This is a genomic window from Maribacter corallii, assembly GCF_047345415.1.
Lineage (GTDB): Bacteria > Bacteroidota > Bacteroidia > Flavobacteriales > Flavobacteriaceae > Maribacter_C.
This window is the reverse complement of the sequence record NZ_JBLFEP010000006.1, coordinates 1-57,671: the sequence shown is the minus strand read 5'-3', so window position 1 is coordinate 57,671 and position 57,671 is coordinate 1. Positions and strand designations below refer to the sequence as shown.

34 protein-coding genes, 1 tRNA gene and 1 rRNA gene (1 of these 36 running past the window's edge) are annotated in these 57,671 nt (G+C 39.7%); 21 read left to right on the top strand and 15 right to left on the bottom strand.

All coding sequences use genetic code 11. The annotated features are described in order from the left end of the window. Positions 1-111: the 3' end of a TetR/AcrR family transcriptional regulator gene (locus ACKWCA_RS20095; protein WP_413980033.1), read on the top strand. It extends 468 nt beyond the left edge of the window; only the last 111 of its 579 coding nucleotides appear in the window; its start codon lies beyond the left edge, outside the window; the stop codon is at positions 109-111. A gap of 751 nt (positions 112-862) precedes the next feature. Here ACKWCA_RS20095 and ACKWCA_RS20090 read toward each other — a convergent pair. Beyond that, positions 863-1,264 carry a response regulator gene (locus ACKWCA_RS20090; protein WP_413980032.1) on the bottom strand — a complete coding sequence of 134 codons (402 nt, stop codon included), beginning with the start codon at positions 1,262-1,264 and terminating at the stop codon, positions 863-865. 878 nt (positions 1,265-2,142) lie between these two features. Here ACKWCA_RS20090 and ACKWCA_RS20085 point away from each other — a divergent pair. Further along, entirely contained in the window at positions 2,143-3,147 is a 1,005-nt protein-coding gene (locus ACKWCA_RS20085; protein ID WP_413980031.1) for an SDR family oxidoreductase, read from the top strand. 1,163 nt (positions 3,148-4,310) lie between these two features. Here the strand turns inward: ACKWCA_RS20085 and ACKWCA_RS20080 are convergent. Genes ACKWCA_RS20080 through ACKWCA_RS20070 form a run of 3 tightly spaced genes read right to left on the bottom strand, consistent with a single transcriptional unit; the run spans position 4,311 to position 18,832 of the window. Further along, positions 4,311-6,248 carry an OmpA family protein gene (locus ACKWCA_RS20080; RefSeq protein WP_413980030.1) on the bottom strand — a complete coding sequence of 646 codons (1,938 nt, stop codon included), beginning with the start codon at positions 6,246-6,248 and terminating at the stop codon, positions 4,311-4,313. 10 nt (positions 6,249-6,258) lie between these two features. Continuing rightward, positions 6,259-7,179, bottom strand: a complete 921-nt coding sequence (locus ACKWCA_RS20075) for a PorP/SprF family type IX secretion system membrane protein (RefSeq protein WP_413980029.1) — start codon at positions 7,177-7,179, stop codon at positions 6,259-6,261. A gap of 31 nt (positions 7,180-7,210) precedes the next feature. Next, positions 7,211-18,832, bottom strand: a complete 11,622-nt coding sequence (locus tag ACKWCA_RS20070; RefSeq protein ID WP_413980028.1) for a T9SS type B sorting domain-containing protein — start codon at positions 18,830-18,832, stop codon at positions 7,211-7,213. Positions 18,833-19,677: 845 nt separating this feature from the next. Here ACKWCA_RS20070 and ACKWCA_RS20065 point away from each other — a divergent pair. The 15 genes from ACKWCA_RS20065 to ACKWCA_RS19995 all read left to right on the top strand — a co-directional run bounded on the left by ACKWCA_RS20065 (position 19,678) and on the right by ACKWCA_RS19995 (position 35,509). Continuing rightward, positions 19,678-20,229, top strand: a complete 552-nt coding sequence (locus ACKWCA_RS20065) for a hypothetical protein (RefSeq protein ID WP_413980027.1) — start codon at positions 19,678-19,680, stop codon at positions 20,227-20,229. After that, positions 20,226-20,825: an acyltransferase gene (locus tag ACKWCA_RS20060; RefSeq protein WP_413980026.1), complete on the top strand. Its 600-nt coding sequence runs from the start codon at positions 20,226-20,228 to the stop codon at positions 20,823-20,825. The genes ACKWCA_RS20065 and ACKWCA_RS20060 overlap by 4 nt, the downstream gene beginning before the upstream one ends. Before the next feature lie 4 nt (positions 20,826-20,829). Next, positions 20,830-21,801 (top strand): Gfo/Idh/MocA family protein, encoded by a 972-nt coding sequence (locus ACKWCA_RS20055; RefSeq protein WP_413980025.1) that lies wholly within the window; start codon positions 20,830-20,832, stop codon positions 21,799-21,801. A gap of 12 nt (positions 21,802-21,813) precedes the next feature. Next, positions 21,814-23,247 carry a lipopolysaccharide biosynthesis protein gene (locus ACKWCA_RS20050; protein WP_413980024.1) on the top strand — a complete coding sequence of 478 codons (1,434 nt, stop codon included), beginning with the start codon at positions 21,814-21,816 and terminating at the stop codon, positions 23,245-23,247. Between the two features lie 25 nt (positions 23,248-23,272). Next, a complete protein-coding gene (locus ACKWCA_RS20045; RefSeq protein WP_413980023.1) occupies positions 23,273-24,103 on the top strand; it encodes an FkbM family methyltransferase in 831 nt (276 codons plus the stop codon). Further along, entirely contained in the window at positions 24,087-25,199 is a 1,113-nt protein-coding gene (locus ACKWCA_RS20040; protein WP_413980022.1) for a glycosyltransferase family 4 protein, read from the top strand. Before ACKWCA_RS20045 ends, ACKWCA_RS20040 begins: the two co-directional genes overlap by 17 nt. Positions 25,200-25,275: 76 nt before the next feature. Then, complete coding sequence (locus ACKWCA_RS20035) at positions 25,276-26,595, top strand: hypothetical protein (protein WP_413980021.1); 1,320 nt, start codon at positions 25,276-25,278, stop codon at positions 26,593-26,595. 9 nt (positions 26,596-26,604) lie between these two features. Continuing rightward, positions 26,605-28,338 (top strand): hypothetical protein, encoded by a 1,734-nt coding sequence (locus tag ACKWCA_RS20030; protein ID WP_413980020.1) that lies wholly within the window; start codon positions 26,605-26,607, stop codon positions 28,336-28,338. Beyond that, positions 28,335-29,399 (top strand): ATP-grasp domain-containing protein, encoded by a 1,065-nt coding sequence (locus tag ACKWCA_RS20025; RefSeq protein WP_413980019.1) that lies wholly within the window; start codon positions 28,335-28,337, stop codon positions 29,397-29,399. Before ACKWCA_RS20030 ends, ACKWCA_RS20025 begins: the two co-directional genes overlap by 4 nt. A gap of 11 nt (positions 29,400-29,410) precedes the next feature. Next, positions 29,411-30,331, top strand: coding sequence for a glycosyltransferase family 4 protein (locus ACKWCA_RS20020; protein WP_413980018.1), 921 nt, complete (start codon positions 29,411-29,413; stop codon positions 30,329-30,331). Further along, on the top strand, positions 30,328-31,335 hold the full coding sequence (locus ACKWCA_RS20015; RefSeq protein WP_413980017.1) for a lipid II:glycine glycyltransferase FemX: 1,008 nt from the start codon (positions 30,328-30,330) through the stop codon (positions 31,333-31,335). The genes ACKWCA_RS20020 and ACKWCA_RS20015 overlap by 4 nt, the downstream gene beginning before the upstream one ends. After that, complete coding sequence (locus tag ACKWCA_RS20010) at positions 31,332-32,399, top strand: DUF354 domain-containing protein (protein WP_413980016.1); 1,068 nt, start codon at positions 31,332-31,334, stop codon at positions 32,397-32,399. The genes ACKWCA_RS20015 and ACKWCA_RS20010 overlap by 4 nt, the downstream gene beginning before the upstream one ends. Then, on the top strand, positions 32,399-33,154 hold the full coding sequence (locus ACKWCA_RS20005; protein ID WP_413980015.1) for a hypothetical protein: 756 nt from the start codon (positions 32,399-32,401) through the stop codon (positions 33,152-33,154). Before ACKWCA_RS20010 ends, ACKWCA_RS20005 begins: the two co-directional genes overlap by 1 nt. Positions 33,155-33,157: 3 nt before the next feature. Next, the gene (locus ACKWCA_RS20000; protein ID WP_413980014.1) at positions 33,158-34,594 is read left to right on the top strand and encodes an MBOAT family O-acyltransferase; all 1,437 of its coding nucleotides are present in this window, start codon (positions 33,158-33,160) and stop codon (positions 34,592-34,594) included. Then, entirely contained in the window at positions 34,595-35,509 is a 915-nt protein-coding gene (locus ACKWCA_RS19995; RefSeq protein ID WP_413980013.1) for a hypothetical protein, read from the top strand. It begins immediately after the preceding gene. Between the two features lie 15 nt (positions 35,510-35,524). Here ACKWCA_RS19995 and ACKWCA_RS19990 read toward each other — a convergent pair whose 3' ends face one another. Further along, complete coding sequence (locus ACKWCA_RS19990; protein WP_413980012.1) at positions 35,525-37,870, bottom strand: GumC family protein; 2,346 nt, start codon at positions 37,868-37,870, stop codon at positions 35,525-35,527. A 31-nt stretch (positions 37,871-37,901) separates the two neighbouring features. Further along, on the bottom strand, positions 37,902-39,056 hold the full coding sequence (locus ACKWCA_RS19985; RefSeq protein ID WP_413980011.1) for a sugar transferase: 1,155 nt from the start codon (positions 39,054-39,056) through the stop codon (positions 37,902-37,904). A gap of 1,730 nt (positions 39,057-40,786) precedes the next feature. Between ACKWCA_RS19985 and ACKWCA_RS19980 the strand changes: the two genes are divergently transcribed. Continuing rightward, the gene (locus tag ACKWCA_RS19980; RefSeq protein ID WP_413980010.1) at positions 40,787-40,957 is read left to right on the top strand and encodes a DUF6747 family protein; all 171 of its coding nucleotides are present in this window, start codon (positions 40,787-40,789) and stop codon (positions 40,955-40,957) included. Between the two features lie 1,230 nt (positions 40,958-42,187). Here the strand turns inward: ACKWCA_RS19980 and ACKWCA_RS19975 are convergent. The 7 genes from ACKWCA_RS19975 to ACKWCA_RS19945 form a co-directional block, all read right to left on the bottom strand. Next, positions 42,188-42,262 (bottom strand) — tRNA-Val (locus ACKWCA_RS19975). A gap of 61 nt (positions 42,263-42,323) precedes the next feature. Next, a complete protein-coding gene (locus ACKWCA_RS19970; protein ID WP_413980009.1) occupies positions 42,324-43,535 on the bottom strand; it encodes a bifunctional folylpolyglutamate synthase/dihydrofolate synthase in 1,212 nt (403 codons plus the stop codon). Continuing rightward, complete coding sequence (locus tag ACKWCA_RS19965; protein WP_413980008.1) at positions 43,536-44,483, bottom strand: energy transducer TonB; 948 nt, start codon at positions 44,481-44,483, stop codon at positions 43,536-43,538. It abuts the gene before it with no gap. 3 nt (positions 44,484-44,486) lie between these two features. Next, the gene (locus ACKWCA_RS19960) at positions 44,487-44,873 is read right to left on the bottom strand and encodes an ExbD/TolR family protein (protein ID WP_413980007.1); all 387 of its coding nucleotides are present in this window, start codon (positions 44,871-44,873) and stop codon (positions 44,487-44,489) included. A 9-nt stretch (positions 44,874-44,882) separates the two neighbouring features. After that, a complete protein-coding gene (locus ACKWCA_RS19955) occupies positions 44,883-45,575 on the bottom strand; it encodes a MotA/TolQ/ExbB proton channel family protein (protein WP_413980006.1) in 693 nt (230 codons plus the stop codon). Positions 45,576-45,636: 61 nt separating this feature from the next. Beyond that, positions 45,637-47,031 carry a sodium:proton antiporter NhaD gene (nhaD, locus tag ACKWCA_RS19950; RefSeq protein ID WP_413980005.1) on the bottom strand — a complete coding sequence of 465 codons (1,395 nt, stop codon included), beginning with the start codon at positions 47,029-47,031 and terminating at the stop codon, positions 45,637-45,639. A gap of 13 nt (positions 47,032-47,044) precedes the next feature. After that, the gene (locus ACKWCA_RS19945; RefSeq protein ID WP_413980004.1) at positions 47,045-48,277 is read right to left on the bottom strand and encodes a Glu/Leu/Phe/Val dehydrogenase dimerization domain-containing protein; all 1,233 of its coding nucleotides are present in this window, start codon (positions 48,275-48,277) and stop codon (positions 47,045-47,047) included. Positions 48,278-48,562: 285 nt separating this feature from the next. Here ACKWCA_RS19945 and ACKWCA_RS19940 point away from each other — a divergent pair, with 285 nt between their 5' ends. The 3 genes from ACKWCA_RS19940 (at position 48,563) to ACKWCA_RS19930 (ending at position 55,905) form a co-directional block, all read left to right on the top strand. Further along, positions 48,563-49,705 (top strand): acyl-CoA dehydrogenase family protein, encoded by a 1,143-nt coding sequence (locus ACKWCA_RS19940; RefSeq protein WP_413980003.1) that lies wholly within the window; start codon positions 48,563-48,565, stop codon positions 49,703-49,705. Positions 49,706-49,921: 216 nt separating this feature from the next. Further along, entirely contained in the window at positions 49,922-54,430 is a 4,509-nt protein-coding gene (gene gltB / locus ACKWCA_RS19935; protein ID WP_413980002.1) for a glutamate synthase large subunit, read from the top strand. Between the two features lie 8 nt (positions 54,431-54,438). Then, on the top strand, positions 54,439-55,905 hold the full coding sequence (locus ACKWCA_RS19930; RefSeq protein ID WP_413980001.1) for a glutamate synthase subunit beta: 1,467 nt from the start codon (positions 54,439-54,441) through the stop codon (positions 55,903-55,905). An 8-nt stretch (positions 55,906-55,913) separates the two neighbouring features. Here ACKWCA_RS19930 and ACKWCA_RS19925 read toward each other — a convergent pair whose 3' ends face one another. Together ACKWCA_RS19925 and rrf are read right to left on the bottom strand one after the other, a co-directional pair. Next, the gene (locus ACKWCA_RS19925) at positions 55,914-57,503 is read right to left on the bottom strand and encodes a sulfatase (protein ID WP_413980000.1); all 1,590 of its coding nucleotides are present in this window, start codon (positions 57,501-57,503) and stop codon (positions 55,914-55,916) included. Positions 57,504-57,590: 87 nt separating this feature from the next. Further along, positions 57,591-57,671 (bottom strand): 5S ribosomal RNA (gene rrf, locus ACKWCA_RS23995); the annotation flags it as partial.

The following is a 57,671-nucleotide window of genomic DNA, read 5'->3' as shown; positions in this document are numbered from 1 at the left end:
TCTCTACGGTGGCTCTTTAATATCATAATTCATGAGAAGGAAGAAAGAAATCCAATTGAAACGGAAAAGTTCGTAACCGAATACATTTTTAATGGAATTGGCGTTACTTGAAATAGTAAATGCAAGGACTAGTGAACATTCAAAACACTCACCAATTTCATAAATGAAAATTACATTTCATCCCATTCGCCTTAAGTAATTATGTATTCCTGAATTTTCCACTTGAATCTGAGTCAGATTAAGCTCTATATCTCTAAAAACGAGGAGACACGTGAATTGTACAACATTCAGAACAATTTCTTGAAGCTATCTTCGCGCAAATACATTACGATACCTCTGTTCATTATAGAGATAGTAGCATTTGATATTTAGCTGGTGAAACTAGATTATGTTCAAAAACTAACATTTTTTTCATTCCCTAGATTCTCAAGGATTTCATAACCAAAATCCTTTCCATGGTGGCGCTTTATTTCGTAATCGTCATCGTACATAAGAAAAAATTACCGATCTAAACTCACTCCAAAAGACTGTTCTTTAAAAAGATTTGTAAAACAATGTCCATTGCCAGGTTATTTAAAATGGCTGTATAGCGCTTGAGAAAAGGGAATATCTCCTTATGGAAACGAACTTACTCTTGCTTCTGTATATCTTTAAAACTTCACGAAACCAAAACACAGATTTCGGTTATCTTGATGTTGCTATGACTAATTTTCATATAAAGCCTATCAAACTTTTTCCGAGGGTCTTTTGGGGTCTTGGTTTTTTCTGATGCAGAAAAATCACATTCATTTTCCAAATAAAGTACCTTAACATAAAACTTGGTGCGATTTACTACCTTAAATTCTTTTCCTGATATTAGACGCTAGACAGTGCCGGGAATATTCGTTAAAATGAATTTAAGTCCCTCCGATTTTAAGGGCTTAGTGACGTAGTCCCTTACGTATTTGGAGTATTTTAAGGCCAAGGCCTTTTCTCTACTCGATATAGAGGAAGTTACTATAATGACATCCACAGTAATGGGAAATTTTTCCAGCACCATAACCTCAAGGAACTCGAAACCATTCATCGCGGGCATATTGATATCTAGTAAAACCAATACTCGCTCTTGTTCTTGAATGGTCATACGTAAATCAGTAAGCGCCAATTGCGGGTTGGTGTAAGTTTTTACCTCAGCTTTGGCAACCAATTTACGCAAGAGAATACTGTGCAACATATTTACCGTATCGAAATCATCGACCAGATATACTTCTTTATATGCTTTCATAGCGCGATTAATTTAGGTACCATATACCTCCAAAAGCGTTTTTCACTTGAACACCTTGAAACAAATAAAGAGGATAAATCCTTCTTAAAGGAAAGAATGTAATACCGTTATTTGTTTTTACAACGATATTACAGAAAGCATATTATAAACATATACGATTTACTTTTATTTTTTAGTAGGTTTTTTCTCTTTATAGCTGCTGCGACCAACCATTTCCATCGCTATAGTAGTTTAGTTCTCAACCACTTAATACTCCTAAATCTTAAATCAGATTTGCATCATATAAATGTTACAGTTCATAATAGCTCCTATGGATAGTCAACTATATTATGAGTATTTTTTATCTACAATACTTATTCAAATACCACCCTACTATTCAATTTAAGTCCTTACTTCGATTTTACTGTACTTTTAATGAAATCAGTAGAGAATATTAAGTACTTTTTATTGATTTCATTACTTCTAAGGTCAGTTTGGGACAAATTAGCCGTATCGTTTTCCTTTAATTGATTTAAAGTCATGCCGTACTTTATATTGTCTTCTTATCAAGTACTTTTCGGTTTTTGGGTTGGCGTTAGGCATTGATAACCAAATGAACTCCAAACTCCATATAATTCATAGGCTGAATTACTTAAATCATACTCACTAAATCCGATAAGATTCAATCCAGAACCCGAACTCTGAGCGAAGTTTTTAACTATACATAGCACAAAAAATGAATATTCAAATACAAAAAACTGATTTTCACAACATATATTTTTAACAAGAACTTTCTTCACGTATGTTTGATATTGTCTTAACCATAGTATGATATTTTAGTATTATTGATAGAAAAATTCTTTATCCTTTTATACTCCAATACTATAAAAACAATAAGCATGAAAAGAAATGGACTAAATCCCGAATATCGAATTCTTGTAACCGGAGGTGCAGGATTTATTGGGTCGAATATCTGTGAGGAACTCTTAAAAAACGGTAATTACGTACGTTGTTTGGATAATTTGTCAACAGGTAACCCAATTAATATTTCCGACTTTGCGAAAAATCCAAAATTTGAATTTATAGAAGGTGATATAAGAAATATAAACGTTTGTCAAAAGAGCTGCCAAAACATCGACTATGTACTGCATCAGGCAGCCCTTGGTTCAGTACCGCGATCGATAGATGATCCCATAAGAAGTAATGAGGTAAATGTTACCGGCTTTCTAAACATGTTGATCGCTGCACGTGACAATAATACAAAACGATTTGTTTATGCCGCAAGCTCTTCCACCTATGGAGACTCTAAAGATTTACCCAAAAGAGAAGAAAAAATCGGAAAACCCCTATCACCTTATGCGGTAACAAAATTGGTCAATGAACTGTACGCCGACATATTTGCGGAAACGTTCGGAATGGAGGTCATCGGACTAAGGTACTTTAATGTATTCGGTAAAAATCAAGACCCTGATAGCGTCTATGCCGCTGTGATACCCAAGTTTATAGATTTATTATTACGACATAAGTCTCCAAAGATAAATGGAGATGGAACATTCTCTCGTGATTTCACGCATGTTTCAAATGTAGTGCAAGCAAACATTAACTCACTTTTGGTCAAAAATGTTAAGGCATTGAATACTGTTTACAATGTAGCTTGCGGTAAGAGAACAACGCTAAATGATTTAACCCATTGGATAAAACACTTCCTATCAAACTATGACCCAAGTATCCGTAATATTCCTATTGTTCATGGAACCATAAGACGGGGAGACATCCCCCACTCATTGGCCAGCATTGAAAAGGCCAAAAGGCTATTGGAATACAACCCAACGACCAATCTTGAAGAGGGCTTAAGAACAACCGTTTCATGGTATTGGAATAATCTTCCGCAAACAGTAATTTAGCATTCACTTTGAACCAAAGAATGAATAACAAAAATCATCATATCGAGATAGGGGTTATTGGCCTAACCAATATTCCACTTCCACTGGCTCATTAGTTCACTACCACATTTTCTATTATCGACTATGATATTGGCCAACAACGAGTATAGAAGTCATAAAAGAGCCCATTAAGTTGGATTGAATACCGGTACCGCAAGATTCACCAAAAAACTAGTTAGGTCCGTATTGTTGGGTAAAAGCACCAAAAAGTGTGGACTACCCTTTTCGTCTTAGCTGTTCACGCTTTAATCAACTACGGAAGACATACTAAAGACAACCGAAGAATTCGGGTTGAAAATTGCCTTTAAAATCGATGCTCTTTTATAGTTTACCAGCTTATACAAGAAGATGTATCGCTTTGCGTTTTGTATACAAAAGCTACAAAAAACCACTGACAACACAATACATTCGTACAACATTGGTATATGAGATCGTCACAAACCATAAAACAATCTATCTTATTTCTAGGATGTGTGTTTGTTTAACTCTTGAATTAAATGGTTTTCATCTAGTACCACGAACTTGAAGGAAACGCGACGTATGAGTATCGTTCCCTACTGTTGAGTCCAAAAAAGCTTAACGTTAATCCCACCTGCCATTTAGAAACAATAATTGCTAACAGACGAAAAAGTGATAACGGCATTATGGAGAACATTGCTCCAAGCGGCGTAAACCTTCTTACCGGTTAAAAAAACTTATGAATTTCTTCAATATAGCTATATTGGGGTCAATATTTCAATGGAATATCCCCCTGATCTTCGAAATACCAAAGCGTTTAAGAAATCTACTATTACACGAGTAGTAGTTTTGTAAAGTGGACGAATGGGAAAGTTCAAAGTTCTAAACGAACCCCATTAAAGATCTCCTTGATTCTTGATTCATCAAAAACACGATTCTCGTTTTTTGAAACTTTTTACACAACCTTGTTTTTAGATACAACCTTCTGAAACCTTTTTTCCAATACTCCGAATTACAGTTGATAGCTAAAATGGCATGTTTTCATATTTAAGAGCGCTTATATACTACCTTAAATTATATACGCGCAATGACCTTTCTCTAAATAGGGAAATACTCTTTTATAACTTCTTTGTATGTAGTTTATAATCCGGCTCTTGTCCTTGATTTCAATCTAAGCTCACAATAATGAATTCAGACCTACGATTAACATCATGTTCTGCATTAGTGCATTTAACACGATTTTTACATCTGTTCAGCACTCGATCTTCTCCATACCCAATTGCACTTTCAATACGGCCACTTTCTATTCCTTGTGTGGTGATATATTTCGCTGTTGATTTGGCTCTTTTATCAGATAGGTATTTATTATAGCTATCTCTCCCCCTTGCGTCGGTATGTGCCTCAATCTTGATTGTCATCTTAGGGTATTCCTTCATGACTTCTACTATTTTATTTAACTCTTGTGCCGCGTCTGGTCTAATTTCCGCTTTGTTCAAATCAAAATAGATATTATCGATTTTAATCTTAAGTACCCCGTTTTCGTTTACGATGAGTTTGTTCAATTCTTTTGCCATGAACAACTGGAGGTTGTTTACGGAGTCGAGCACATCAGTTGTCATAAAGTCTTTTTGGTCTGATACGTAGCCTTCTTTTGAAATCTTAATCTGATGAGCAGTGGCACAGTCTAGGGTGTTTGCAAAGTCGAAAGCTCCAAAAGCATCTGTTTCAGTTTCCACCAATAACGTCCCTTTTTCATCAAATAACTGAACGCTCACATTTGATATGGACTGGTCATTAGACTTTCGCAATACAGTACCCTTTACCGTCTGCCCACACTTTTCTTCCAAACGTTCAAAAGAGTAAATATCATCATCTCCTACTCCACCTTCCCTGTTGGACGAAACATAGCCTCTTCTGGTATCTTCATTGACTATATAAGCAAAATCATCTTTATTGCTGTTTAAAGGCTTTGCCAGGTTTACCGGCTCAGAAAATTCAGGCTCAATTTCAGATTCAAAAACATCTAACCCACCTAATCCCAAATGACCATCAGATGAAAAATATAGTTTATTTTTGGTCAAAAATGGAAACATTTCTCTTCCACTGGTATTGATAACATCACCCAAGTTTTTGGGAGTAGAAAATTTATCGCCCTCCAATACGTCAACCACAAAAATATCCGTATCGCCAATACCTCCGGGCATATCAGAAACGAAGTATAGCTTTTTACCATCTGCACTGAGGGCGGGTTGGCCAACAGAATAGTCTTCACTATTAAATGGCACCTCATTTGCAGTTGTCCATTTATCATTAACGAAATCAGCATAGTAAAGTTTCAAATGATTGAAGCCTTCTTCATCCGTCCTTACTTTTTTGTCCGTATAATTGTTTCGGGTAAAATATATTCGATTCCCATTATTTCCAAAAGCGGCCATTGCTTCGTGGTATTTTGTATTAATGTTTTTCGAAAAAGGAGCGATGTTCTTCATATCTGTTCCTTTTTGCGTAGTATCCGCAACAAATAAGTTCAACCATGGTTGATTATTCCACTTATAAAGCCTGCTCTTTAAGTTTAGGCTGTCTCTGTTAGATGCAAAGACAATTTTATCTTTGTAGTACGCAGTGCCAAAGTCCGCCATTTTGGTATTGATGGATAAATTAGTCACCAGAAATTGAGGTTGTTTATTCAGAAGCATATCTAAACCCTCATCATTTACACCAAGCTGCGCTACATCATATCCATCTGCATTGAGTTTGTTTCCGTGAATTTTCATTAAGGCTTTGGCCAAAGTATAGTTTCCAATACCCTTCAATGAATGAATATATCTAAAAAAATACGTGGGGGCAATGACATTTTCATAGTTCGCAAATAGCTCTGCATACCATCTATGCGCATTTTTCATGTCGGTATTAAAGAAATAAGCATCCCCAGCTTTTTGAAGTACCTCTTGTGAATGATCACCTTTAGAAATAATTTCTTCATATTGTTGGGCCGCTTTTTTATACCAAAGTGATTCAAAATTCTTATCTGCTGATAAGTTCTTCTTTTGGGCAAACCCCATTGCACAGCAAGTAAATAGTATAAAGAGGATATTATTTTTCATGATTAAATTATTAGTAGAATCTTGGCGATTTAAATTTTCGTTCTTCAGATTTAAACTCGAATCGCAAGAAAATTTCATGCGTTCCGAAATTATAATTTCTAAGGTCGGTTGTGGTAAAATCATGGGCATAGCCTATTTTTAGTCTCGGCGATACTTGCAGGCCCGCAAGTGCAGAAAAAGAATCATCCCAGCGATATGCAAGGCCAAGGCTCAATGTCTCCTTTATCAAAGCATTCAATGAAACATCGGCAATGACCGGAGACCCTGGTACCCACTTAACAAAAAATGCTGGTTTAAGTTTTAAGTCAGCACTCATATCAAAAACGGTTCCTCCAATTAAAAAGTAATGAAGCCTTTCGGTAGAAATGTTCAGTTCCTCTGAATCATAATGTTCCGCCTCAAAGAAGTTCGGAATTGCGAGTCCCAAATAACTCTTCTCTGAATGGTAATAAACTCCTGCTCCTATTGTTGGTAGAAATTTACTGTTGATATTGGTTTGAAAAGCGATGTCCGGATTTTCAAAACTACCTTTTGAAAAATCAACATTTAATAAGCGTCCGCCGCCTTTTAAGCCAAAGGACAGCTTTTTTGTTTCATTAGTAAGGCGGATGGTATAGGAAAAGTTAGCGTCCAAAAAAGTTTCGTTGGAGGGCCCTAACTGATCATTGGCAATAACTAGGCCCAAACCCACATTTCTTCCGACGGGGCCATCGATTGCAAGCACTTGGGATTCTGGTGCACCATTGATACCTACCCATTGGGTACGATACATTCCTAAAATTGACAAATGTCCTCTAGAACCTGCATACCCGGGGTTTACACTTATTGTATTGTACATATATTGTGTAAACTGGGGATCTTGTTGGGTCCAAGCTAAACAGGAGCTCAAAACCGTTATTATTACTATTATATACTTAAGCTGATCTTTCATCGATATATATTTTAAAGGGGTAGGACGTTTACTATTCATTTATATATAACCAATCTTGGACAGGCTCTGATCCATCACCTAGATTCAAGATGTAGTAATAGGTCCCAACAGGAAGTTTTCTTTCTTCATTTATGGTAGCACGTCCATTGGAAATTCCACCCCAAGTATTGTCGTAGGCATTTTGTTCAAAAACAATATTGCCCCACCTATTATAGACTTGAAGAGTGTTGTTGGGATATCGGGAAATACAGTCTATTTTGAACACCTCGTTCACCCCATCTCCATTTGGGGAAAATTCATTAAAAACATGTAGACAGCCAGGAGCAATGCTAACTTGGGCACTATCATTGGTTTCATTTGAGTCAATCTGGTCTACGAAGGCAAGTGATGCTATATTCAAATAGTCATCTGGCTCCAAAACCTCAACGGTGATTTCCAAAGTTTCCGAGGCTTGCGCTTCCAGTGAAGCAATGGTCCAAAAACCGTCAATCTCATCGTATACGCCATTCGACGCAGTTGCACTAATAAAGCGATATCCCGTTGGTAATCGATCCTCAATTCCAATATTAGTTGCCAGCGAACCACTTTCATTGGAAACCTCTACAGAGAATATCACGTTCTCACCTATGCGCGGAGTGGTATTATTGACTGTCTTGACCACACTTATATCGGTAACCTGTGGTACCACGGCGATACTGGCTTCATCATCATCTTCCAAACCATCCGCGTAATCATCTACCGCTGTGTCTGAATCAGAATTACTATCCGGATCTGCTTGGTCGCTAGCAGTGACTTCAGCAATATTCAGATATTCGTCCTCTTCTCCAGAAGGGATGTTTACGGTCGCAAGAACTAGCAATGTCTCTGTGGTCCCATTCGATATTGTACCATTGGTTCGCCATTCACCACTTACTTCGTCATAGATGCCCATCGTCGTTATGTGAGATACGTAAGTATACCCTATAGGCAGCTTGTCAGTAACTACTACTCCAGTGGCGTTACTATCGCCACTATTAGTAACATTAATGGTAAACTCAACAGTATCACCAACATTGGGTGTCACATTGTTTACTTCTTTGGTTAATGAAAGGTCTGCAAGGCCTGTAGGTTGTGGATTAACCGTATCCTGGTCGTCCTCGGAATTCAGGTTGTTATCGGGTGAAGAGTCCGGGTCGAAAGTATCGAGGGCAATTAGCTCAGCAATATTTGTGTAATTGCCATTTGGCAATACGACTACGGTGACTTCAAGTGTTTCCGTTGATCCGTCAGGTAAATCACCAACATCCCAAGAACCGATGCCTTCAGAGTATGTTCCTTTCGAAGTGACCGCACTCATGAAATCATATCCAGAAGCCACGATATCTTCGATGATAACCCCGGTAGCATCGCTAGGTCCGTCGTTCGTGACCTCTACAGTGAAGATGATTTGATCACCAACCGATGGATTCAAATTATCGACGCTCTTCAAGACCGATATATCCGTAAGCACACGTGGTGTGGTACTTTGCTCTGCATGATCATCTTCTTCGGGCACATTATTATTTGGTGTTGAGTCCGGATCTAACTCGTTTACCGAAGTCACTTCAGCTTGATTTGCATAGCTTCCTGTGGTGTTGATACCTGTCGTGAGGTTCAAGCTCACAGAAGTACCACTGGGTACATCCCCAATGCTCCATAAACCACTTGCACTGTTATATGTTCCACCACCATCGTCAGATAAATAGGTATATCCACTTTGCAATAGATCGGTCACTACCACTCCTGTGGCTTCACTTGGCCCGTCATTTGTTAGGGTGATGGTAAAGGTTACATTCTCAGAGACGTCGGGAAATTCCTTATCTACAGTTTTCGTCAGCGCCAAATCGGCTAAGGGAACAGGAACCGTATTTTGTTCGTCTTGGTCATCCTCGCTTGAAAGGGCATTGTTCGGTATAGAATCGGGATCTTCGTTATCACTCGCGATAATCTCCGCTACATTGCTGTAATCTCCGATGGGATTAACCGTAACCAAAATATTCAAAGTCTCGGTCGTATTGTTAAATACCACGTTATTAAGGTCCCAAATACCTGTATTTTCATCATAATCCCCGGCCGTAGAAGTGTGGGAAATATAGGTGTAGCCAGTTGGAATAGACTCTGCCACGGTCACACCCCTCGCATCATTTGGTCCGAAATTTGTAAGATTTAAAGTAAATTCTATGTTCTCCCCTACTAAAGGAGTTGCGTTATCCACTGTTTTTTCTAAAGTCAAATCCGAAACCAATACGGGCACGGGATTGATTGTTGATTGGTCGTCTTCCGTGGCATCATTGTTCGCCGCTTCAGAATCTATATCAAACTCATTAAGGTCTGTTAGTTCGGCAGTATTCACATAGCTTCCTTCTGAAAGTACTATTGCGGTTATCACTATGTTTTCCGTCGCGCCATTTGCAAGGTTGCCTATTGTCCACGAACCGTTCAAGGGTTCAAAAACCCCAGTTGAGGGGGTCGCGCTTACAAAGGAGTATCCGGACTCTAGTACATCGGTCACAACAATATTGGTCGCATCACTTGGCCCATCATTGGTTACGGTTACCGTAAAGTTAATCTGACTGCCAATACCAGGGGTCATGTCATCAGCCGCTTTAGTTACTGAAATATCGACTAGACTTCGAGGCATTACGATTACCTGTTCTTGGTCATCCTCCGTCAAAACATTATTATTCGGTGTAGAGTCTTCATCTACTTCAGTATGCGAGATTATTTCGGCCGTGTTCACATAGCTACCTGTTGGGTTCACAGTGACTTGTACTTCCATGGATATGGATGCACCAATTGCCAGGTTTCCAATTACCCAAATCCCAGTACCGCTATCGTAGTTTCCTCCGGCATTGTCACTTACATAGGTAAATCCGTTAGGCAATATATCAAGCACCTGAACATTCGTTGCTTCGCTAGGGCCACTGTTTTCAACACTAAGAGTAAATGTTATGGAATCGCCTACATCAGGAGTCTCATTGTCTACAGTTTTACTCAAAGAAATATCTATGTATTCAATAGGAACCACCATTACGTCATCTTGATCATCTTCAGTAGCTAAACCATTATCAGGCGTTGAATCGGAATCAAAGACATCGGAAGCAACTACTTCTGCTATATTGTTATAATCCCCTGTAGCATTTACCAAAACATCGATTACCAACGTTTCCGAATCCCCACTGTTTACCGTCCCCACACGCCAAATACCCGTGTTTTCATTGTAGATACCCGATGTAGCGCTGTATAGAACAAAATCGAAACCAGAAGGCAACAAGTCTTCTACCTCTACGTTGGCCGCATCATTGGGACCATCATTGAATACTGTTATTTCAAAACTGATTTCAGAGCCTACATCCGGATTGATGTCGTTATCTACCACAATCTTGGTCAATGATAAATCTCCGATTGCCGGGTTTAAAACCAAAAGAGTTTCATCATCGTCATCGCCATCACCATTGCCATCTTCATCTACCGTGGCATCGGTGGAAGGATCACTATCGGGATCGTACTGATCACTCGCTATTATTTGGGCATTGTTCACATATTCACCCGGCGTAGCAGTTGGCGCATTTACAGTAGCTTCGTACGTTAGCAGAATACTGCCACCATTTCCTAAAACAGAAAGACCGTTCCATGTAGCTGTATTACCAAAACTTACCCCACCATTGTTAACCGTAGTCAAATTGAATCCACTTGGGAGTACATCGTTTACCGAGACACCAGTGGCGGTATCTGCGCTGGAATTGCTGATGGTCAATGTAAAAACTACCGTTTCACCTACATTAGGAGCGGCACTATTGGCCGTTTTTTCAATGTCCAAATCTGCTGATTGTATCGTTACCGTAACTGCATCTTCGTCATCTTCACTTTGGTCTCCATTATCATTGTTTGGTGTACTGTCGCTGTCAAACTGATTAGCATCCGTAACTTGTACTCTATTGAGATACTCACTTGCCACCCCTGTTGGTGCCAAAACCTCGGCATCGAAGGTCAAAACCAATGTATTTGAACCAACCGGTACTGAAAGTCCTGACCAATCAATGTTATTCCCGCTAATGGCACCTCCATTTGATATAGCTACTAAGTTTCCAAAACCAGGCGGAACACTATTTTGAATATTCACACCATTCGCGAGAACACCTCCATTATTGCTAAGTGTGACGGAGAACGTAACCGTATCACCTACATTTGGATTACTATCGTTAACCGAAACATCCAATTCCAAGTCGATTACTTGAGGTGTAACTTCAAAAAAATCTTCGTCATCCTCACTTTGATCTCCATCGTCATTAAATGGTTCGCTATCTGGATCTGCTTGATCACTTGCGGCTATTTCCGCTATGTTCAAATATTCGTCGAAATCATTTGTTGGAGCATTTACGGTTACTTCATAGGAAACCGTAGTATTTCCGACCGGAACATTGGCAATATTCCAAGCCAAAAACGTTCCGGCAATATCAGTTCCACCGTTGTTGATTGAATTCAACGTATACCCCCTAGGGACCATATCTTCGATGCGCACGTTGGTTGCTTGGTTTGGACCGAGATTAGTTACCGTCAATTCAAAAACTACGATATCCCCTACATTCGGCGTAGCACTAGATACTACATTGATATCCTTCAAAAGACTTAAATCGGCCGATTGAATAGTAAAGGATATCACGGTGTAATCATCCTCCGTGGTAACATTATTGTTAGGCGTACTGTCAACATCGGGTAAATCAGAAGTGGTGATTTCCGCTACACTCGTATAGTTACCGGTATCCTCAATGGTAACGTCGTAGCTCAAGTTCAAGTCATTACCGTTGTCAACCGATAGGTTGCTCCAAGTGATGGTGCGGTCTCCTGCATTGTAGAAACCTCCATTACTTATGGTTCCTCCTACAATATCAAAACCATCGGGAAGGGTCTCTACTACGGTTATGCCCGTTCCATCGCCCGTTTCTACGGTGTCGTTATTCAACAAATTTATTGTGACCGTAATCCGGTCCCCAACATTCCCATCGTTAGCACTTAGGGTCTTATTCAATTCCAAATCTATATTTTCGAATATGATAGCAGCAGAGCTCTCATCATCTTCGCTCTGGTCACCGTTTTCGTTGTTGGGCGTACTATCGGGATCGGCCTGATCGCTATCTGTTATCTCCGCAGTATTCAAATATTCGCCAAGTGTGCCAGTAGGAGCATTAACAGTGGCCGTAAGGCTTACACTGACCGTACCTGCTGCTGTCACCGAGAGTCCAGACCAACTAATAATATTCCCACTTTGGACACCTCCATCGTTAATGGTTCCCAAAGCATATCCTGAAGGCAAAACATCGGAGAGAGCTACACCAGTAGCATTGGCCGTTCCATCATTGCTTATTGTTAATGTAAAAGTGACCAAATCACCAATGCTAGCTGACGAAGGACTAACCGTCTTTACCAAACTTAAATCGGCCTGTTCGATAATAAAAGTAGCTGAGTCATAGTCGTCCTCTGTGACTATTCCATTATTGGGTGTACTATCTAAATCGGATAGGTCAGATGTAGTTACTTCCGCCACACTGGTGTAATTCCCGCTGTCGTTAATAGTAACATCGTAGGATAAATCCAAATCCGCTCCATTGACGATAGATAAATTGCTCCAAGTAATGGTCAAATTACCTGGATTGTATATCCCCCCATTACTGATACTACCGCCAACAATATCAAAGCCGTTGGGCAAGGTCTCAACAACTGTAATTCCTGTACCGTTACCGGTAGCGACAATATCATTATTGGCTACATTTATAGTTGCTGTTATTTGATCTCCAACATTACCCGAAAGGGAGCTAAAACTTTTGGTCAGTTCCAAATCAATGTCTTCTAGAACAATCGCGGCTGAACTCTCATCGTCCTCGCTCTGATCACCGTTGTCATTGTTCGGAGTACTATCGGGATCGGCTTGATCGCTATCCGTTATCTCTGCAGTATTCAAATATTCATTATTGATTCCCGTAGGGGCATCAACCGTTGCCGTAAGGCTTACACTGGTCGTTCCTGATGCCGTTACAGAAAGTCCGGACCAATTGATCGTATTGCCAGTTTGGGTGCCACCATTGTTGATGGTACCTAAGGTATACCCTGAGGGTAAAACATCTGAAAGGGCAATTCCTGTGGCATTAGCGGTTCCATCGTTGCTCACCGTTAGGGTAAAGGTGACTACGTCGCCCACACTGGCAGCGGTAGGGCTGACGGTTTTCAATAAGCTAATATCCGCCGATTGAATGGTGAAGGTTACCGTATCATAATCATCTTCAGTAATGATTCCGTTATTTGGGGTGCTGTCCACATCCGGTAAATGAGATGTCGTTATTTCGGCCGTACTAGTGTAGTTACCACTATCGTTAATGGTAACTTCATAGCTTAGATTCAAATCTCCTCCATTGGCAACGGATATATTACTCCAAGTTATGGTACGATCCCCTGCATTATAAAAACCGCCGTTGCTAATTGTTCCTCCGACGACATCAAAGCCGTTGGGCAGGGTTTCTACCACAGTTATGCCGGTTCCATTTCCAGTTTCGGTGGTATCATCGTTCGCAACATTTAGGGTAACCGTAATTTGATCACCGACGTTACCTTCAGTGGAACTGGCACTTTTGGTCAGTTCTAAGTCTATATTTTCAAAAGCAATGGCAACAGAACTCTCATCATCCTCACTTTGGTCGCCATTATCATTGTTTGGTGTACTATCGGGGTCAGCCTGATCACTTGCCGTTATCTCGGCGGTGTTTAGGTATTCGTTTGAAGTTCCTGTTGGTGCATCAACGGTGGCCGTAAAACTTACACTGGCCGTTCCTGATGCAGTCACTGAGAGCCCTGTCCAATCAATGCCACTCCCATTTTGTATTCCCCCATTGTTGATGGTACCCAACGTATACCCAGAAGGTAAAACATCGGAGAGGCTAACACCAGTGGCATCGAAGGTTCCTCCATTGCTGAGGGTCAGCGTAAAGGTCACTTCATCGCCTACGCTCGCATCAGTAGGGTTTACTGTTTTAATTAAACTTAAATCTGCTGATTGAATGGTGACTTCGACCTCATCTTGATCGTCTTCCGAGGCAACCGCATTGTTAACCGATGAATCAGGGTCAAATTGATTAGCGGCAATTATCTCAGCAAAATTAAGGTACGAACCACTCTGATTGATGGTGGCTTCAAAAGTCAAATCCAAAGTCGCACCATTAGGTACGGCCAAATTTGACCAAACAATACTCAAATTACCAGGATTGTATACCCCATCATTGCTTACACTACCCAATACAACGCTGTAACCATTGGGTACTATATCCCGTACCGAGATACCATCAGCATCAGATTGTCCGTCCACATCGTTATTAAAGATGGTAATCGTAAAGGTCACGTTATCACCTGCATTGGCAGATGTAGGGTTAATCGATTTTGTCAGCTCCAAATCGGCCCTTCCCACAATTTCTATTTCAACGGTATCCGAGACATCGGAGCAAACACCATTTGAAACGGTCCATTCAAATATATACGTACCGACGGAAGCACCTGTAATGGCGGTGGAAGCATCCGTTTCATCTATAAAGTTTACAAAAGACGGACCTGAAATCTGTGACCAAATTCCGGTACCTTCACTTGGAGAAGTAGCCCCTAGTACAACAGGGTCAAATTCAGCCAAAGACTGATTTGGTCCCGCTTCGGCCGTCAAAGGTTGGGATTCTATGATAACTTCCATTGTATCTGAAAGTGAGCACCCCCCGTTCGTACTGGTCCAAGTAAATTCATAAGTGCCAGGAATCAAATCAAGAATTAAGGATGTAGGATTGTTCGGCGCAGTAATGTTTGCTGGCGTTTGTGCATCACTGACTCCTGGACCTGCAGTTTGGGTCCAAGTACCAGTGCCTGTAGTGAGAGGTGTAGCATCTAGATTAGTTTGTGTAGCGTCGCAAAACAATTGGTCACCACCGGCATCAGCATCTGAGGGGGGTACATCCGTGAAAGTAATACTGTACGGTGTGGACACCGAGGGCGCACAACCACCGCTGGCAAAAGCCGTTCCATTGGTGACCGTCCATGTAAAAACATAGGTTCCCAAAGTTGTAATATTGGATAGAGTGGATGTAGGGGAGTTTGGACTATCTATGACGACATCGCCGCCTGATGGGTCCGTGGTAAGCGTCCACTCACCTATCCCGATTGCTGGGGCCACGGCATCCAATTGTGCGTCTAACTGACATGCGTTGATTTGATCAGCGCCAACAACTGCGTTTGAAGGAGCTTCAAAAACCTCAATACGCAACACGTCAGCCGCATCTGTACAGTTATCCGTAGAAAAATTCCATTCTAAAATATAAATACCCGGTACGGTAAGATTGTCCAAAGTCGTATTGTATAAAGAGGTATCGGCAAAAGTAGCGACGCTTCCCGATGGTACACTGGCAAATCTCCAGAAGGCACTATTGCCAGGCTGGGTCGTATCAAAATCGGGATTTCCATCCGCAGGACTTACATCATCTAAAGGATTATTACCGGCCAGTGTTACAGATGTAGTATCCGCAATACATACGTTTTGATCCGCTCCGGCTTCGGGAGGTATTGGAGGTCCTGCACTGGTATTGACGGTAACGGTATCTGACGTATTGGTGCAAGTTGGCGAATAATCAGTGGTAAATTCAAAAACATAACTATTTCCAGGTACCATGGATACTTCTGCCACACTACTATTCGAAGGGTTCTGGGAGATAGTGGCCGGTGTTCCTGGATTTCCGTTTACTCCAGGTCCGTCTATTTGTGCCCAAGTTCCGGTTGAACCGAAAGTGGCTTCCAAGAGTGTATTGCTAGCATCACATAGTTGTTGATCCGGGCCAGCATCAGCTGGTGCAAAAACATCAACAACAGTGTCGTCAAAAGTCGAGGGGCAAGAAGGGTCTCCTATTATCGTCCAACGAAAAGTATAGCTACCAGATACTAGTCCCGTGACGTTGACGTTAGGATCATTTACATCTGAAAAAGAAGGAGTATTAGGAGCTCCGGAGAGTAGTGTCCAAAACCCATTTTCGATATTGGGGTCAAAAGCGTTTCCGGATAGTACAACATTGCTGGCATTACAAATAACCTGATCAATACCAGCTATAGCCGTAGTGGAAGGAATACCGACCTCAAGTACGACCTCATCAGTATCAACGGTACAATTACCATTGCTTACCTCCCATTGAAAGATATATTGCCCTGAAAAAGCGAAGGTGAACTCGGCCGTTGGACTTGTTTCGTCGTCAATTGTAAATCCTCCCGGGCCAGATACCAAAGACCATAGACCATCACCGGTCGAACTTGTGGCGGCCATAGTAAATACAGATGCACAAGCGCTTTGATCTGGTCCAGCATCCGCTGTGGCATCACCTCCAATCGTTACTTCGATATCGTTCGATGTCGACTGGCATCCCGAAGCATTTTTGGTAAGTGTCCAAGTTAAGATATAGCTGTCATTGGCAGTCACGTTTGCGGTTGTATTATACAGACTGCTATCAACAAAGGTGATTCCACCATTATTAGGAAGAACGGTCCATTCACCAGTTTCGTCAACCGCGGGTTGATTACCATTTAAGTTTACACTTGTAGTTCCGTTTGGCAAACATTGATCGGAACCTGCCAATGCGGGTTGTGGCCCTTGGGTAGCTCCTGTTGTTATGGTTACCGAATTGGATGTGGGCGCCGGACAACTATTATCATCTGGGTTGGAGACTGTCCATGTGAAAATGTATGTTTCGTTTGCTGTATCTAATCCTGAAACCAAAGTTTTGGGATTGTTAACATCTTCAAAGGTTATGGTATCACCTAGTGGGGCCGTATTGACCGTCCAAGTACCGATTAGGTTTTCGGAAACAGGAGCAGTAGCATCCATCACCACAGGGGTACCAAAACAAACATTGCTCTGATTTGATCCGGCATCCGATACAACGGATAGGGAAGAGACGACTACTTCAACATCGGATTGCGCCGAAGGACTACAAGCATTTCCTCCAGAAACACCGTATCGAAAAGAATATATTCCTGGGACCAAATTCGAAATAGCTGTGGTTCGTGCATATGGGTCAGCTATAGTAGCCGTATTCGGTCCATCCACCTGAGACCAAAGCGAACTTCCCATGATTACTTCATTACCAGTAACCGATGTATTATCAATATTACAGCCTAACACCTGCCGAGTACCCGCATTGGCCAACGTAGGGGTCAATGAAATTGTCACATTGATGGCATCGGTAGCTTCATCGCACCCAGTCTGGACAGATCCGGAAACTCTTTTTCTAAAGAGTACGGTATAGGTACCCTCCACGTCAAAATCAATGGTCGCTGGCGAATTCGTGTTCTGAAAATTACCTGGATTTACAATTGAGGAATCCGATGGACCACTAATTATACTGTATTGATTTGATCCATTACCTGTGGTCGTAAATGGTATATCGATTTCTGTTTGTCCACAAACCGCCGTGATATCGGCACCGCCATTGGCTATAATCGATATTGGCGTAGTAGAGTAGCGAATTACCACTTCCTCACTCGTAGCGCAGCCAGTAGTGCTATTGGTAATCGTGTAGTTGAACCTATAGGTACTGCTTCCGTTTAAACCACTGATTTGAGTCGTACTATTATTGGGGTCTAAAATGTTCACCCCTGATGTGGGACCACTTGTTTGTATCCAATTCACGGTTTCTCCACTATATTGCGGTACAAACCCTACTAGAGTGGCTGTTGTAATAGATGGATCACAAAATCGTATACTGGTTTCCTGGGCACCCGCTTGAGTAACATCCTGAGTTGCGGGCCCGACATTTATCGTTAGCGTGTCTGAACCATTTGCGCATGGTCCGGCAACACTCCATCGAAGAACATAAGTCCCCTCGATCAAGTTTGAGACATTTGAAGTATTGCTATTGGAGTTACTAAAACTAGGGGTGCTTGGACCACTCACAAATGACCATGTACCCTGCTGTCCATTGATACCGTTACCCCCAAAACTCGCGTTTAAATTCGTTTGTCGGGAAACTGTATAGCAATTGTCCAATGTCTGATCAGGACCCGCATCTATCGTAGATTCACCTCCATAATTAGTAACGGTTATCTCAGAAAAAGAATCACAAAACTGTCCCGGAGTATATTCAGGCCCGGTTATGGTCCACCGCAAGGTGGTGACCCCTGCATTACCTTCGGCCAAACCAATTGTCGATGTCGGGGAGCTTGGAAAATCAATCGTAACCCCTGCACTATTAGCACCTTCTATCGTCCAAATACCAGATTCTCCGGGGTTTTCAGGAGTATTCCCATTAATGACCAGGGCCCCCGAACTATCAGGACAGGATGCTAGATCACTACCGGCATCCGCCAATGTTATGGGCTCCACATTAATAATTACATCCTGAAATTGAGCGCTACCGTCAGTACAATCCGCACTTAGACGAAAGGTATAAGAATTTCCACCTATCATTCCCGTAATCGGAGTATTCAAATCACTAGGATCGTTAATAATTACCGAGGGCCCAGCTACTTGAGACCAGACGGGACCGCTTTGAACTAAACCCGTTGCGGAACCTGAAAGAGTAAAACCCGTACTATTAGCACAAATGGTCTCAGGTACTCCGGCATTCACGGAGCAATTTTGAGCGCTCAATATGCTCGCTGAAAAAACTAACGTTAGTACAAAAAAGAAAAAAAACTTGCGGTTTAAACTGTATCGACCGGTTAGGGAGTCGATGGGACTGTTATTCATCATGGTGGAACGGATGTTGACCTAATTCAGGCTTTGGTTGTCTTACTTTCCTACAATGATATATGTATTTTTCTATTCTTGTTAAAAATTGTTGTATTTCATCGATAATGTGTTGTGTTAATAGCTTAAGTTGATGTGTACAACCGAATAGTATTTCAGTTTTTTAGATAATTAAAGAAGGTTTTACCTTACTAAGTAGATCTCTTATATAGGAAATTTATCTGTGCTTTTTAACTTACTTAAATTAATTCCTTCTCGTTCATATATTATCGCTTTTTAAAGCCCATATACAAAGGCGGAAATTTATATGAAGGGAAACAAACAAACTCTAAAAATCAAATTAACTCATCTAAAGCATTCTTAAATATTGATTACCAATACTTTATATCTTTTGTTTTAAGAAAGCCATCGTTCATATTTCATCTATTTTTTTATTAGCATGCTCTTTCCTTCAAAACCTGAGGATTAATAATTCGTACTTAACAATTACAAAAAAACAAGAAAAAAAAGCCCCCTTTACAACTAATTTATTTGTACACATGGTGATATTTCTTCTATTATTTTTTACTAAAAACCACACTTTCCAACTCAAAACTTACACTTTCCCAACAAAATCAAGAGACTTCACAACATAAATGTATTATCATAAATATTATGTAGTACTATTACTACCCCAAACACAGTTTATAATGCTTCTTCTATTTTCTAGAAAAATAAGAATCTTGATGTTTAGTACACTTTGTACTATAACCATTTCTACCACAGCCCAAGAGCATGATCCATGGGTTATCGGTATCGGTTTTAACATTGTAGATAATTCTGGTACCAGGTTTAAACAGCTCCTGAATATTCAAGAAAACTGGAATGTATCCCGGTTATTAGTCGCATCCGTTGAAAAAAGATTCGATTATGATTATGGTGTACAAAGCCTTTTTGCAATTAACCAGTTCAATGAAGGAAAAACCATTAACAGTGAGGACAACTCATCTGATATTGGCTACTACTCCTTAGATATACTCTTTAAAAATTACACATCGAACTACTTTCTCAATCCAAAAAGAAGTTGGTTCACCGGTTTCGTTATGGCCGGAGCAGGAGCCAGTTTATTTAATCGTGGAATAAACAAAACGCTAAATGTAGGTTTTGGTTTCAACATAAAAATAGAATACGAGTTACGATTGAGTTTTCAGACACTTGGAAAATTTTCGATAGACAATAATACTCCAGGAAATGCAAACCATTTGCAGCACTCGGTTTCACTAATCAAATGGTTATGAACAATACGATAAAAACAAAAGAAAACGAATCGCCCTTTGTGCACGAAACAGCTTTTGTGGACGAAGGTGCCTCTATAGGTGTGGGAACCAAGATTTGGCATTTTTCACATATTATGTCAGAAGCAGAAATCGGTGAACGATGTAATATCGGTCAAAATGTTATGATTTCTTCTCATGTAGTTCTAGGCAAAAACGTAAAAGTTCAGAATAATGTTTCCATTTATACCGGAGTCATATGTGAAGATGATGTGTTTTTGGGGCCATCGTGTGTGTTTACAAACGTAACAAATCCAAGAAGTGCCATAAATAGAAGAGGACAATATGCCAAAACTTATGTTGGACAAGGTGCAACTATTGGTGCCAATGCAACCATTGTATGTGGCCATGATATAGGTAGATATGCTTTCATTGGCGCAGGTGCGGTAGTAACAAAAACCGTCAATGATTATGCACTTATGATAGGCAATCCTGCCCGACAAATCGGATGGATGAGTGAATATGGATGCAGATTGGACTTTGACCAAAGCGGAACCGCGGTTTGTGAAGAAAGCTTGGAAGTGTATAAGCTGAACAATTATAAGGTAACCAAATCTTAAGATTATGGACAAAAAGAACTTTGCTATCATAGGTGTTGGAGGATATATAGCGCCTCGACATATACAGGCGATAAAATATACGAACAATTCTTTGTTAGCGGCTTTGGATAAATCGGATAGTGTGGGCATCATGGACAGTTACTTTCCTCAAACTCACTTTTTTACAGAATTTGAACGCTTTGATCGCCATATAGAAAAGCTGAAAAGGAGAAAAAATATTCAATTAGATTACGTAAGTATATGTACGCCAAACTATTTACACGATGCCCATATTCGAATGGCTTTGCGAAGAGGAACCAATGCCATATGCGAAAAGCCTATTGTAATCAACCCATGGAATATTGATCCTTTGATAGAAATAGAAAAGGAGTCCGACACAAAGGTTAGTTCCATTTTACAACTGCGATTGCACCCAAGTATCATTGCACTAAAGAAAAAAATAGATAACGGCCCTACTGATAAAATTCACGAAGTCGACCTGACCTATTTGACCTCTAGAGGAAATTGGTATCATAATTCATGGAAGGGTGACATCTCAAAATCTGGAGGTATTGCCACCAATATAGGGGTGCACTTTTACGACATGCTTTCTTGGATTTTTGGTAAAGTCACTCAAAACAAAGTACACTTATTAGATAAAGAAAGTGCATCAGGCTATCTGGAATTTGAGAAAGCTCGGGTAAGATGGTTCTTATCCATTGACTACAATAACATTCCAGATAACATTAAGGTTTCCGGTCTACGAACGTATAGATCTATTCGTGTAAACAATGAAGAAATAGAGTTCAGCTCTGGTTTTACCGAGTTACACAACAAAAGTTACGAGGCTATACTTGAAGGAAAAGGGTATGGTCTATTAGATGCAAAACAATCCATAGAAATAGTGCACGATATTAGAAATGCTTCAATTTCAAAGCTTACGGGCGACTATCATCCATTATTACAACCGAACAGTATGCTACAACAAGTATCCTAAGATGAAATAATAATGGGGGCATTGGAAAATCAAACGAAGAAAGGGCTCGTATGGAGCAGTATTGACAAGTTTTCAACTTTGATCATACAGTTTTCCGTAGGCATTGTTCTGGCCCGTTTACTTTCTCCAGAAGATTTTGGTCTGATAGGCATGATTACCATACTTATATCTATTTCGCAATGTCTTGTAGATAGTGGTTTTTATACAGCTTTGGTTCAAAAAAAGAATATCACAAATGTAGATTATTCTACAATCCTGTTTTTCAATATTGTTGTCGCCTTCCTTCTATACTTCATTCTTTACCTGACAGCAGATTACATTGCTGTTTTTTATCAGGAACCTTTGCTTATTGACCTTATAAAGGTGGTCTCTCTTAACATTATTATCCTGTCTACAACAGTAGTACATAAGGCAATGTTGTCAAAAAAAATAGACTTTCGGATACAAGCAATAGCGCATATTATATCTTCGGTTGTTGGTGGGATTATAGGCATTTATGCCGCTTTTAACGATCATGGTGTGTGGGCTTTGGTATATCATACCTTATCTAGAGGCATATTGGCTTCCCTATTATATTGGTTTTTAAATAGATGGACTCCTTCAATTGTTTTTAGTAAGGCTTCGTTTAAGGCACTTTTCTCTTTTGGTTCAAAGCTGATGCTATCAGAACTTTTAAAGATATTTTTCAGAAACCTCTTTATCATCATTATCGGTAAAGTTTACAAAGCTGAGGAATTGGGATACTATACTCGAGCCTCCTTATTTAAGCAAGTTCCTGGAACCTTAGTTGGCAATATATTGCAAAGTGTGACTTTTCCCCTAATGGTAAAAGTGATCGATAATAATGAAAAGGCAAAACATGTTTTGGTAAGAAGTACAAAGCTTACTGGATTTGTTCTTTTTCCAGTGATACTATGGCTTTTATTTTTTGCAAAACCCCTCATTCTAGTTCTGCTTACTCAAAAATGGCTGCCAACCGTATTGCTTTTGCAAATTCTTTGTTTGGATATTTTATTTCATCCTATGCAATACATCAACCTTAATTATTTAAATGCCAAAGGAAGATCAGATCTATTTCTAAAACTGGAAATGCTAAAAAATATATTCACCGTCATAGCGATTCTAATTACTTACAAGTTTGGTTTAGTTGCTATGACCGTTGGCTATATAAGCGTTTCTTGTCTTAGCTTCTTTATCAATTCATACTATACTGGAACATATGTTAAGTATGGTGCTTTAAAGCAGTTAGCAGACCTATCTCCTTACGCCATTGCCGCCAGTTTCGCTGTTATCCCCAGTTTTTTCATCTGTTTTTTTATACCCAGCATGCCAGTTCAACTGGTAACCGGGGTAGCATTGTGTGCCATATTTTACATAAGCATCGCCTATACTATGAAGTTTCAAGAACTGTTTGAAATTAAAAGAATCATTTTAAACAAAATATAACCAACGACCCTATAGCATAATAACCATGAAAAGGTTCATACGAAAAACTACGGAATCAATTGTAAATGCAATAGTGGCATTGCTTCCAAAAAAGAGACAGAAAGCATTGTTTTTAAGCTTTGTGAGTAGAATACTTATTCAAAAAACCAATACTATAGAATACGATTCAGAACATGACATGTACTGGCTTAAAAGTAATGGAAGCCATTTATATATGGTGAAAGAACCCTATTTCTACTTCAGTAAAACCAAATTGTATAATGGAATAAAGAAGATAGCATGTAAACATTACGTACCCAAAAAGGGTGATGTAATATTAGATGTAGGCGCCGGTATCGGTACAGAAACTCTCTTTTTTAACGAACATATTCAAAAAGAAGGAAAAATCTATTCCATCGAGGCAAGTAAAGCCAGTCATGAAAAATTAGTAGAGCTGTGTTCTAAAAACAAAATTGAAAATTCAGAAAACCTTCATATCGCCATTACCGACCACAATCAAGACGTATGGATCGAAGAAAGCGATAGCTATCAAGTAGATGCGGTAAACACAAATGCTAAGGGTATAAAAGTAGATGGTATCACCCTTGATCACCTGGTTGAAATCAAAAAAATTGAAAAAATCGACTTTTTAAAAGCGAATATTGAAGGCTCCGAACTACCCATGATTGACGGTATGCGAAATGCGATAAAAATCACCAAACACATCGCTGTCTCATGTCATGATTTTCTATTTGAGGACAAACGTCAAATAAAAGAAAAGATGACTCATTTTTTAGAAGCAAATGGATTCGAGGTTTTTTATAACACTACTGGTCATCAAGTAGTGGATAGCTGGGTTTATGGCAAACGAGTTTAGAATGAATGTAGTTCATATTATATCGACCTTGAATATTGGAGGAGCAGAGAACTTTGTGGTCCAACTTGCAAACAAACAAGTTGAATATTGCAAAGTGACTATTGTTTCTCTCCGATGTACCGATGATCACGAAAACTATAAAGCAGCGTTGCGTTCGGAAATTGGTCACGTTGAATTGGATTGGAAACCCAAGTACAACCCAAACCAGCTGTGGCAGCTAAATAAATTAATCAATAAGATAGCCCCATTCGTAATTCATGTGCATTTACATAATCCTTTTTACTATGTTTTTGCACTATCGTTTTTTAAAAGAAAAATAAAGTATATACATACCATACATAGCAGTTTCGACAACTGGAAAAACGTATTGGCAATTGTATACAAACTACGACGTCTAAACAATAACATACTACATGTTGCATTATCACGTACTATAGCAAAATCGATAGAAGAAGAATTTCCAAAACTGCGAGTCGCAACAGTGGCTAATGGTATAAAGTCACATGTTATTCAAAGAAAAAATGAAGAAATAAAAAAAATTTGGAATGGATTTGACATTTCCCCAAAAGAAGGTTTTCGTTTTTTGGCCATTGGCAACATCAGTGACAACAAAAACTATAAACTACTAGCATTAAGTTTTAAGGCATTGGCCGAAGAATACCCTGATGCTATGTGCATTCAAGCAGGTCGCCCCACGGACAAAGTACTTACTCAAGAATTAAAAGAAATTAACGCTTCCAATGTTTTTTTAGCTGGCCCCATGTGTAACGCAGCTGATTTACTCACAGAAGCAGATGCTCTGGTCATAAGTTCGATACAAGAGGGAATGCCCATTGTCGCCCTAGAAGCAATGTCAATGGGGGTTCCAATCATTACCACTCCCGCAGGCGGTATGCCTGATATTGTTAGTACCGCAACTGGACTTATTGCCAATAATTTTGAAGTAACCTCTTTTAAAAACACATTAACAAAATTCATTCAACTATCGCACAACAAAAAAAGAGCACTGGCAACAAGTGCCAAAAAGCTATTCAAGGAACGATATGATATAAATATCGCTGAACAGCACTACAAAATACATTATGAGTTGGAGTAAAAAACATACCCAAATAGCGCTCTTTTTCACAATACTTGTGTTGCTGTGCCATATTGTTTTTTTTCCAAACTACATTATGCCATTACCGATATTATTAGTAGGCTTTGCAATAATACTCTTTTTCTTTCTAGGAGTTAGGGGATATATAAATGCCTGGAGGAATTGTAGTGATTTCAAGACTAGACTTTTCTTTCACAGCTTATTGTACAGGTTAATCGCAGTTGCCGCGATGTATATTTTGACAATGGAATATGACCCCAATAACCTCCCTTTTGAAATAGCTGCATCAGATGCTTGGAACTATCATTATTCTGGAGTCATAGTTGCTGATGCATTAAATGAGGGCAGAAATGTTTTTCAGGCGCTGTCATACTTTTGGAAGAACGAAGCGGACTATGGATTTTCTATTTACATCGGATTCATTTATACCATTTTTGGAAAAAGTGTTACGGCGGTAAAAATCAGTAACGCGATACTGGCCAGTTTTACGGTTTTAAGAGTTTATCAGATCACCCAATTCGCCTATGGTGAAAAACAGGCCAGGGTTGCTGGAATACTTACCATGCTGATGCCTCCGTTATTGTGGTTTACAGGTATGCTCTTAAAAGAGACCCTTCTGATCTTTCTGATTGCGAATATTGCCTACTACACAACACGGATAATCAAAACAAATGCATTTCGGATTCCCAATACCATTACGATGTTGCTACTTTTTGGTTCTATTTTCTTTTTCAGAACCGTGCTTGTGCCTTTACTGCTAGGATGCGTTTTATTACAAATTGTCTTTTACAAGACCAAAAACAAAAACTATAGGGTTTTTGCTGGTTTTATCACTTTGATCCTAATTCTGGGAAGCTTGTTCGTCACTTATGAACTCTCTATGGATAAACACATTGAAAGTGCCATAGAGTCTAGCTCAGAACAATTTGGAAACGAACTCGACAAGGCTTCAAAAGATAGGGGAATAAGTTATACTACTGCATTGATAGCACCTTTATTGGTATCCGGTGCAATCATAACACCTTTCCCATCCCTGTTGGACTTTGAAGAACGACAGTTAGGTATCTATGCCCATTTTCAGAATGAAATTATACGAAACATCATGTACTTTTTCGTTTTTTTAGGATTGTTGCGATTTATAAAACTGCGGAAGGCAACCGCTATATTTCCGGCGAGTTTTGCCGTCTTGTATATAATGATCCTGGCTTTTTCGGGGATATCCTTTCAAGACCGTTTTCAAATATTGGCACTGCCTTTCTTGATTGTTTTTATGTCAGATGGTATCACCACAAAATATCAAGAAAAAGAGAAACATTGGTTCGTTTACCTCAGCTTTATCTTTCTAGCAATTCTAGCATGGAATGTTTTCAAACTCTCTAATCGCGGTCTTTTTTAATAGTACACCATGAACGATTTTTTAATAATACATAGTACGATAGAATCCAAATATCTTTCTGATAATGTGATAGAACTGGCCGATCAATGGTGCATTTACACCAGAAATGACGTGTATTCCGATTTTCAGAACGAAGAAAAAAGATATCTTGTTTTTGGTGATTTAATAGACTCCAAAGAACTGCTTTTCACTACTCAAGATGAGGATATTCCAAAACTAAAGGGTAATTTCTACATAGTTGTTATCGACAGTGAGCGCATAAAAATATACCAAAGCTTTTTTAGCCTGTTGCCAATTTACATTACGAATGACAAAAAACTAATAGGCACATCATATCATTGGATTGAACAACACGCTCAGGGTTCTTTACAAATTGATAAAAAGTTTATTCTTGAAAACCTGCTTTTTAACTACGGATTCTTCAATAGAACCAAGTACAAAGAAATTAAACTTCTGCCCTGTAACAGTTTCATAAAACTGCAGGGTCAAGACGCTACAATTCAAAATCACTTTGAGGTCATCAACTTCTACAAGAATTGTAAAAAAGCAAAAACGGCAAATCAACTCAGTAATTTGTTTATAGGTACAACGGCATCCTATTTTCCGGATGAGCATTTTCACATCGCATTCACCAGTGGTTTCGATGGAAGAACTTTGGTAAGCTGTGCTAGTTATCTTCAAAAGAATTTTTCTACTTTTTCTTTTGGGAGACCCGCGAACGATGATGTGACCATACCAAAAAATAATGCGAAATCCCTTAGTATACCCTATGAATATTTTAATCTGGGTACTACCGAATATATTCAAGAAGCATATGCTAAAAGTGCCAATGCATTTACAACCTCAGGTTGTTTAGGCAATGGATTTTTATATGCTCATTTTCCCTTCAGCGCCAAAGAAATAAGTAGAAAATCCAATTATTTGATATCTGGAGTATGTGGCAGTGAGCTCTTCAGGGCTTTACACACTGCTGGAGCAGTTACTTCACAAGCGCTAACGGATGTTTTTAAAATCAACACCAAAACGGAACTTAGAGTTAGACTTAAAAACTCCAAAACACTGGAGGTATTAAACAAGCAAGAATTTGAGACAGAACTTGACGAACTGATAGAGGAAGTTATAGCTTACAAAGAAGGGTTACCACAAAATATTTCCTTAAACCAACAATTCTATGTGTTCGTTTTCGAAGAGATATTCAGAAAGTTTTTTGGACAATGGGTTATGTCTCAGCAGCAATACCTTAATGTTAGAACTCCTTTTTTGGATTTTGATTTCGTCAAAGCTTTGCTTGAATCCAAATATGCCGGTGCCAATAATGACTTTTTTACTAAGAATCCTTTGAAAAGGGTTAAAGGACAATACATCTATGCTGATATCATCCGAAAAACGAATACCACCATTTACCAACAACTTACAGGAAAAGGCTATACTCCAAGAGATGTTAGAAGTCCGTTACATCGTTTGAATATCATTTTGCCCTTCATTCAAAAGCGACTGAAAAGAAAAGTCAAGAAAACCTATTTGGATAACCTAGGCATTGTTTCAGGAGTACAACATTATAGGGTGGTACTACAATCGCTCTTTCATAAAACCCCTCTTTTTGATGACAAAGAATTATCAAACAGGTTAGCCAATCTTTCGGACTTCACCCCTGAAAAAGAAAGGGATACGCTATTAATGTCCTTGGCAATTCTCTATAACCTACAAGATGAAAAAATCACTACAAAACTCAAAATCGCATGAAAACACTACTTGCATTGTTAGACTATAAATCAAAATTCGGGTCAAAGCATTTTGATATCCCCTATAGAAGTGGAATGGACAAAAACAAACTGTCCAAATACTTTTTGGAGCTAGGCATTCAAATTGAATATAAATTCCTTAATGAAATTGATTTGAAGCACGGTTCCTTTAAGGACAAGGATATTATTTATACTTCTTCAGAAGACATAGGCTATCAGTACAAATCATACATCGAAGACCTCATATACGCACTAGAACTGTCGGGAGCGAACGTAGTACCCAGTTACCGCCATCTTAAGATGAACAATAACAAAGTATTCATGGAAATGACCAGAGATTATTTGGGCATAACCACTAATGTGAACTCCACGGTTTTCGGTTCTTTGAAAGATTTAAAAATGAAATTGAGTGATATCACGTTTCCTGTTGTGTTTAAAGCATCGGCGGGGGCATCGGGTACGGGAGTAGCTCTAGTAAAGAATGAACAAGAATTAATTAAAAAGGTAAAAAAAATAAGTAGAAGAAACTTAAAAAGCGATCTACGCGATTACATACGATCACTGCGCCATAAAGGATATATAAGAGAATCCTTATACCGTCAGAAATTCATACTGCAAGAACTTATCCCAAACTTGGTCAATGATTGGAAAGTGTACTTTTTTGGTGAAAAACTGTACATCTTCAAACGTCCCATTCTTAATGGTCGAGGAATAAAGGCAAGTGGTGGTGGCTATGACAATTACTTCTATGGATTGGAAGCAGAGGCACCCGATGGGCTATTTGACTATGCATGGACCCTTTTTAAAAAAATGGATATCCCTCATACTTCCATGGATATAGCATATGATGGAGAAGAGTTTTATCTCATCGAATTTCAATCCCTCTATTTTGGCACGGCGGGCATTCCTTACTCAAAAGGATATTTTACCAAAATAAATAATAAATGGACTTTTGTTGAAGAAAAGTTGGAAATAGAAAAAGCATACGCCGATAGTATTGCCTCATTTCTAATAAAAGATAAAGGACAAACAATAGAGACCAACTTGAAGCGTATTTCCTAAAACAAGAAAACATGAATATACTTTTTGTAAGTAGCGGAAATACTAAAGAAGGTATATCTCCAATAGTATATAATCAGGGTATTTCTTTACAAGAGATAGGCCATAAAATCACTTTTTTCACCATTAAGGAAAAAGGAATCAAAGGTTACTTGAAGTATATTTTCATACTCCGTAATTATTTAAAGGATAACCCCTCTGATATTGTACATGCTCACTATTCCCTCAGTGCTTTTGCGGCTGCATTGGCCGGAGCAAAACCAATGGTAGTATCCTTAATGGGAAGCGATGTAAAAGCATCACCCTTATTAAAATACATCATTAGAATATTTAAAAATATTTTCTGGAAAAAAGTAATAGTAAAATCTGAAGACATGAAAGCTTCGGTTAAGCTGTCCAATGTCAGTGTAGTACCCAACGGAGTGGATTTCAGCAAGTTTAAGCCCATTTCAAGGGAGCAGGCATTAAAAGTGACAGGATGGGATACAACCAAGAAACATGTGCTGTTCGCAGCCAATCCAAAACGAAGGGAAAAAAACTATCCATTGGCTGAGAAAGGATTTAGATCTATAGATTCATCCATTTCCGCAGAACTTCACACCTTAACGGATATTCCGAACCTGTTAATGCCAGCTTATTTCAATGCAGCGGACGTGGTGCTACTTACAAGCTTATGGGAAGGCTCTCCAAATGTTATAAAGGAGGCCATGGCTTGTAATTGTAAAATAGTCGCGGTGGATGTTGGTGACGTGAAACAGGTAATTGGCGATACAGACGGGTGTTTCATCACAGATTCCCATGAACAAGACATCTCCAACAAGTTGGAAAAAGCGTTGAAGGTGACTGAAAAAACCACAGGGAGAACCAAAATATCACATTTAAGTTCAGCTTTAATAGCAGAAAAATTAGTCACAATTTATAGCACTATTACATGATAAAAGAACGGATACAAATTGAAACCGATTACAATACCGTCTCTGATAGTGAATGGATACGGATGTTACAGGCAAGAACCAGCAATTATTTCCAAACCCCTGGGGCAATTCAATTTTTTAAAGCTGCCAACATAGAGACATTCACTTATACCTTGCGAAAAATGGATAGACTAGTTGCGTTACTTTCTGGGATTATCCAAAAAGAAAAAGGAATCAAATCAAACTTTACCAGCAGGGCCATTATTTATGGCGGCCCGATTTTTTCCGAGGAAATAGAGGAGAACGATGCGGTCGAAATGTTCCTACAATTGATTGCAGCATTAAAAAACAAGGTTATTTATATTGAATTCAGAAACCTCAACGATTATCGGCCATACCACCATATTTTTAAAAAAACAGGCTTTACCTATCACTCGCATTTGAACTTTCATTTGAATTGTACTGATGAAATCCTAATGCGAAAGCGAATGAGCAAAAGCAAGCTAAGACAGGTGAAAAAAAGTATTGCCGCCGGTGCAGAAATCATGGAGGCCCAGAACATAGAGCAAATAGCGTCATATTATGCTATTCTACAAAACCTATATCGAACAAAAGTAAAAACCCCATTACCTGGTTTTGATTTTTTTGAAAAGCTATGGCTCCGTAAAGCCGCCAAGTTTTTACTTATTCAATACCAAGGGGAAGTCGTTGGGGGCATAGTCGCTCCTATACTCGATAGAAAGGTAATCTATGAATGGTTTGTTTGTGGTAAAGATGGTGCGTTCAAAAACGTATACCCAAGCATTTTGGCCACTTGGGCTGCGATGGACTATGCGAACAAAAACAATATCCCAAGATTTGATTTTATGGGTGCCGGCAAACCGGACGAAAGCTATGGCGTCAGAGAGTTTAAATCAAAATTTGGTGGAGAATTGGTGGAATACGGAAGATATACCTATGTGGCCAAACCGATCCTTTTTGAAATTGGGAAGAAAGCGGTACAAATCTTGAAAAAATCTACATGAAAATTTTAATAGATATAGGACACCCCGGGCATGTACATCTGTTCAAAAACTTTGCAAAGGAAATGCAACGAAAAGGACATGAGTTCCTATTCACATGCAGACAAAAGGAGTTTGAAATAGAATTGCTGAAAGCAGAAGGTTTTACGTTTAAATCCTTTGGGAGCAAGTTCAATACCACCATAGGCAAATTGTTCGGGTTGCTTAAATTTGACCTTTTATCGATCATACAAGGCTTAAAGTTCAAGCCCGATGTATTTATGAGCCATGGCTCGCCCTACGCATCTCACGCAGCGGCCATACTTCGAAAACCTCATATATCATTGGAGGACTCGGGCAATTGGGAACAAATGAAATTATATCTCCCCTTTACAGGTGCCGTTCTAACACCCGATGTGCTTTACGAAGATTTAGGGGAAAATCAAATTAGATACCAATCGTATCATGAATTAGCATATTTGCACCCGAAGTATTTTAGTCCAAAGGGAAATGCCACAAGAATTCTTGGATTGGAACCATATAAAAAATACATCATCTTGAGGTTTGTCTCATGGAATGCATCACACGACAAAGGACACGGCGGTATTTCGGACGAGGAAAAAAGCAAGATTATCAATTACCTATCGGAGAAGTATCAAGTTTTCATTACTTCTGAGGGAGTTCTTCCAGAAAAATATAAACCCTACCAGATAAAAATTGCCCCAGAACAGATGCACGAAGTTTTGTCAGGAGCAGAGTTTTTTATTGGGGAAGGCGCAACCATGGCCGCAGAGTCCGGGGTTTTGGGAACACCTGCAATTTACATCAACTCTATTCGCAGGGCCTATAATGAAGATCAAGAGAAATATGGACTTGTGTTTAATTTTCAGTCTGAAGAAGGGGTGTTTAATAAAATATTGGAACTAGAGGCTACCCAAAACTTTGAAAATACATTTAAAGATAGACGTGAAAAATTGTTAGCTGACAAAATAGACATCACCGCTCTACTGGTATGGTTTGTAGAAAACTATCCTGAAAGTAAAGAAACCATGATACAGAACCCAAATTATCAGTACAATTTTAAGTAATGGATTTTACAGTAAATACATACGAAGAACTTCTCCTATCCCTAATGGATAAAAACTATACCTTTAAAACCTTTGAGGAGTTTGTCAAATTTCAAGGAGAACGAACTGTTGTATTGCGTCATGATGTTGACCTTTTACCACATAATTCTTTGACATTTGCACACATCCAGTCGGACTTAGGAATTAAAGGAACCTACTACTTCAGGGCAGTACCAGAAAGTTGGGATAAGGAGATTATTTTGGAAATTTCAAGTTTGGGACATGAAATAGGATACCATTATGAGTGCCTTACTACGACCGGAGGTGATTTTGAAAGGGGCATCCAAGATTTTGAAAAAAACCTTGATAAACTAAGAGCACTTGTACCCGTCTCCACTATTTGCATGCACGGAAGTCCTATGTCCAAATACGATTCCAAAGATTTGTGGAACGATTATAAATACCAAGATTACGGTATTATTGCCGAGCCCTATTTTGATGTGGACTACAACACCGTTTTTTACATCACGGATACAGGAAGAAAATGGGACGGGAATAACGTTAGTGTACGCGACAGGGTGCAAACGAATATGAAACATAGCTACCGTACCACTTTTGATATTATGGCCACTATTGAATCAAATTGCTTTCCAAAAAAAGTAATGTTCACCTTTCATCCACAAAGATGGAGCAATAATATGGTGCTATGGAGCAAAGAGTTGGTTCTGCAGAATGTAAAGAACGTAGTCAAGAAACATTTTTTTGTAAAAGCTTAAGTTGTGATTTTTAATTCTTTGGATTTTGCTGTTTTCTTACCCATAGTTTTTGTCATCTATTGGTCTATTACGAAAAAAAATATCAGGCTACAGAATTGTGTTATTGTGTTGGCCAGCTATTTTTTTTATGCCTGGTGGGATTGGAAATTTTTATCTCTAATTCTATTCAGTACCGTTGTAGATTATTGGGTTGGTGTCGGTTTATCCAAATATCAGGAAAAACAGCATAGAAAGCTCCTGCTAGGAACAAGCATCATTGTAAATCTTGGACTATTGGGTTTCTTTAAGTACTATAATTTCTTTTTGGAAAACTTCGTGACCGCATTTTCTTTTTTAGGAAATGATATTCAGTCCAATACCTTGAATATAATTTTACCAGTGGGAATTAGTTTTTATACCTTTCAAACACTTAGTTATTCTATTGATGTATACCGGAAAAAGTTGCAACCCACCAAAGATTTTGTGGCTTTCGCCGCATTTGTCTGTTTTTTTCCGCAATTGGTTGCCGGACCTATAGAACGCGCTACTAATCTATTGCCACAATTTTACAAAAAAAGGGAATTCGTTTACGAAAATGCGACGGATGGATTACGTCAAATACTTTGGGGTCTCTTTAAAAAAATAGTTATTGCGGACACTTGTGCTACATATGCAAATACAATTTTCAATAACTCTGAGATATATTCAGGAAGTACTTTAATACTGGGGGCATTATTCTTTACATTTCAAATTTATGGCGATTTTTCAGGCTATTCAGATATAGCAATAGGAACGTCTAGATTATTTGGATTTCATTTAAACCGTAATTTTGCATTCCCTTATTTCTCAAGGGATATTGCCGAATTTTGGAGACGCTGGCATATTTCCCTTTCTACATGGTTCAGGGATTATCTATATATTCCTTTAGGAGGAAGTAGAGGAGGTATTTGGATGAAAATACGAAACACTTTCATTATTTTCATAGTGAGTGGTTTTTGGCATGGTGCCAATTGGACATTCATTGCTTGGGGTGCACTAAATGCTATCTACTTTCTGCCTCTGTTATTGTCGAACAAAAACAGGAGGAATCTTGGCATAGTTGCTAACAAGGGTCATTTCCCGTCGGTAAAGGAATTATTGGGAATGCTCATTACGTTCTGGTTGACCGTGCTAGCATGGGTTTTTTTCAGAGCGGAAAATATTTCTCATGCTCTAGCTTTTTTGGGCGAAACCTTCTCCCCCTCAATAGTAACATACCCTGAAATATTTCCAAAAAAAATACTGGCCCTATTGTCCTTATTTATGATACTGGAGTGGTTTGGCAGAAAATATGAATACGCTATTGAGCATATCAACTCTAGCATTCCCACCTATGGCAGATGGGTGGCCTATAGCCTATTGGTCGGTATTATATGTTATTATTCAGGTGAAGAAGAACAATTTATTTATTTTCAATTCTAAATGAGAAGATTTATCGTAAAAGTAGGTTTGTTTTTTGCTATGGTATTTACCATAGCGCTTGCCCTTCCCGTGTTAGACGGAAAAAAGGAATCGACCAACGAGTTTATGGCGGCCATGATCGATAAACATCAAAGAATTGATGAAATAAGCGCTCCCAAGCTAATTCTTGCTGGTGGCTCAAATCTCATATTTGGTGTAGACAGTGAGAAACTGGAAAAAGCGCTGAAGATACCTGTTGCCAACTTAGGATTACGAGCGCATCTCGGACTCAATTTTATATTGAACGAACTTAGGGATGTAGCCAAAAAGGGAGATGTTGTATTGCTTTCCGTTGAATATTTTATGGATGTAAAAGGTGACGAAAACTTGCACAGATTGGCATCTTATTATAACTCACGAGCTTTAGAATATTATGAGCCAAAAAACAGATCAACTTTCAGACGGTTTTTTGCATACCGTCATATGTTGTATAAAAAACTGGTGTCAGAATACATGACCCAAGGAGCCGCCGCCTATACCAGAAATGATTTTAATAAGTACGGAGATGGTATAAAACATCTTGAAATGAGCTCACCTGGTGTATTGGGTAGTAGATATGTAATCAAGGCCAACAAAGAAAAGGAAATCAAGGCCTTGAATAATTTTCAAAAATTTGCGACATCAAAGGGTATTAAAGTGCTTTTTACCTATAGTCCGTATGCGAGTACGGAGTTTATAATCAATGAGCGCGAGCTGAAGCAGCTTCATATCGAATTCAAAGAACAGATGCAGATAAAAATGATCAGTGAGCTCGAAGATTTCACGTATAGAGAAGAACTTTTCTTTGACAATGTCTATCATTTAACGAAGGAAGGAAGAGAACTTCATACAGCACAATTGATCCATAAACTAGTACATGAAATCGAGCAGAATTAACTTGACGACAAAAGTTCAGTTTTTACTAAATAAGGATTTCTTCTTTTTCTTGGTGCCATACCCATATCCGTAACCATACCCGTATCCGTAACCATAGGTCTTTTTATAATCTACATCATTGACCAACAAAGCCATATTGTTAAAACGCTTTTCTTGGTGTAGTGTTTTTGGAATATCCAACATCCGTTTATCAGAGTAGTTGAATCGTATTACATAAGCGCATAAATCCGCATAAGCACTTAAAAGCAGCGTGTCTGCAACCAAACTTACTGGCGGTGTATCGATAATAATGTACGCATACTCCTCCTTCAACTTAACAAACAGATTTTTGACCCTATTACTTTTAAGAAGTTCTGCGGGGTTAGGAGGCGTTGAACCAGATGTAATTACATCAAGATTGTCTAAGCCTTTCATTGTAGTAGTGATATCCGAAATTTTCAGATCAACATCTCTGATGTAATCAGTTAGTCCAGTTTTTGCTTTAATTCTTAGATGAGATCGTATCATAGGTGACCTTAAATCCATTTCCAATAGGGCAACCTTTTTCTCTGATCTCGCCAGTGTAATGGCTAGATTACTCGCTACAAAAGATTTTCCTTCCCCTTTTCTAGTAGAAGTGACCAAAATAGTTTTGCTTTCATTTTCGATATTGGTCAACAAGAAGTTCAGATTAATATCAAGCAACCTAAAGGATTCCGCAACATCCGAACGGTCTTCCCCTAAATCCTGTATTTTTCCTACTTCTTTAGAACTGGGAATATCCCCTAAAAAGGGAAGAGGAAGCACCCTTCTAAGATTTTTAAGGTCGTGAACCTTGGTATCTAAGGTATCTTTTATGAGTAAAAGTACTATTGGCAATAACAAACCGGCCAGAAAAGCTGAAATGTACGTTTTGTTCTTTTTAGGGCTTACTGGGGTGTGCGATGTGAAAGGCCGTTCTACCAGCTTGGCATTGGTAGCAGAGGCGGCCAACGAAATTGACGCCTCTTCACTTTTCTGTAATAAATAAAGAAATAGTGTTTCCTTTATCTGCTGTTGCCGTTCAATCTCCCTTAATTTTCGTTCCTTATTAGGAATCCCTACTTTTTCAGAGTTAAAGCCGGCATCTATAGCTTTAAGGCCATCATATTGTGAGCGCAGCGTGATTTGTAAATTATTCAAACTCTGAATTAAGCTATTTTCTTGGACAACCAACTTTTCATTAAGAGCTAGTAATACTGGATTTTTACCCCCAGAACTCTTCGTAATACGATTTCTCTCTACGGCAATATCGTTATAATTTACTATCAGGTCTGCTACAGTACTATCATCAAAACCCAAAGTTGCGGGCAATAAGTCTCCTTTTTTGTTCTTTAGAAAATCCAGAACTAATTCGACCAACTCTTGTTGAACCGCATTATTGATCATTGTCTGCTCATTAGCAGACGCATTCTCTAAAATCAAAGATGCCTCTGTCTTAAGATTGGTTAGGTTGTTGTTTATCTTAAAAGACTGGAGATTGCCTTCTAGTTCAACTAGTTCTTTGTTAATAATATCGAGTCGTTCAGTTATAAAATTTGATGTATTTTGTATGATTTCATTTTTATCGTCAACAATATTTTTGTTGTATTCGTCAATCAAACTCTTTAGAAATAGTTTAGCTCTTTCTCTCGCTTTTGTTTCGATAGATAATATAACAACCGTGGATTTTGGATCATTAATACCAATGTTCAACTTCGATTTATAACTTTCGACTGCAGTAGCCAGTGAGCTAAGTTTAACATAAATAGGTTTTCCCAAATATTCTTGAAGAAACTCTTTCCGTACGGTTAGTCGAAAGCTTCCAAAGTCAGTTGTAAGAGTATCACCAATGATATGACTACTCAAAAAAGTACCTTCTTTGTTCAAGAGATCAAACTCTTTCTCGGAATTCACCCTAACAATGAAGTTTTCGCTTTTCTCATATTTAGACTCATCAAAGAATGTGACTTCTAAAGGAATTCCCTCAGTAACTTCAACAATACGCTTTGTGTATTTGGTCTTCGTGAAATATGTTACATTTAAGTTTAAGGCTTTTACAACATTTTCGATGAGTGGTCTTGATTTTAAAATTTCAATCTCATTCTCCACTTCTTGATTTTTATTTTTAAAAATCGATAAATCCTCTAGTGCTGACAACTCTGAAAAAATACCATCATTTTCCACTCTTATCAATATACTGGCACTTATGTTATAGGTCTTTTGAGTGTATCTCAAATAGAAAAAAGCAAAAAGAAAACTTAAAAGAAAAAATACGAGGAATAATTTCCAATGGTAAACGTATTTCTCCAATAAGTCCTTGATAATTGAATGCTCCTGATTATCTAAATCTTCATGCTCCATTTAACTGGTTCTTATTTTTCGTAAAACGATGTTATGCACTTCTTTTTCCTTTAAAAACAATATTTTGAAAGATCATAAAAAAATACTTTAGGTCCGTGAGCATGGGGTTTTTCATATATTGGTCCAAGTATTTCTCTTCAGACGCCACAATTTCATCCAGTGTTTTTGGCATATCCGCGTAAAATGGGGGGAAAATACCTGGTCTGAACTTAGCCCTTTTTAATTGAAGTGTTTCGGGGTACAATCCAAAGTAATGTTCACTTAATGGCCTAATACCCACTAGTTTTAATTCTCCCCTAAAAAAATTCAACAACATTGGTATTTCGTCAATCCAGTACTTTCGAAACGTTCTTCCTAATTTTGAAATTCTGAAATCATCCTTTATTTTTCCACCTGGGTTTAAACTGTTTTTGTTATATAGATATTCCTGTAAATACTCGGCGTATGGGTGCATCGTACGTATTTTGAAAACATGAATCATCTTACCGCCTTTTCCAACTCTTTTAAGTTTGATTAAAGGACCATATGTTGGTTTGTAGTCATAACAAGGAGCCGATCTTTTCTTAGCGACAAAGTGAAGTTGGCCATCAATTAGTACATCTTCTATTATTTCAAAACCGCATGAATAAAGTCGCCCGTAAGCTTCGGCCTTAGTCAATACACGTCCATATCCTTTAGTTTGCTTAAAGTACAGCTTCTTTAAATAATTTAATTTGGGGATAATTCGATGAAAGATGAAGTCGATACCATAATAAAGACCTTTGAACGGACTTGGAATATTTTTTAATATTCGTTCTTTTCTCTTTGTGTGAGTTTCTATATTTGAGATGAATAAGTCATCTGTTTGAAGTAAGCTATTCATGTCCTCAAAAAATCTATTGACTTTTCGATAGTCGTTAATTCTTTTGAAATTGACAATAACTTTCGTTTTGGATGCGGCATTGAAAATAATTTCATCACTACTTCTAGTATTGAAAAGCTTTATATCATTTAAATTGTAACGCATTAGATATTTGGAAATAAATTCTCCTACCTCATGATTAAAGTGAAAATCAATAGGTACATCAGAATGCGTATTAACAGAAGGTTTCGGCAAAGAAGCCTTTGGCAAGGCGCTCGTAGTAATTGATGGCCTAGGGTCTAAAACAGATGCTGATACAGAATGAACGAAAAATACTTCATTCATTTCTGTATAGTTTTTGGGACGTCGAAAACATATAACAAAGTATAAGTAAGTATGATTCAAAGATATATTAAGCTTTATCTTGTTAAAATTTTATGTTGTGAAAACCAATATTTTGTAGATGAACTAGAAGATAATGTAGATAACGACAACAAATGACCTTCAAAACTTCGTAATAAAGTCATAAAATATCATTAGTTAGTAACTACTTTATGATATGTTCTAAGGTAAAATCTTACTTTAAAACTTGGAGTAAATCAACCAAAGCACATGGAGACGACTTTCAATCAGTATGAATGAAACTGATACTATACAGGTATTACTTATATGTTATTCTCAAGGTAAACCGGCGTAACGGTGAGTCACCATAACACAAATAATTCCAAACCTGATCTTATCATGAGCGCTACTAGAGTTCATAGCATGTAGTGGCATTAAATATAAGGTCAAGCCCGTCAACGTTGCAAAAGACCTACCACGAAATGATACAATGGCTACATGGTGCGAATGAGTCAAGAGTAGAGAAACTCACTTTCGCACTTAAACAAGCGTTTTGACTTATCTATTGGAACGCTTGCCTCACGTTTTTATATCGGCAGGTATTACCAGGACGCTATATGTTCAGATTAAGTGGGGCAAAGAACTCTTTATAATTATCAGTTCGGATGGTAACCTTGTCACTCATAATTATGGCGGTTTAAGTACTCACAAATCCACGAAGACAAAATCTCGTATACATCTTATTTGGCAACTTTGCCCTGCAATATGGAGAAACAACTTAACCTCTACTATTCACATTTTGTATTGAATTAGATTTACACACCTCTGATTTTAGAAAGATATATATTAAAAACCACTGCACATACCCTTTATGTATTCCCCAAATCGAAGTAATTGGTCATTGGTCTGGTCTAATTTGCTCAATTAATAATTATTGGGTTACTTCAATAAGAACAATCCAAAAAGTAAGTTCTTAACTAACTTTAACAACGTTAGGGTTTTACGGAATGCATCCCAAACAAATGACACAGCACAACCATAATAGGAGACATTTGCGCGCACTGTTCAAGGAGATAGGTATAAACCGAATTCGTGAGGCCAGCGTCGTACAAAGAATAAGTGTTCTAGAACCTATTAGTAGTTTTTGCTTGGAACGTAACAAGACGGGGGACTTCCTGAAGCATATTCCTACTGGAAAATTGATTTTATCACTTTCTGGGTATAAAGTTCCTAAGCAGGGTTGGATTGAACATAGGGAGGCAACCTAACAAACCCTGTTACAGCTTGATTTACAACTTAAATTTCCATCTCTAGGTTCTTTTAAGTCGGTAATTTTCTGCCAGTTGCTATTAACTTTGGGAATTTGTTAATATTAACTGAATACGTACGTTTTATTTTGTCTATCGGCTAAATTTCTAGTCAATCTCAACTTCAAATCGTCGCAGTAAACCAAAGTATCCAATGGATAATTTCACTTGCCCCCTAAAAGGTATTTGACTATCCTCTTTTACTACCAACAATTTTGGCATAAACAGACGTACATTTCTGTTGAAACAGGATAATACCGTCTAGAATATAGATTAACCGTTTTGAACGGTAATTAAAGTTACCCGATATTAAAGCTTTTGACCGAGCATTTGTCAGTTTCAACACAAAAATCGACCAGTTGAACAGATTCATTCTTTTTAATGGACTTATAAATCGAAATTTGCTTTCTAATTAAAGTCCCAATTATGAAAACAATACTACTTATCAAAGAAATATATCACGACGGGTTCAAGAATTTAGGCCACTTTTTGATGAAAAGATACTTTAAACTTTTTGCTTGGTTCAGTTTTATAATGTTTGTTATCGTCGTCTATGCTTTCGTTTATAGAATCTCAACAGGTTTCGCGTTTGATTAAAATTAGGATGAAGTCACCAAAATTGAATATAATGAAGGTGCTGATTGCTGTATGCTGCCTGTTGATTTCTTCCCTTATCATCATATTGATACGTATTAATACTTAAAAGAAATAGCCCAAAAAATTGACATCATATAACTTTTTAAATTCAGGAATCCGTGCATAATTTAATGTCGATAGTTCGCATGAATTAGTTAAAGAGAGGCTTTAAAGAGTATTTTATTATGGTTAATATTTATTATACTCACTATTTACGTAAGAAAATACAATTTAATTCTAAGAAATACGTTGATTAAGGAGTTAAGAGTTTTTGGTTATTATTAACTGGTTATTAAGGACACTCAGTGGATGGGGTGTCCTTTTTTAGAGACAACACAATTATCAGCATTCGAGTGGCTTTTTCAAAACTTACCTGCTCCTCTTATTACAAATAGTTTCACCAGGCTCCTCAAGCGTAAGCCTTCAAACTAATGTGAACTGACCTAATCCAAAGTTAAGTTATGGTTTCAATAATTGTCTTTGATGTTCTTTTCTTCTTTTGAACACGGCTTTTTCTTTAATCAACTCTCTTTGTTTCAAAATCCTTTCGCTCCTTCCAGAGTACACGTCAGATGGGGTAAGCTTATCCAAGGATTGTGGTATCTCCTTTTATTATAAATCCTTAACCCTCTCCTCCGACTCGCCGGGCAGATAGTAGTTATCCAGTTTGACTATGTTCTTCATCGAACGATGGTTACGCTCTATCTTTCCCAGTGTCCTTGGACACCCCTGTCCCGGTCAAAGCCTTTTCCACGATTCTCTTCACGTCTTCGGTGTTCATCAAGAATCAGAAGTTTGCTACCAATTTCTTTTAGAATGTCTACGTGTCTCTTCAAAAATTGATACCCACTTGATTTCTTTTTATATAATATCGATTGTAAACAAAAAAGCAAATGGTCAAAATAGGCATCAATGTTGTACCCACGCTAAAAAAGCCATGATATGAAGTTCTACCTTCCCTTTACGTAGTCCAGGTGGAAATTGAACCAGCACTCCAAAGGAACTGGATTTTGAATTCGAAGTCTTTATCCTTTGGGATATTTCTCTTTCAGTCATTAATAATATAGATTAATGCTATTGAATGATAGTACAAAAGTTAAAGTTTGATTAAAAAACAAAAAGTGTGCAAAAAGTGTGCAAGGTTTAGAAACCAAAAAGCCCTCACATCTGTGAGGGCCTGTATTTACTGTGTGGGCCCTACTGGATTCGAACCAGTGACCCCCTGCTTGTAAGGCAGGTGCTCTGAACCAACTGAGCTAAGAGCCCCAAAAGGGATTGCAAATATAGGATTGTTTTTTCTTTGACCAAAAGAAAAAAATAGAAAATATTAGACAACTTCAGCCACCGTGAATGTACTACCGCCGACAAAAACGAAATCATCCTTTTTGGAGGCTTGAAGCGCCGATTCCAAGGCATTCTTAACGGAATCAAACGATTCTCCTGTCAAACCGAATCCGCGGGTTTTTTCAAGTAACTTTTCAACCTCCAATCCTCTTGGAATATTCGGTTTCGCCAAATAATAGCTTGCTTTTTTGGGAAATAAAGGAAGAATCGCCTCAAGGTCTTTATCTTTCACAAAACCCAATACCATATGCAATTTATCATAGTCCTGTTTTTGTATCTGATCTAGAACTAAGCGCAATCCTTCTGTATTATGGGCAGTATCACAAACTACTTTTGGGTTTTCCTGAAGTATCTGCCAACGGCCTAAGATACCTGTATTTGTTATCACATTTAAAAAACCCTCCTTGATATGGGCTTCGTTTATTTTGAATTCCCTTAATTCACGAAGCGTAGCGATTACCCCTTTCATATTCTTTTTTTGGTAGTCGCCCAATAAACCCGTTTTGTACTCCGCAATTACTGTACGCTCAGCAAGAACAACCGTTGTGTTTTTACTATTTGCAACAGATTTAAACGTTCCTACCAGCTCATCTTGTCGCTCACTGATAACCACGGGCACCCCTTCCTTAATAATTCCGGCCTTCTCGAAAGCGATTTCCTTTAAGGTCTTTCCCAAAATATCAACATGGTCCAAACCGATATTCGTAATCAACGATACCTCAGGGGTAATGATATTCGTAGAATCCAATCGTCCTCCAAGGCCTACTTCAATAATTGCTATGTCGACGTTTTGATTGGCAAAGTAGTCAAAGGCGAGACCTACGCTCATCTCAAAAAAGGAAAGCTCATTTTCTTCTAAAAACCATTTATTATCCGAAATAAACTCAATGACCGCTGACTCCGAAATGGGTTGGCCACTGATTTTAATACGTTCGCGATAATCCTTTAGATGCGGAGAGGTATATAGGCCGACGTGATATCCGGCTTCTTGAAGTATGGAAGCCAGCATGTGACTACTAGAGCCCTTGCCATTGGTGCCGGCTACATGAATGCTCTTGAATTTATTCTCTGGATGGTCTAGAAAAGCGGCAAACTTCTTAATGGGTTCCAATTTTCCATTATAAGCACTCTTGCCCTTTTGCTGATACATTGGAAGTCGTGAAAACATCCAATCCAAGGTTTCTTTATAGGTCACCTATTCCCCTAGTTTGAAATTGACGACCACAAAACCTATTTGTTGACTAGGAGCATTTGAATCGAGGTTCCATTTGTGCAAAAAGGCAGTCTTTTTGGCCGGATCTAATAAACAAGGACTATTGTTCGTGGTACCCTTTACTCCTGGGGTAGCACTGACCACCCTACCATTTTTATCTACTATGATCTTCACGACCACCCTTCCTTCTTCATTGCATTCTTGTTTCACTTTTCCCTTGTTCACAAGAGAACGTCCATTAAGCCCGTACCCACCGGTTCCGCTACCGGAACCCGGACTACCGTAATAACTCGTAGCATAGGGATCACCTCCTGGTTGGCCTTTGTCGCCGGCCCTGTCATCGTCACCCTCCGAACCCGATGCTATGCCGTCGGACTTATTCAGACCACCCATCATTTCATCGAGCTTCTTCTTTTTAGCTTCTTGTTCCCTCCTGGCTTTCTCTCCGGCTTCTTTTTTCTGCTGCGCTAGTTTAGCGGCTTTTGCTTTTTCCCTTTTGAGCGCCTCCTCTTTTCGTTTTTGTTCTTCCCTGGCCGCATCCTCAGCTCTTCTCTTTTCTTCACGGGCCTTTTTTATCCTTACGGACTCTTCATTTTCCTGAGTCAATACTTTCTCGGCCGGAGCTTCTTTGGCGGTGACCTCTTCAGGCACTTCTTCTATGACCTCCTCTTCCACTACTTCCTCTTGTACCTCTTCTTGCTTAACAGGTTCTACAGGTGGTGTGTTCATCGGTTCAGATCGAATTTTTTCTTTGGGTTGCACTCTTCCACTTCCAAAGTCCGTTGTGCCGAAATTGACCGAAATACCGTTCTCAATTGGAGGATCCATGTAAGTGAGCCCGATGTAGAATAATACAAGCAGGAGCACACTTAACAATAGCGTAGTAAGTGTAAAGGATTTTTTCTTGTGTCTCGTATCTAAAAAGGACATGCGCTAATTGGGTCGCACGGCCAAAATAACTTTATAATTGTTCCTATTGGCTATATCCATAACGTTGACAGCCTCTTTAATGGCGACACTTTCTTCCGCCCTTAGGATAATTGTAGGTTTATCTTGACCTTCCAGTGCTTTTTTTAATTCAATTTCAATATAGTCTCCGTTGATTCTTTGGTTATTCACAAAGTATTGAAGGTTCTTGTCAATACTTACGGAAACATTCTGTGTATTCGTTGATTTTCCTTTTGCCTTAGGCAATAAAAGATCCAAGGCATTTGGCGAGTTCGCTGTGAGCATGAAAAATATCAATAACAGAAAAACGATATCCGTCATCGAAGACATACTAAAGTCAGGGCTTACCTTATTTCTTCCTTTCAATTTCATCCTAGAAGATTAAAGCGGTTCGTTCAGTAAATCCAAAAACTCAACAGCATTGGCTTCCATTTTATGCACCACCTTATCTGTTCGGTTGACGAGGTGATTATAGCCTATATAAGCGATTATACCAACAATCAAACCTGCAACGGTAGTAGTCATGGCGGTATAAATACCCGAAGCCAAAGACCCCATTTCTGCCTGACCACCACTTGTGGCCATTTCATGGAATGCCAAAATCATACCAATTACTGTTCCTAAGAAGCCGATCATGGGCGCAGCACCTGCAACAGTGGCCAATATGCTTACGTTTTTCTCCAATTTATAGACCTCAAGAGTGCCCGCATTTTCTATCGCGGTATTGATGTCATCCAGAGGTTTTCCGATTCTTGAAATTCCTTTTTCGGTCAATCTCGCAACCGGCGAATCAGTTTGGGCGCACAGCATTTTTGCGGCATCGAGCTTTCCGCCTGAAACGTGGTCACGAATCTGGTTCATGAAATTGCTGTCTATTTTGGAGGCTGCCTTTATCGCAAAGATGCGCTCAAAATAAATATACAAAGCAATAAAAAGCATGATAAAGAGCACAGTTATGATAACAACGCTACCAGTGCCCCCATTAAATATCAGATCAATTACTGAAAGTGTCTTTTCCTCGGATAGTACATCCCCCATTTCTGGGTCTTGCGCAAGGTCTTGAAATAACAACATAAATTTTTACAGTATTAGTGTTGCCTTTATAACGGTGTTTTATCTATTAAATTATCTGGCCTCAAATAAATTGTCGCATTAAAATAAAGGTCAGTGCCCCGGCCAAAAACCCGATAAAAGCGAGCCACGAGATTTTTTTCAAATACCAGAAAAAATCGATTTTTTCCATACCCATGGCTACAACACCTGCGGCAGATCCAATAATCAGCATACTACCCCCGGTTCCCGCAGAATACGCAATGAAATGCCATAACTGGTCATCAAGGGGTTCAGAGAACATCCCCAAACTCGCAGCCACCAATGGCACATTGTCAATTACCGCGGATCCGACCCCCAATAACAGTACGACCAAATCCGAAACACGGGTACCTACCATTTCGCTTCCTAACATTGGTGTGCTCTCTTGCAACCAAGAGGCGAAACCAAATAACTGACCCAAAGATTCTAAAGCGGCTACTGCCATCAAAATACCTAGAAAGAATAGAATACTCGGCAACTCTATTTTAGATAACGAATGATGTACTGGGCTATGATGGGCCGATATATGTTCGCCATCATCGTCATGAACACTACTAATATTGAACTTACTCTTACTGTAAATTTCCGCAAATGTTGCCACCACTCCTAAAGAAAGCATCATGCCCACATAAGGTGGCAAGTGTGTCACCGTCTTAAATATCGGCACAAAAACAATCGCCCCAAGACCCAAATACAACATTCTTGCACTTAACTTGCCCGCGGGTTTATCTTCTTCGTCCGAAGTGTTTAGGTTGCCTTTGAAAGCTGGTAGAAACGAGGCCACAAAGGCAGGAACCAACATACAAAGTAAGGAGGGAATCAATAGGTAACTAATCAATTTCACAGTTGACACCTTATTTCCGATCCAAAGCATGGTAGTAGTCACGTCTCCAATTGGAGACCAAGCACCACCGGCGTTAGCGGCAATAATAATCAAACCGGCGTACCAGATACGGACATCTCGTTCCTTTACGATTTTCTGCAAGATGGAAATCAGCACGATGGTAGCCGTAAGGTTATCGATTATTGCGGATAGGATAAAAGCCAAAAAACAGAAAATCCATAAGATCTTGCTCTTGCTTTTTGTCTTCACAAAACCCTTGATCGTCGCAAAACCATCGAAATAATCAATGATTTCCACAATAGTCATTGCCCCTAAAAGGAAGACCAATATCTCTGCCGTCTTTCCTAAATGATGCAGCAGGGTCTCCTCCATCAAATGGAGCTTCCCTTCATGATCCATTCCTGCAAAATTGTCAACTAGCGCATGGGCCCCCGAATCAAACCAAGTCGTAAAGCCATCTATTCCCAATGCAATCAGCGCCCAACAAATAGCCATCATGACCAAAGCTGGTATTAACTTATCGATTTTTAGATTGTGCTCTAGGGTTATCGCTAAATAACCCAAAACGAAAACGAGGATAATTGCTGATTCCATATAGTTAGTTGGTTTAGATTAATTGTTTCAATGCTATTTCAAATCCGGTTTTGCTCAAATTGGTTTTCGAGGGATTTTGCTTAAAGATATTTAAAATTGCCTTTCGAATGGTATCTGAAGTATCTTTAAATATCAATTCATCATCAATACCTACTCTTTTTTCCATGAAATAGGCAAAAACACGAGCCATTCCACAGTTGGAAACGAAATCAGGAATCAAGCTGACCCTACCATCAGTGTACTCCATTACGGGGCCGAAAAATATTTCTTTATCCGCGAAAGGAACATTGGCACCACAGGAGATTACTTCCAAACCGGTATCGATCATCTGGGTTATCTGTTCTTTGGTAATTAATCTTGAAGCCGCACACGGAGCAAAAATCTCGGTCTGAAGTGTCCATATCCTCTCTTTGATTTCATCAAAAGGAATCATCTCATCCGCACTGGCCATAAGACTATTGCCTTTTTTGTTGAGAAAGAATTCCTGAATCTCTTCGAAGGAAAAGCCTTCTTCATTGATGACTCCCCCTGCTCTATCTATAATTCCGACAATCTTCGCGCCCATCTGCGAAAGATAGTAGGCGGCAGCACTTCCAACATTGCCAAAACCCTGGACAACAGCTTTTTTACCCATTACATTACCCCCATAAATGGCATAATAATGACTTACGGCTTCTGCCACACCGAAGCCTGTAATCATATCAGCTACGGTATATTTCCTAGAAATGTCGGGTGAAAGTTTCGGGCTTTCCAAGGCCTTTATTACGCCGAGTCTTAACTGACCGATACGATTGATTTTATCAGCTTCGGTCGGTCTAAAATGTCCATTAAATACGCCTTCCTGAGGGTGCCAGACCCCGGCATCTTCCGTAATTGGAATGACTTCATGGATCTCATCCACATTCAAGTCACCACCAGTACCATAATAACTTTTAAGTAATGGGGCTACCGCATGATACCAGCGTTTTAAGACCCCGCTCTTTCTAGGATCATTGGGGTTAAAATTAATACCCGATTTCGCACCCCCAATAGGCGGCCCCGAAACCGTAAATTTTACCTCCATCGTCTTGGCTAACGATAATACCTCGTTCATATCGAGACCCTCCCGCATTCGGGTGCCTCCTCCAGCAGCTCCACCTCTAAGTGAATTGATTACCGTCCAGCCTTCGGCCTCTGTTTCTGGGTCCTTCCAGTTAAATACGATTTCAGGAGGTTTGTTTTCGTAGGCACTTAATAACTCTTTCATTCTTTACTTTTGATTTAATTCCAATATTCGATTACTACCGCTTTGAACGGTTTCCTATGCAAGAATTTCATTGTCCCCCAAAAGGGGTTAGTGCTGCCTCATCGCGTATTTATATTAAATCAATTTAAAACCGGGGTTGCAGGCAAATATAAATGATAGCTAGGGTTTTGCCAATAATTTAATTGACTCCTGAAGAAAAAAATGCGGCTATAAAAAGCTTCGGTCAAATCATCGGCTTTTTAGGTCATAAATGTATCTTTGCACATACTCAAAAAGAATTATACTATGGATTTTTCATTGTCGGAAGAACACCTCATGATACAGCAGGCCGCACGGGATTTTGCACAGCAAGAATTGCTTCCCGAGGTCATTGAAAGAGATGAAGAACAACGCTTTCCAATTGAGCAAGTAAAGAAATTGGGCGAACTTGGTTTTATGGGGATGATGGTGGACCCTAAATACAACGGTAGCGGCATGGACACCCTTTCCTATGTCATCGCAATGGAAGAGCTTTCCAAAATAGACGCCTCGGCTTCCGTAGTGGTCTCCGTGAATAATTCATTGGTATGCTATGGCCTGGAAACCTATGGCACGGAAGAACAAAAACAAAAGTACTTGACCCGATTAGCCTCAGGCGAAGTAATAGGTGCTTTTTGCCTATCGGAACCGGAAGCAGGTAGTGATGCTACATCACAGAAAACCACTGCCATAGATAAAGGTGACCACTATATCTTGAACGGAACCAAAAACTGGATCACCAATGGAAATACCGCAGAAGTGTATCTCGTCATAGCCCAGACCGATAGGGAAAAAGGCCATAAAGGCATCAATGCACTTATTGTTGAGAAGGGTATGGAAGGTTTTGAAATAGGCCCAAAAGAAAATAAATTAGGTATTCGTGGCAGCGACACACACTCCTTGATATTCAATGATGTGAAAGTACCCAAGACCAATAGAATCGGCGCAGACGGTTTCGGATTCAAATTCGCGATGAAAACACTGGCGGGCGGCCGAATCGGTATCGCCGCCCAAGCACTAGGCATTGCTGCAGGAGCCTATGAATTAGCGCTCAAGTATTCTAAAGAACGAAAGGCATTCGGTACCGAAATTAGCAACCATCAGGCCATTGCCTTTAAACTAGCCGATATGCATACCCAAATCGAGGCTGCAAGACATTTGGTCTATAAAGCTGCAGTGGACAAAGATAATGACCACAATTATGATCTTTCCGGTGCGATGGCCAAACTCTATGCCTCCCAAGTGGCCATGGAGACGACTGTAGAAGCCGTTCAGATACATGGTGGTAACGGGTTCGTAAAAGACTATCATGTTGAACGTCTGATGCGTGACGCGAAAATAACGCAGATCTATGAGGGCACTTCCGAAATCCAGAAAATCGTCATCTCTAGGAGTATTTTAAAAGACTAACCTCTAGTTAACTCAAAACCGATAAATCGCATTATGATAATCTCAGTTTTTAGGGGATAAAATTTCGAATTTTAAGATTTTCTTATGATATATTACAATCGTTGTGTTTTTTGTTGTATTCCATGTTAATCTTCATGGATAGTTCAACAAAAGTGATATTTTTATAAGCTGTCGTCGTCAAAAAATAATGACGGTGCAGCGATAAAGATTTAGAACATGACATTGAGAAAACAAGGATTGTACCTGCCAGATTTTGAACATGACAATTGCGGAGCAGGTTTCATATGTAGCTTGAAGGGTAAAAAGTCGAATGACATTATTCATAAGGCTTTGGAAATCTTGGACAAGCTAGAACATCGCGGGGCGGTTAGCGCAGATGGAAAAACGGGTGATGGCGCAGGAATTCTAATTGATATCCCACATAATTTTTTTAAGGACGTTTGCAGTTTCGAACTTCCCGAACCAGGAGATTATGCTGTCAGCAATGTCTTTTTACCGCAGAAAGAGAATCAGCGAGAGTATTGCATTTCCGTTTTCGAAAAGAACATTAAAGAACAAGGGCTTCAGCTTCTAGGTTGGCGCGATGTTCCGGTCAATCGATCGGTACCGGGTCGAATCGCCATGGAAACGGAACCCTTTGTCAAACAACTGTTCGTCGCAAAGGAAAACAAGAATCAAGATGAATTTCAATTCAATCTCAAACTTTTTATAGCTAGAAAGGTTACGGAACATCATATTATCAACTCTAAACTTTCCGAAAGTCAGTTTTTCTATCTCCCCAGCTTATCTACGAAAATTATCATTTTCAAAGGTCTATTGATGCCCAAGGACATCAGCCTGTATTATAAAGACCTCATGGACCCTAGGGTCGTTACAAGGCTTTCTTTGGTACATCAACGATTTTCTACCAACACCTTCCCAACTTGGGATCTGGCCCAGCCCTTCAGGTATATGTGCCACAATGGGGAAATCAATACCCTAAGAGGTAATGTATCTCGGATGCGCTCGAGGGAAGAACTGCTCAAAAGCGATTGGTTTGGAGAAGAGATCAAGAATATTCTTCCCATTATACTCCCGGGAAAATCGGATTCCGCCACAATGGATATGGTTGTCGAGTTATTACTAATGACCGGCCGTTCATTGCCTGAAGTCATGATGATATTGGTCCCTGAAGCTTGGGAAAAGAATGACAACATGTCTGAAGCCAAACGGGCTTTCTATGAATATCATTCGTGCATGATGGAACCCTGGGATGGGCCAGCCTCGGTACCTTTTACAGATGGAAATTATATCGGGGCCGTTTTGGATCGAAACGGACTTCGGCCTTCCCGATACACCGTTACGAAGGATGATTATGTAATCATGTCATCTGAAGTAGGAGTCGTGGATATCGAACCTAAAAATGTAGAATTCCATGGAAGGCTAGAACCTGGAAAAATGTTCTTGGTGAACATGGAGGAAGGCCGAATCGTAAACGATGAGGAAATCAAGGAGGATATCGCGAAGAGACATCCATACAAAAAGTGGTTGGATAAGAATTTAGTGCACTTAAAGGACATTCCATATAACGATTGCCCACTCTTCCTAGGTGAAGCAACTTTAGAGAAGCGGAAATCGGTTTTTGGCTATACCTTGGAAGATATTAATACCATTATTCTTCCCATGGGAAAAAATGCCAAAGAACCTATTGGTTCGATGGGATCGGACACCCCGATTGCCGTCTTATCGGAACGGCCACAACTCATTTACAACTATTTTAAGCAACTTTTCGCGCAGGTCACCAACCCTCCGCTTGATGGTATTCGAGAAGAGTTGATTACCGACATCAGTCTTACTCTAGGTAGCGACTACAATATTTTTGATTTCAACGAACTGCATTGTAGAAAACTTAAAATTCAGAATCCGGTCATCTCCAAAGAAGATTTGGATAAAATCAAAAACTATGATGTTAGTCCCGATTACAAAGTAGTATCCATTCCGACACTTTACGAAATTGAAAGGGGACACAATGGATTGGAAGATGCTCTGGAATCTATTCTAAAGCAAGCTTCCGAAGCAGTCGACGATGAAGCGAACATCATCATATTATCCGACAGAAATGTAAATGAAAAAGAAGCTCCCATTCCACCGCTTTTGGCATTGTCATACGTAAATAGTGGGTTGCAAAAATTGGGCAAACGTTCGAAGCTCAGTATCATTATCGAATCGGCTGAACCTCGTGAAGTGCATCATTTCGCCCTATTGTTCGGTTTCGGGGCAAGTGCTATTAATCCGTACTTGGTCAACGAAATCATTGGAGAACAAATAGAGGAATTGGATATCACCGAGTACACCTTTGATGAAGCCATAGAGAATTATAATAAGGCGGTTGGAAAGGGTATTCTCAAAGTAATGAATAAAATAGGAATCTCTACTTTGAACTCCTATAGGGGGTCACAACTGTTTGAATGTATCGGAATCAACACCAAAGTGGTAGAAAAGTATTTCCCCAATACACCGACCAGAATTCAGGGTATCGGACTGTATGAAATAGAAAAGGAAATTGCGAAACGTCACGCGAAGGCCTTTGCCAAAAAAGAAGTTGCCGCCAATCTCGACTTGGAGATGGGTGGGGAATACCGTTGGAGGCGAGATGGTGAAAAGCATATGTTCAATCCGTTGTCAATTGCAAAACTTCAAAATGCGGTCCGGAACAATGAACCGGCCAGTTATAAAGAATTCTCCGATATGGTGAACGAGCAATCGAAAAACCTAATGACCATTCGAGGCTTATTCGAGTTTTCTAAATATGACCCTATTCCAATTGAAGAGGTAGAGCCTTGGACAGAAATTGTCAAGCGCTTTAAAACCGGTGCGATGTCTTACGGTTCTATTAGTAAGGAAGCACATGAAAACTTGGCAATCGCGATGAACCGTATCGGCGGGAAGAGTAATTCCGGTGAAGGGGGTGAAGAGGAAGAACGGTTTTATAGAAATGCGACCGGTGATTGGCGCAACAGTGCCATCAAGCAAGTAGCTTCCGGACGTTTTGGGGTAACATCGAATTACCTGACCAACGCACAAGAGATACAAATTAAAATGGCCCAAGGGGCAAAACCTGGGGAAGGGGGACAACTTCCGGGACCTAAGGTAAATCCGGCTATCGCCAAAACTAGAAATTCCACCCCTTACGTTGGATTGATTTCACCACCGCCACATCACGATATTTATTCCATTGAAGATTTATCGCAACTGATTTACGATTTGAAATCGGCCAACCGCAAAGCGAGGATCAATGTTAAATTGGTGTCCGAAGTAGGCGTCGGTACCGTTGCTGCCGGTGTTGCCAAAGCAAAGGCGGATGTGGTATTGATCTCGGGCTTCGACGGGGGTACCGGTGCTTCTCCATTGACATCACTGAAGCATGCCGGACTGCCTTGGGAGTTAGGAATTGCAGAAGCACAGCAGACGCTGGTCATGAACGACCTTCGCAATAGAATAGTATTAGAGTGTGATGGTCAGTTGAAGACTGGTAGAGATGTTGCCGTTGCCTGTTTGTTGGGAGCCGAAGAGTTCGGTTTTGCGACCGCTCCATTGGTAGCCTCAGGTTGTATCATGATGCGTGTCTGTCATTTGAACACCTGTCCCGTAGGTATCGCAACGCAGAATCCTGAATTGCGCAAAAAATTCGAGGGCAAACCGGAACACGTCGTGAACTACATGTATTTCGTGGCCCAAGAGCTTCGGGAAATCATGGCGCAGTTAGGGTTTAGAACCGTCAATGAAATGGTAGGCCAGGTAGAGAAGTTAGACCGGAAGAAGGCCCTTGATCACTACAAGGCTGCTGGAATCGACTTAACACCGATTCTACATCAAGTAGATGTGCCAGCGGGAACTAAATTTTACAATACCCAACCGCAGCAACATGATGTGGATAAATCCATTGAATTTGATATTATCGGCAAGGCCAATCCATCATTATTTCGCAAAGAAAAATTGACATTGGACTATCCCATAAAAAATACGGATCGCGCAGTAGGAGCCATAATCAGTAATGAAATCTCCAAGGTTTACGGAGCACAGGGGCTACCCATCAATACCCTGCGCCTCAACTTTACAGGCTCGGCCGGCCAGAGTTTTGGGGCCTTCGCCACAAGAGGACTGACCTTGACGGTAAACGGCAATACGAACGATTATCTTGGAAAGGGCTTGTCGGGCGCCAAATTGGTTATCAAAGTACCCGATGGCGCCACCATTATTCCCGAAGATAATGTGATAACAGGCAACGTGACGTTGTATGGAGCCACAGCAGGAAGGGCCTACATTAACGGAAAAGCCGGGGAGCGTTTTTGCGTTCGAAATTCGGGTGCAAAGGCCGTTGTTGAAGGTATCGGTGACCATGGCTGTGAATATATGACCGGAGGGGTGGCCGTTATTTTAGGTGACGTAGGAAGAAATTTTGGTGCGGGAATGAGTGGTGGTATCGCCTACGTTTTCGACGAGAAAAATACCTTTAGGACAAAATGCAACTCTGATTCCCTCAATTTACTAAAAGTGGAAGAAGATAAGGATATTGCGCAGTTAAAGGACCTTATCGAAAGTCATTATAACTATACCATGAGTCCCTTAGCCCAGCGCATTTTGGAAAACTGGGAAGAGTACCTTCCGAAATTCATCAAGGTATTCCCTGAGGAATACAAACAGGCCTTGATTCGTTTGGAGAAAGAAAAATTGGAAACTATATAAATCGAGACATGGGAAAGATTACAGGATTTTTGGAGTTCGATAGAAAAGTAGAAGCATATGCCCCGGTTGAAGAGCGGGTAAAGAATTATAAAGAGTTCACGATTCCCATGCCGGAAAAAGAACTCAAAGATCAGGGTGCGCGATGTATGGATTGCGGTATTCCTTTTTGTCATAGTGGTTGTCCGCTTGGCAATTTGATTCCCGACTTCAATGACGCGGTTTATAGAGGGAAATGGGAAAAGGCGGCCCACATCTTACATTCTACCAACAACTTCCCAGAGTTTACTGGCAGGCTGTGCCCCGCCCCATGTGAAGAAGCATGTGTATTGGGTATCAATGAAGACCCGGTATCAATAGAGAATATTGAAAAAAATATTGTCGAAACCGCTTTTGAAAAAGGCTGGATTACCGCACAAACCCCTGCCGTAAGGACAGGTAAAAAGGTGGCCGTTGTCGGTTCAGGTCCTGCGGGACTGGCCGCTGCCCAACAATTAAATCGGGCGGGTCACTTAGTGACCGTTTTTGAACGGGACGAAAAACCAGGCGGATTATTGCGCTACGGTATCCCTGATTTTAAAATGGAAAAGCACGTTATCGATCGCAGATTGAACGTTTTGGAGGAAGAGGGAATCACTTTCAAATGTGGTATACATGTCGGTAAAGACATCAGGGCCGATGAACTGAACAATGATTTTGATGCCGTAGTGCTCTCAGGAGGTGCTACCATACGACGAAAACTCCCTATAAAAGGGGCCGACCTAAATGGCGTTGTACAGGCTATGGATTTTCTTTCCCAAAATAATAGACGTGTCGATGGAGTCACGAACTTTAAGAAAGAAATCAAAGCAACCGACAAAGATGTAATCGTTATCGGTGGTGGTGATACGGGATCGGATTGTATCGGTACTTCGTTTCGACACGGGGCAAAATCGGTCTCCAATTTCGAGATTATGCCGATGGCCACTACGGAAAGACCCGAAAACCAACCATGGCCCTTTTGGCCTATGCGTCTGCGCACAAGTTCTTCCCATAAGGAAGGTGCCGAACGATTCTTTAGTATTTCGACCAAACGGTTTCTTGGTGATGAAAAAGGAAACCTAAAAGGTCTTGTAACCGCTGAAGTAGAATGGATTAAAGTTCCTGGGCAGCGACCTCAATTGAAGGAAATCGAGGGTACAGAAAAAGAATGGAAGTGTGAGTTGGCGCTATTGGCGCTCGGATTTACTGGTTCTGAAATGAGCATTGCTGAACAACTTGGCCTTGAAACCGATTCAAGAACCAATATAAAGGCATCGGAAAACGATTACATGACCAATGTTCCAGGTGTTTTTGCCGCTGGTGACCAACGTCGAGGCCAATCATTGATTGTCTGGGCGATTTCGGAGGGCAGGCAAGCTGCTTATCATGTAGACAAATACTTAATGGGAGAATCGTTGTTACCCCTTAAAGGAGAAGGCGATCTACCAAGAATATAGGATTCAATTCAATCTTTGGTAACCTTGCTACCCCACCAATCCGCATTGGGCTCGAAGTCTGTTGAGAGAAAATCCAATCGTTGCTTTTCTAAGGAAGGCCATTTTTTCTCTACCATGTCTCTGGAACGCTGCGACGCTTTTTCGGCATCGTAATCCAAATCTTTTTCAGGAAGATTTGCGCCGACCTGGGTGAGCCATTCCATCAGTTTCTGGCGCATAGCGATTTTCATTTCCGGATACGCTTCAGCCAAATCATTTCGTTCTTCCACGTCGGTAGCTAGTTGATAGAGTTCATCATGATCATCTTCCCAGTAGTGAATGAGTTTCCAACCGGCTTCCTGAAGAATGGATGAAGGTTCACCACCTTGATTTCCGTAGTGTGGATAATGCCAATACAAGGGACGCTTTACGGTCATCTTCTTCCCTTCCAATACGGGCTTCAGACTAATTCCATCAACATGTTGATCCGGAAGAGGATCCAAACCAACCAAATCCAATATCGTAGGATAGAAATCGGCACCGGTGACCGGATAATCATTCTCGATTCCCTTAGACCGCAGCCAGGGTACTCTTATAAAATATGGTTCGCGTATTCCTCCTTCCCATTGGTACCCCTTGCCCCCACGTAGCGGTAAATTCGAAGTGGAAAAAGCATCACCCGATGCCACCCCACCATTATCGGAAGTAAAGATGACAATAGTATTATCATCGATACCTGCTTCGACCAAGGTGTTTAAAACCAACCCGACCGCTTCATCCATACTTTCAACAAGTCCGGCATAAATGGGATTATCCTGAACAACTCTGATAGGCAATACGCGTTCCATTTGATATCCTTTATCGGCAATATCCGATGCATTTGCCTTGTCACGATATTTTTGCCATTTGGCCCTTGTGGTCTGAATAGGTCCATGAACGGCATAAAATGATAGAAAAGCAAAGAACGGAACCTCTGTATTCTTTTTTATAAATGAAGCGGTTTCTTGCGCCAAGCGCATCGAAAGATTTTCACCATCGTTTCTGTTTTCCAATTTGGGATTTTCCCAAGGGGAAAAATACCCTCCAATAGGACTCCCCTTGTCCCAACCCCCGACATTACTATCGAATCCGTGATCTTCAGGATAAGAACCTTCGCTTCCTAAATGCCATTTTCCTGAAAAGAAAGTGGCATACCCTCCATCTTTCATCGCTTCGGCCAAGCTGATATCGTCTTTCGGTAAACTATGAACGTATGCTGCCGGAAGTAACTTATCATGTCTATTGTGTTCACGCCATGCCTCTCCAGATTTGGCACCGATCCAGTCGGTAATACCGTGGCGTGCGGTGAATTTACCTGTCATGATACTGGCTCTTGACGGACTACAAACCCTACTTGCCGCGTACCCTTGGGTGAAAATCATTCCCTGCTTGGCCAAGCCGTTGATATGTGGTGTTTCGTAGTAGCTGCTTCCCGTTACCCCTAAATCGACAAGTCCGAGATCATCTACAAGGATAAAAACTACATTTGGTTTTTTCTTCACTATTGGCGGCACCTCTTTACAAGCCGACTGAAATAATGTGAATAACAAGGTAAGAAAGAAGGTTGTTCGATATAGCATGGTATCCCTTTTCAATAAATATAGCGAAAAGGGTTTGTTCCGGTAAAAAAAAAGGTCCGAACATCTATTGATGCACGGACCTTTCGAGCAAGGCGGCGACCTACTCTCCCACTTGGTATAGCAGTACCATCGGCGCTGACGGTCTTAACTTCCCTGTTCGGAATGGTA

Coding starts and splice junctions, on each gene's coding strand:
- ACKWCA_RS19980 (WP_413980010.1), top strand. CDS start 40,787: ATGAAAACAATACTACTTATCAAAGAAATATATCACGACGGGTTCAAG.
- ACKWCA_RS20065 (WP_413980027.1), top strand. CDS start 19,678: ATGTTTAGTACACTTTGTACTATAACCATTTCTACCACAGCCCAAGAG.
- ACKWCA_RS20020 (WP_413980018.1), top strand. CDS start 29,411: ATGAATATACTTTTTGTAAGTAGCGGAAATACTAAAGAAGGTATATCT.
- ACKWCA_RS20045 (WP_413980023.1), top strand. CDS start 23,273: ATGAAAAGGTTCATACGAAAAACTACGGAATCAATTGTAAATGCAATA.
- ACKWCA_RS20055 (WP_413980025.1), top strand. CDS start 20,830: ATGGACAAAAAGAACTTTGCTATCATAGGTGTTGGAGGATATATAGCG.
- ACKWCA_RS20015 (WP_413980017.1), top strand. CDS start 30,328: ATGATAAAAGAACGGATACAAATTGAAACCGATTACAATACCGTCTCT.
- ACKWCA_RS19925 (WP_413980000.1), bottom strand. CDS start 57,503: ATGCTATATCGAACAACCTTCTTTCTTACCTTGTTATTCACATTATTT.
- ACKWCA_RS20025 (WP_413980019.1), top strand. CDS start 28,335: ATGAAAACACTACTTGCATTGTTAGACTATAAATCAAAATTCGGGTCA.
- ACKWCA_RS20075 (WP_413980029.1), bottom strand. CDS start 7,179: ATGAAAGATCAGCTTAAGTATATAATAGTAATAATAACGGTTTTGAGC.
- ACKWCA_RS20060 (WP_413980026.1), top strand. CDS start 20,226: ATGAACAATACGATAAAAACAAAAGAAAACGAATCGCCCTTTGTGCAC.
- ACKWCA_RS19995 (WP_413980013.1), top strand. CDS start 34,595: ATGAGAAGATTTATCGTAAAAGTAGGTTTGTTTTTTGCTATGGTATTT.
- ACKWCA_RS19945 (WP_413980004.1), bottom strand. CDS start 48,277: ATGAAAGAGTTATTAAGTGCCTACGAAAACAAACCTCCTGAAATCGTA.
- ACKWCA_RS20030 (WP_413980020.1), top strand. CDS start 26,605: ATGAACGATTTTTTAATAATACATAGTACGATAGAATCCAAATATCTT.
- ACKWCA_RS20035 (WP_413980021.1), top strand. CDS start 25,276: ATGCCATTACCGATATTATTAGTAGGCTTTGCAATAATACTCTTTTTC.
- ACKWCA_RS20005 (WP_413980015.1), top strand. CDS start 32,399: ATGGATTTTACAGTAAATACATACGAAGAACTTCTCCTATCCCTAATG.
- gltB (WP_413980002.1), top strand. CDS start 49,922: ATGACATTGAGAAAACAAGGATTGTACCTGCCAGATTTTGAACATGAC.
- ACKWCA_RS19930 (WP_413980001.1), top strand. CDS start 54,439: ATGGGAAAGATTACAGGATTTTTGGAGTTCGATAGAAAAGTAGAAGCA.
- ACKWCA_RS19965 (WP_413980008.1), bottom strand. CDS start 44,483: ATGTCCTTTTTAGATACGAGACACAAGAAAAAATCCTTTACACTTACT.
- ACKWCA_RS20040 (WP_413980022.1), top strand. CDS start 24,087: ATGGCAAACGAGTTTAGAATGAATGTAGTTCATATTATATCGACCTTG.
- ACKWCA_RS20050 (WP_413980024.1), top strand. CDS start 21,814: ATGGGGGCATTGGAAAATCAAACGAAGAAAGGGCTCGTATGGAGCAGT.
- ACKWCA_RS20010 (WP_413980016.1), top strand. CDS start 31,332: ATGAAAATTTTAATAGATATAGGACACCCCGGGCATGTACATCTGTTC.
- ACKWCA_RS19960 (WP_413980007.1), bottom strand. CDS start 44,873: ATGAAATTGAAAGGAAGAAATAAGGTAAGCCCTGACTTTAGTATGTCT.
- nhaD (WP_413980005.1), bottom strand. CDS start 47,031: ATGGAATCAGCAATTATCCTCGTTTTCGTTTTGGGTTATTTAGCGATA.
- ACKWCA_RS19990 (WP_413980012.1), bottom strand. CDS start 37,870: ATGGAGCATGAAGATTTAGATAATCAGGAGCATTCAATTATCAAGGAC.
- ACKWCA_RS19940 (WP_413980003.1), top strand. CDS start 48,563: ATGGATTTTTCATTGTCGGAAGAACACCTCATGATACAGCAGGCCGCA.
- ACKWCA_RS19955 (WP_413980006.1), bottom strand. CDS start 45,575: ATGTTGTTATTTCAAGACCTTGCGCAAGACCCAGAAATGGGGGATGTA.
- ACKWCA_RS19985 (WP_413980011.1), bottom strand. CDS start 39,056: ATGAATGAAGTATTTTTCGTTCATTCTGTATCAGCATCTGTTTTAGAC.
- ACKWCA_RS20085 (WP_413980031.1), top strand. CDS start 2,143: ATGAAAAGAAATGGACTAAATCCCGAATATCGAATTCTTGTAACCGGA.
- ACKWCA_RS20080 (WP_413980030.1), bottom strand. CDS start 6,248: ATGAAAAATAATATCCTCTTTATACTATTTACTTGCTGTGCAATGGGG.
- ACKWCA_RS20090 (WP_413980032.1), bottom strand. CDS start 1,264: ATGAAAGCATATAAAGAAGTATATCTGGTCGATGATTTCGATACGGTA.